Genomic DNA, 57,671 nt, shown 5'->3' with positions numbered 1-57,671 from the left:
AAAAAGTTATCCAGACAGGTCAGCGACATGACGCTCTCAGGGGCGGGGATTGCCTGGTCGTCAGCCTCAACCCGCGCGGCGATGCCGGCAGCGGCGGCCTGTGAGATTTCGGCGCAACCCTGACTGCCTCCGGTGCCGGTCTGAGCGAGCGCAGTACCGGCCAGGAGTGTGGCCGCCAGGGCCGTGGCGCAGAGGGTGCGTCTCATGCCGCGCCTCCCGCCATGCCTTCGGGCTGGCAGGCCGCCAGCAGCATCTGGATACGCTCCGGGGCGTAGACGCGGGCGAGCACCGCACGACGGTGCAGCGCCTGCAGTTCGGCACGGATGAAATCGCCATCCGGCCCGGCGCTCATGGCCACCGCCAGGACGGCATTGCGCTCGGGAAGGCCGGCATCACCGAACCAGTCGAGCAGGCGTAGCCGCCGCGCCATGCCGGATTGCGCCAGAGCAGCGCGGAGATTGGTCGCTGTTGCCGGATGGCGGAGCCGGGCGGACAGACGCTCCGCGTCGGCGACCAGAGCTTGCTCGAGCAAATGGCCAAGCCTGACCATCATCTGCAGAACGGCCGGGTCGGCGTCGATAGGACCGAGCATTGGGAGCGTAGCGACGTCTGGGTCACGCTCCCGCAGCCAATCGGCAACCGCATTGGGGGACAAGTCGGGCATTCGCACCTCCATGGTCCCACCAGGGTGGCGGTGACCGGCGCGAATGCCTCAGTTGGAGATCAGCGGGTGATGCTGACCTGGTTTGCAGTGCGGCTGAGCTTGAAGCCAAGCGGCTTGATGGCGTCGGCCAGAACCTGGTTCCACGGCCGCCCGCCCCGCCAGTCGACCGGTAGCTCTCGGTCGACGCCATCGCCGAACACGACGGAGATGCCTTCAGGGACGATCTGACGAGCGGCGACGTGGACCGGCACAGCCTCACCAAATCCCACGACGGCCGGCAGGCTCGGCGGCCTCCGGCGCGGTGGGACTGCGATCCTGACCGGTCCAGGGCTCGCCCCAGCCGTAGGGAAAGCCGGCGGCGCTGAAGGCGCTAGAAGGAAGTCGGCATGTGCTGGGGCCGCAGCGGCGATGCCGAGGACGGTGGCGAGGCAGATGGACAGCTTCATCGAGGTATCTCCCGCATGATCAGCGGAAGATCATGCGAGGCAGCGCGAATGGAGATACCAAGCCGCTCCGAGTGACTTCAGAGACAGCATGAGACCTAGTGAGTCAAAGTTCGCGCTTGGTATCGATTGTGCCACGACCGTTTTCGACCTCAGCAGTCCTTCACCTACGGATAAACGAGGTCCGGTTTCATGCGCGGAGCGGACATAGCTGCTTGAATCAGAGGAATGTCGGCTTTGCGCCCAAATTGGACAATGCCGGGGGGCTTCACGCAGCCGCAAAGCGGACCTCCGAAGTTAGGTCGCAGGCCGCTTCGCCAGAGCGAGGCCGATGCCGAGCGCGATCATCGCGCCTCCCGATGTCTCCCGTAGTCGGCGGATCAACGCGGGGCGTGCCGCTGCGCCTTCCCGGATGCCGCTTGCCGCAAAGGCGACCACGATGTCGGCGAGGGTGTTGAGCGCCACCGACATGAAGCCAAGCACCACGAACTGCAGTGCGACATCGCCTTCGGCCGGGTCCACGAACTGCGGAACGAAGGCAAGGAAGAAGGCGGCTGTCTTCGGGTTCAGCGCCTCGACCAGCACGCCTTCCCGGAACGCCCGCTGTGGTCCGACCGGCGGCGCCGCGGTCCCCTTGTTCAAAACCGTCAGTGCCTCCCGGCGGGCGGATTGGAATGTGCGAAAGCCGATCCAGACCAGATAGGTCGCACCGATCAGCTTCAGCGCGGTGAACAGTTCGGCGCTGGCAAGCACGATGGCGGAAACGCCCAGGCTGCCGGCGAAGACATGGACCATGCCGCCCAACCCTGTGCCGAAGCTGGAGGCAACGCCTTCCGTACGACCGCCCGCGAGCGTGCGCGCAGCAACGTAGAAGATCCCCGGGCCTGGAGTGACGGCAAGCACGAGAGCGGCGGCGAAATAAAGAGCGAGTTGGATCAGGTCTGGCATGGCTATGAGCCTTACGGGAATACGGAATTTTCACCATTCAGCGTCGGGCTTGGCTATCGGCCGCCGGCATCAAGCGTTTCCAGTGCGGCGGCCACGCGCCGGTAAGCGGCAGGCGGCAGCGGGAGGATTGGTCGTGGCGGCTTCGCACGGCAGAGGCCGAGGATGTCGGCGGCGGCATACATCACCCGCAGGCTGCTCAGCTCCTTGAAGAGGTCCCACAGTGGCTGGAAGCGCCCGTTCCAGCGCGCCACCTCGGCTTCGTCGCCCGCCTGGGCGGTGCGGAGGAGCCCAAGGGCCGGTACTGGAAGCAACCCTCCTACGACGCTGTACCAGGCGTCTCCACCTGCTAGGACGGCGTTCGGAGTGTTCCAGTCGCCGCTGTAGCCGATGGCAAAGGTGCTGGGGACCCTAGCGCGGAGCGCCTCGTGCCGAGCTCGCGCTTCAGTAGGCGGGGGCGCCGGGTTTTTCACGGCGGCGATGCTCGGTACCTCTGCGAGCCGCACCACCAGGTCATCGCTGAAGGTGAAGTGCGTCGTCCCAGGATTGTTGTAGATGCAAAGGGGCAGCTCCGTCGCCTGCGCGACAGCGACGAAGTGCTCGAAGACCTCGTCGTCGGTCAGCGGGGTGTAGGACACCGGGGCCAGGAGGAGGCCGTCTGCACCGGCGGCCTTCGCGTCGCGGGCGAGATCCTGCGCGTCATCCGTCCTGAGCGCGCCGACGCCCACGATGAGCGGAACTCGCCCGTCCAGGCAGCCCACAGCGGCCTCGATGGCGCGGCGCCGCTCGGAGCGGGTCAAGTAGGCGTAGGTGCCGGTGCTGCCGAGCAGGCCGATCGAGTCTACCTCCGCTGCGGCAAGGCGCTGCACCAGACGTACTAGGCCGTCGGTATTGACCTGGCCATGCGCATCAGTGGGGGTGATGGGGAAAGCGGAGAGGCCGCGGAACATCGGGAACGCGATAGACATTGCTTGGTACCTCTGCGTCTTGGAGAGGGAACTTGGATGAAGCGAGCAATTGGCCTCAGCGCCGGATCAGGACGACACCACCGATTAGCAGCGCCACGCCGATCAGGCGCGGCAGGTCGATCGGGCGCTGGGCAAGGCCGAGCCAGCCGAAGTGATCGAAGGCCACTGACGCCAGCATCTGGCCTGTGACAAGGAGGGCGAGGACGGTTGCGGCCCCGAGTTGCGGCACAAGCAGGATGGAAAGGCCGATGAAGATCGCGCCGAACAGACCGCCGCTCCAGGCCCACCAGGGAATAGGAGCGGCTACGCTCGCCGAGGGGATGGGGTCGCGCAGGGCAAGCGCGAGCAGCGCCATGCAGACGACCCCGACGAGGTAGCTCATGAAACCTGACCAGGCGGCCGAGTTGAGCGCGGTTCGCAGATTGCTGTTCAGGACCTGCTGGACAACGATGCTCACTCCCGCTCCGATGGCGAGGAGGACGGGCAAGGCCAGGCTTGGCATTGGCGCTTCTCCCCGCTCTCAGCGCGAGATCAGTGCCGCTGCGGCCCGGTCGGAGGCGCGGTCACTCGCGGCGAGCCCGGCGGCGACGCCCGCTTGGTCCGCGGCATTGCGGTTCTGGCTCATCTTGCGCTTGCCCTCGATGCGCGTGATCGGCAGGCGCAGGCCAACGATCCCCTTGAGTTGCGCCCGGATGAAGGTGTCCGGCGCGTCGGTCACGGCCCAGGGCTTGGCACGGGGCCGCTCGTGCAAGTCGGTCAGCCGCGTCACGACTTCCGACAGGCGGTCCGGGTCCTCAAAAAATTCGATCGGGCCGTAGGCGTGCACGGCGACGTAGTTCCAGGTCGGCACGACCTTCTGGTGCTCCTGCTTAGACGGGTACCAAGCGGGGCTGACGTAGGCGTCCGGCCCCATGAACAGGGCCATGGCGTCGCCCGCCGGCGGCAGCTTCCACTGGGGGTTCGCGCGGGCCAGGTGGCCGTAGAGCGTGCCGTAGGGGCCCTCCTCCGGCGCCAGGAAGAGCGGCAGCGGTGTGGCGATCAGGCCCTCGGCCGTGGCGGTGACGAGGTTCGCCAGCCGGGCCTCCCGCATCATGCCGCGCAGGGCGACGAGGTCGTCCTCTCGGAAGGCGGGCGGGACATACATCGGCGTGGCTCCTGGTTCGGCCTGGACCTTGCCCCAGAATTGGCCCACACGGGATGGCCAGTTTTCCGCGAAAGCACTGGGCCAGTTTGCTGCCATGCCACCGGAAGCCCCCGCACCTGATCGAATCACCCAGAGGATTTGCGAAGCGATCAAGGACCGGATCGCCGCCGGCCTGCTTGCCCCCGGCGCCCGGCTGCCCTCCACGCGGTCGCTGGCGGCCGAGTGGGGCGTCTCGCGGACGACGGTGACGGCTGCCTATGAGCAACTGATCGCCGAGGGATACCTGGAGGCCCGGCAGGGTGCCCGGACGCGGGTGGCCCAGGGACTTGGCCCTCCGCCAGTAACACCAGGACTGCCTGGACCAGCGGAGCAATCGGACCGGCTGTCGGCCTATGGCCAGCAGCTGGCGGACTTCACTCCGCCGCCCGTGGCCGCAGGAAGCCGGATGGTGGCAGACTTCCGCTACGGCGACCTGTCAGCGGCCGATTTCCCCATGCTCGCTTGGCGGAAGGCCGTCACCGGCGCCCTGCTGCGCCGGGAGCCGAGTCTGCGCTACGGCGACCCCAGCGGCTCGCCCGACCTCCGGGCGGCCTTGCAGGGCTATCTATGGCGGGCCCGCGGGCTGCGCTGCGATGCGGAGCAAATCGTGGTGGTCAATGGCTCGCAGCAGGGGCTCGACCTCTGCGCGCGGCTGCTGCTCAACCCCGGCGACCCGGTCGTCATGGAGAATCCCGGCTACAACCTTGCGCGCCAAGTCTTCGTCGCGGCCGGGGCCGAGGTGGTTCCCGTCTCCGTGGACCGCGAGGGCCTGCGAACGGAAGCACTACCCTTGGCCCGGCTGGCCTATGCCACGCCATCCCACCAGTTTCCGCTCGGCAGCGTCATGTCTGCCGGGCGTCGGCGGGAGTTGCTGGCCTGGGCGCGGCGCAGCGGCGCCCACATCGTCGAGGACGACTACGACAGCGAATACCGCTTCGACACCGCCCCGATCCCGCCGCTGCAGGCCCTCGATGCGGCCGGACGGGTCATCTATCTCGGCACCGTCTCCAAGACGCTCTCGCCGACCCTGCGCCTCGGCTACCTCGTCGTCCCGGCGGCACTGGCCCCGGCCTTCGCAAAGGCGAAGCGGCTGACAGACCGGCATTCTCCCGGCCTGGAACAGCAGGCCCTGGCGGACCTGATCGAGAGCGGCGCCTATGAGCGTCACGTCCGGCGGGTTCGCCGCCGCAACGGCGAACGGCGCGCCGCCCTGCTCGCCGCCCTGTCGGCGATCCTGGACGATGCCGTGACAGTGGTCGGCGCCGATGCCGGGCTGCATGTCGTCGTCTGGCTAGACCGGGTGCCGAGGGAGCGGGAGGACGCGCTCATCGCCCGGGCGCAGGCGGCAGGTCTCGGCGTGTACCCGGTCAGCCCGCTGTATGCCCCTACTCCTGCAGAAGCCCGGCCTCACACGGCAGGGCTGGTGATGGGCTATGCCAGCCTCGATGAGGGCACCATCGACCGAGGGGTGCGCATGCTGAAAGAGATCCTCAAGCATACTGAGGATGGCGGGGGTCGCGGGTGATGCTGGCGGCTGCTTTCAGCGCCACCGCGCTCAGGAGCCGCCATTCTGCTTTCGGCCAGACCACGCCGTCCGGTTTGAACCTAGACGGGCTTTGTCCTTGTCTGTTTGGGGAGACGGACAAGACCTTGAGGCGAGGGCCTTCTGCCGTCGCTTTCCGCTCAGACCCGACCTAAGCGTGGGTCCCGAACGTCCGGTTTTGAGCACTAGAACCTTCGTTACACGCGGCTCGTTCGTGGCTTGTTCCCGGAAATACGTGTTCGAGGCACTTGGGACCAGCGTCGGTTCGCGCGGCGCCTTGAGAGACTCGGTCATTATGATCTACCTCGATCCCATTCTGGCGGCTGAGCCAGCTAATCAGCCGAGGGTTCAAGTCGGGATGGGTGATGACGAACGCATAACGTTTGGTGCCAACGTCAAAGCGGCTCGCAAGGCGCTGTCTCTCACCCAAGCGGAGTTAGCCGAAAAGGTAGGGATCAAGCAGGGGTATTTGTCCCGGATCGAAGGTGGGAAAGCGGATATGACATTCGAGGTCATGACCCGTGTTGCGAAGGCACTCGGGTCGAACGTTCACAACCTCTTGAGCCGCTGAGTATACCCATTAGATATATTGCACGATATATCCGGTAGAAATATACCGGCTCGGTATAATGCGGGGCTGAACGCTCCGCTGCCGGAGCCGAGCGATGAGTTCCCGTTCCAATCTTACCGCCCATCAAACCTGCATCGTTGGTGTCTCCACCAGCCAAGCGCCAAGCGACCGCGTCCTCGCCGGCCTAATCGATCAGGGGCACGGCCGCGACGCGTGCGCCGCTTATCTCGGCCTGACCGACGAGCAGCTGATGAGCCGCATCGTCCATCTGGACCTGCCTACCCCTGCCGACCGCCCGATGCGCGTCGGTCATGGGCAGCATGCCTGGGACGTCGCCGCCATCCGTCGATTGATCGACCTCTGGATCCGCGACCTCACCACATCCCACATCGCCACGCACCTGGGTCGCTCCCCCTCCGGCGTCCGTAGCAAGGCGCGCTGGCTTGGCCTCTACAAGCGTGCTCGGAGCAGCCTGCTCGACCTGCTGCCGCTTTTCCCCGGCATCGACATCGGGCCGAAGCGCCATCAGCTCGTCTGGACGGACGATCTCGAGCGTTGGCTGGCCGACCGGTGGTTTTCCTTCCAGCACCACAAGGCCATCGCCCGCGATCTGAGCGACAAGCTGGGTTTCGTGGTGTCGCCCACGACCATCGCCAGCAAAGCCCACCGGCTCGAACTGCCCAAGCGGGATTCGGAATTCCTGCTGCAGGACTACAAAGCCGAGTACCGCGCCCGGCACGCTCGGCTGCTGCCCCGCATGGTGGAGCGGCGCTGCAAGGTCCGCGGCCGGCTGTTCTGGAGCACCGGCGCCACTTTCACCTCCGAGGAGGCAAAGGCCCAGTCGAGCTACCGCGCGATGTGCGCAGGCATCTCTGATTACGCCGTGGCTGCCGTCCACTGATTGCGAGGCGCCACTCGCGCCGTATCCAGAGAGAGTTTCGGCATGGAAAACCGACAGGCTGACGTTCGCCGGAAGATTGCGAACCCCGAGCTCATCGCCCGGCTGCGCAGCAAGGCCCTGACCGGCCTCGTGGTGCTTATCGCTGGCTCACTCATCCTGTTCTGGCGCACGGTCGCGACCTTTACCTCCGAGGAGCTAAGGGCGCAGTCGAGCCACCGCACGCTGTGCGACGGCTTTGCCGCTCGCATCGAGGAAGCCATCCGCTGATCAGCGACGCCATTCGCGCCGTATCCAGAGAGAGTTTCGGCATGGAAAACCGACAGGCTGCGGTTCGCCGGCAGATTGCGAACCCTGAATTCACCGCCCGGCTGCTCAACAAGGCCCTGACTGGCCTCGTGGTGCTCGGGGCAGGCGCTCTCCTTCTCGGTGGAGCCGTGCTCTACCGCGAGGTCCGGCCTCCGGCGCGCGAGTATTTCGCCACGAACGGCATGCAGCAGCCTGTGCCACTGCGCCCGCTCTCGGATCCTGTTGTCACGCGTGAGGGCGTGCTGGCCTGGGCGCGCGACTGTGCCGTGATGGCCTACGACATCGATTACGTGCACTGGCCAGAGCAAGCGCGACGGGCTCAGGGATGCTTTGGCGACACGGCGTGGCGTGGGTTCGGTGCCTCATTCCGGCGTAACCTCGACACCATCAAGGAAAAGTCTCTCGTAGCGCGGCCCGTGCCACTCGGCCCCCCGGAAATCGTCCGTGAGGCCGTGATCGGTGACCGCTACACCTGGCGCGTCCAGATGCCGATCCGCGTGGTGTTCGAGAACAACAACGGCGGTGTCCCTGATGATCTGCTGCTCGACATGACGATCTCCCGCACCGATGAGCCCGAGCATCCGCGGGGCATCGCGTTCGCCGTCTTTGTCGCCAAGCCGCTGACGCGCCTGCCAGGAGTTCGATAATGCGCTCCGCCGTCCTCACCGCAATTGCCGTGCTCGCCTTGCCCCTAGTCGGGCAGGCCCAGGCGCCCGATCCAGCGCAGAGCGATCCTGCCTACGCGGCGGCGCTGCGCAATGCGATTCCATTCACCCCTGATCAGGTCAACGACCTGATGAACAGATTTAACGCGGATCAGCGAGCCCGCGCCGGTATCGGAAGCCCGGCAACCCTGGTCAGTGCGCTGAACCGGCGGGTCAACATGGGTTTCGCGCCAGGCGGCGTAACCCCGATCGTCCAGGCCGCCGTGGGCTACCCGGCGACACTCTCATTTTTCGATCGCTCCGGCCGCCCTTGGCCCGTCGCGGGCGACAGTAACGGCAACCCTGCCACTGACACTGACCCAAACGGATTTACGGTTCGGCGGCCCATTGCCAACGGTAACACGGTTCAGGTGACCGTCCGCGGCACGTTCCCGCGCGGCGGCCTTGTGGTCTATCTGGAGGGCGCACCCGCCCCCCTCACATTCCAGATCGTCACGGGGACCGGTGCGTACGACGCCCGCGCCGCAGTCCATGTCTCGGCTTACCGGCCCGGTGCCGAGCCGACCGAGGTTGATGGCGCGATCCCCGTCGACAGTGGCGATGCCGGGATGGAGGCAATGCTGCAGGGGATCACCCCAGCCGGCGCCCGCTCCCTGGCGATCTCAGGAGCATCGCCCGACGAGGTCCGCGCCTGGCGCTCCGGCAGCGATCTCTTCGTGCGATCGCCCTATCCGATCCTCGCGCCGGAGCCGACCGGACAGATGTCGGCCGAAGGTGGGGTGAGGATCTACCGACTGCCGATCAACAGCGCGACCGGCGACATGGCGATTTCCATGGCGACCGGCGCCCGGAACAGCATCGTGCGTGTGAGGACGAACTGACCATGGCACTCCCTGCAATCCCCCAGGTGATGCCACGCGCAGGCACCGCCCGCCTCGCGGCGATCAGCGCCACGGCCCTGACCGCCATCGCCGTCGTCGGCTACCTCGTGCTGCGGCCGGGAACGACGACGTCGAGCTTCGATCCCTCCACGGCATCCAGCACGCCCGCAACCATCCGCGGCGGCCTAGCCGGTCCTAACCGCACAGACGAGCAGGAGCGACTTCGCCAGGCCGCAGCCACCCGCGACGCTAATGCGGCGGGCAACCGCGGACAGAGCTACACCCCGGATATGGGCGGATTTGTCACCCGTGAGCCGGGTGACGTAGGGCCTCAGGGTGCTCCTTCCACAGTACGGCTGGAGGAGATGGCCGCGCCGGCGGCACCCTCTCCCGCTGCACCGGCCGCCGCAGCTGCGCCGGCACGAGTGGCGACTGAGTCCGAGATCAAATCCAAGCTCGATGCCATGAATGCCCTGCTTGCATCCTGGCGAGGCAAGGATTCCGGCCAGAACATCTATGAGGATGGCGGCGCGGCACGCCCAGGCCAAGCCCGTCTGGCCGGCAACACGACGCCTACTGGAAGCCTGATGCAGACGGCTTCCCCGCCGCCGCGGGCTACAACGCAGCGCCCCAAGCGTTTGCTGATGGAGGCCGGCACGGGCGTGTATGGGGTGATCGTCACTGGCGGCAACACCGACCAGGGTTCGCCGACGATTATCGCCCAGGCGCTGTCCGGTCCGATCGCCGGCCGCCGCTTGCTGGGATCGTACACCCGCCAGGGCAGCGGCAATCAGCCGGGCGCCCTGCTTGGATTGCGATTCAACAGCATCGCCATCGACGGCAGGCCCGTGCCGGTTGACGCATTTGCCGTAGCCCCTGACACCATGGATTCTGCGGTCGCAAGTCGCGTCGATCCACACACCGTCGAGCGCCTGGTACTTCCGGCCGCTGCGGCCTTCGTGCAGGGGCTCGGCCAAGCGCTGCTTTCGTCCGGCTCCACTGTCGCCGCCGGGCCCTACGGAGGGTTCTCCGCGTTCCGGCAGTTCACGCCCGAGCAGATGATCGGTATCGGCGCGGGCGCTGCTGGCGCCTCGGCTGGCCAGATGCTGCGCGAGCAGGCGCCCCGCGAGCGGACTATTTTCATCGATGCCGGCGCCGAGCTCGGAATCATGTTCCGCACCTCGCTTGAGGTCGACGAATAGCTGGCGGCATTCGCGCCGCCGCGCCGGACATTCGGCTCACAACAAGCGAGGTCCCGTCATGGATATGATGCATGCCAGCAACCTGCGTCTGCCAGGGGAGGGCGTAGCCGAACAGCCGCCTCCGCCGGTATCGGGCGCACCCGCCAATGAGGCCCCGACCGACCCGAGCCTTTGGCGGGCACTGCCTGGCTTCGTTTCCCGGCGCACCGCCTTCCTTGCCACCACGGCCATCGTGGTGTGCGGCGTGGCGGGTATCCTCTACGTCGGCCTGTCCCAACCTGGGCCGGCAGATTTCGGCCTGCAGATGGAGGCTCCGGCCGTCGCGGCGACGCCGCCCTCCTCGCCTACGCTCGACCGCTACGGTGCTGTCCCGGCAGCGCCACAGCCGGTGGCGGTACTGGCCGAGACATCGGCTCCCGTCGTGCCCCAGGCGGCTCCCCCTCCTGTCCCGGTTGCGGCGGCACCCGTCGCGGCATCGCCGGCGCCACGAGCAGAGCCCGATCCCCTGGCCGAGCAGCGGCAGCTCCTGCAGCAAGCGACGGCGCCGATCGTGGCGCCCGTTGCCGCGCCGGCCCCAAATGAGGAAGTCGGCAAGCTCTCCGCGATGATGACCTCGGTCAGCGCGTTGCTGAGCGAGAGTCTCAAGGCGCAGATCGCTTTGCGCCGAGAAGTCGGGCAGTTGCAGGCTGATCTTCGCTCGGCGCAGGCCGACGTCAACTCGCGGATCGCATTCCTCGAGGCCAAGGTCAGCATGGCGGCGACGCAGTCCGTCGCTGCGGGTGCAGGTTCGCCGCCGGTAGCAGTTACCTCGGCGGCAGGACCGCAGCGGCCGGCCGCTGCGCCCGCTCCGCGTTCCGCAAATGCCGCGACGACGTACCGGATCACCGGGGCGGCCAACAACCTCGCCTACCTGGTCGCAATCAATCCCGCGCCGGGCCAGCCGCCGGCGGTCGAGGCTAAGCCCGGCAGCGACGTGCCTGGCTACGGCAAGGTGCTGTCCATCACTCAGAAGAGCACGGCTTGGGAGATCCTGACCGAGCGCGGCACCATTACGAACTGAAGGGGCGCGCACAGTGCAGTGGTTCATCACCTTCAGCAACCGGGTTGCCGGCCTCGTTTTCGCTTGGCTCGGCCCACTCTGCCTCATCGCTGGCATGGCGGCCATTGCCGGCGGTGCTTATGCGCTGTGGCAATCCGCCAACCCGCGCTCCAGCTGGTACGCCCGCAGGTGGGCGCCAGCCTGCATCATGATGTTCGGCTTTATGCTTGTCGGGTTCACCAACCTGCTGAACCTGACCGGCACGACGCTCGGGACCACCGGCACCTACAGCGTCGGCATGTCCTCGTATGAGCAGGTCGACATCGGCGCCTGGGCCAACATGACCCCGGCGCAGTCCTTCGTCGCTGTCCTTGAGAGCTTCAAGTTGTTCTGGGCTGCGATGGGCGCTGCGGTGTGTTTCCGCGGCGTCCTCGCCGCAATCGGCGTGGCCAAGGGCACGCGGCGCCACGGCTGGGGTGTTCCCGCCGTCCTGTTCATCTCCGGCAGCCTCGTGGCGCGGATCGACCAGGTGGCCGCTTCGCTCGTCCAGCTGCTTCCCACCGGCTCCTGACAAGCATCGGCGCCATTCGCGCCGGTCGGCCGGATATTCGCACTCAGAGGGCGACAGTTTCGCCGGTAGGAGAAAAGCACCATGCCAAGCCTGCGCAACACCCTTACCGCCCGGGCCGCTCTCGCCGCCTCGGTTGCCACAGCCGCGCTGTTAGCCGGCATCCCCGATGCCCTGGCCCAGGGCGCTGACCTGTTCGCCCGCGGCGAGCAGATCGGCACCGGTCTGGGGCGCGCTGGTAGCGCCATCATGGGTCCGCTGTTCCTGATCGTCGGCGCGATGGTTTTTCTGCTGTCGGCTTGGTACTTGTTCGGCGGCGCCAACCGCAACAACCAAGGGCGCGGCCTGTACGGCATGGCGGTGGTCGGCTTCGTCGCTGGTTCGATCATCGCCGGCATTGGCGGATTTGCCACGCTCGGGGCGCAGACCTTCACTGGAGGTGCGCCCACGGCCAGCGCGCAGCCGTTCACCTTCGGTCGTTGAGGCGACGATGACCCGCCTCCTGCCGCTGGGCTTCGCTGTGCACCCCTCTGCCTGGACCGCTGCCCTCGACGGGACCAGGCATGATGGACAAGGCACCGCGGATCCAGCGCAGGATGCAGGCGCTTGCCGCTTCTGCGGTGATCCGCGCCCCGTAGCACCGGAGCCTCTCCCCCTGGATGGCGACCACGGCAACCGCCAGGCCGCCAACCTCGCCACTGCCTGTCTGCACTGCCGGGCCATGCACAGGCTTGGCAGTGACCAGATTGACCGTGAGGCGGTGCTGATCTGGCTGCCCGACGTCAGTCAAGCTGCCCTTAACTGGCTCGTCCGCGCCGTCCATCGCGTGTTTGTCGCGCACGGCGAGGCTCCCTGCCTTGCCAGCCGGCCCGCCACTGACACGCCCTGGTTGCGCGCGGCCTACCGCACCTATCAAGCCCTCGATCACCTCTCCCGCGACGCGGAGAAGCGGATCGGCACAAGTTCTCCCCGCGAGCTCGGGGCCGCGTTGCTCAGTATGCCGGCGCCCCGGCGAGCAGTGCCGGCCGGGCTACGCCTGCTGCACCAGGGTCGGCACCACGTTGCCGGCCGCGACGTCTACCCGGCCCTCCTCGAGGCCGCCTCGGAGCTTCCCACATGAGATGGCTCACCCGCGCGCTCGCCGACATTCAGATCAGCCTGCTCAAACAGCCGATCACGGCGTTCTGCGACCTCAATACGGCCGGCGGCGACTGCCTGCTGACCCACACTGGCGATGCGGCGACGATCGTTCGCGTGCTCGGCGTGCGGCGGACTCTGACAGAGGCAGATGTCAACCGCATCGCGGATGGCCTGCGCCTGGAGTTGAGTGGCGCATTCGACCAGGCGGGCCATGCCATGCAGTTCTGGTTCGGCGTCGATCCCGGGCTCTCCGGTACCGAGATCCGCCACGCATTGCGTGCTCCGCGCGGTACGGCGGAGCGCCTGGGGTTGGATCTGAAGGATATTTTTGCCGAGCGTGAGCGTCGCCTTCCCACCATGATGCGGTGGGAGGCGGCGTTCGTCGTCCTCTGGACCAAGCGCAAGGCCGCCCTCACCCGCCTGGAGAACGGCCTTGCCGACGAGCAGATCAACGCCGCCAGGCGGGCTATGCCCGACATGGGCGATGCTCAGCAGCCATTCCTGGCGACTGACGTGGTAGTGGGGCGCCATCGGGCTTTCGTGGATCGGGTGCTCGGCGCGTTCCGCAATCAGCAGATCAGCCACGAGGAGATCTCCCCACGGGAGATGATCCGCGTCTCACGTGAGGCGATGTTGCCCGAGACGTCGGGTACTGAGTGGACCCCCAATCTGCCGGGTGATCCAGTGATGCCGCGCCTGACCGACGAGGGCCAGCCCGAGACGGCCGAGGGCGCGCTCTGGCCGAACCTTCCCGAGCAGATCTGCACGGAAGGCGCGACGAATCTCTCAGCGTCGACGGTCCGCCTCGGTACCCATGATTGGGCCAGCCTCGATATGTGGCTCGGCCCCGAGCGTCCGATGGCCTTCGCCCACCTCGTGCATGCCATGGCACTTGAGCATATCCCCTGGCGGGCCTCGTTCCTGATCGAGGGAGGGGCCGGCACCACCTACGCCATGAAGGCCGCCGCGGCCCAGCTCCTTGCCTTTCTGCCCGCCAACCGCGCGACCTGGAACGGCATCAAGGCCAATGCCGACCTACGCGATTCCAATCAGGACGTGCTGGTCCGCTTGCGCGCCAGCTTCGCCACCTGGGCGTCCGCTGGCGAGCCGGGCACGCTGCAGCGGCGCAAGGCAATCCTGGAGCACCGTGTGCAGACCTGGGGCAATCTGCGGGCCAAATTTGGCGCCGGCGATCCCCTGGCCGGGCTCATGAGCAGCACGCTTGGCATGGCCGCGGCCTCGACCGCCAAGCCGGCGCAGGCGCCGCTCGGCGACGTCCTCAGGATGATGCCTTGGGCGCGTCCGGGCTCGCCCTGGACGGAGGGACCGGTGCTGTTCCGCTCGCCCGATGGTCGTATCTGGCCCTACGACCCCAGCAGCCCGACCCGCATCAAAGTCACCGACATCTACACCGGCCCGAGCCGTCGGGGTAAATCCGTGCTGGCCAACACCAACCTTCTTGGCTTCATTCTGTCCAACGCCGCCCAGGGGCGCCGCGGGGCGCGGCTGCCACTTGTGGGCAAAATTGACATCGGGCGCTCAGCCGAGGGCCTTGTTGTGCTGCTCTGCGAAGCCCTCCCAGAGGAACGCCGGCACGAGGCGCTCTACGTCAAAGTACAGCCGATCCCCGAGCACGCGGCGAACATCCTCGATACTCAGGTTGGCTGCCGCCGCCCCCTCTCGCTGGAGAAGGCGTTTCAGCAGTCATTCCTCAGCCTGATCACCACTCCGCCTGGCGGCACGCCGCAGGAAGGCATGGGACAACTCATCAGCCTGGTGCTGGATGAGGCGTACCGAATGTTCGGCACCGATGGCGCCAACACCAGCCCCAAACCTTTCCACCCAGGGGTCGAGCCCTGCGTGGACCAAGCGCTGCGGCGCATCCGGGCAGCCTTGCCGGAGGAGCCCTTTTGGTGGGAGGTCGTCGACGCGCTCTGCGCCGCCGGTGAGCATGTCACCGCCGAGATGGCGAACCGTCACGCCGTACCGCGGATCAGTGACCTGATCAGCGCGGGCCGCAGCCAGCACGTCCAGCAGCTGTTCGAGCGCGTCATCCCGCACCGGGTGGAAACCCTGGTGGAGATGTTCGAGCGCTATATCAAAGCATTCGTCCAGCGCTTCCCGACCCTCGACGCCCCGACCCGGATCGACTTTGGCCAGGCGCGGGTGATCGTGCTCGATCTTGACGCCGTTGCCCCAACCGGATCGCCGGACGCTGACTGGCAGACCAGCGTCATGTACTTGCTGGCGCGGCACATGATCGGCCGCAATTTCTTCCTCCGGCCCGAATACGCGGAGCACGTCCCGGCCCTGGTTCGGGACTACCATCTCGAGCGCTTCACCGAAGCCTATGAGGCGGTCAAGAGATTGGAATACGACGAATACCAACGCACGGTCTCCCAACCAGACGTGCGCGCCCAGGTCGAGCGCGACGACCGGGAGGGGGCCAAGCACGGTGTCCAGATGGGGATCAGCTCCCAGCGTTCCGATGATTTCGGCGAGCACCTGCTGTCGCAGGCAACCGGCCGCTGGATCTGCGGTGTCGGTGACGCCGATGAGGCCGACCGCATCGCTGATCGTCTCCGCCTGGCGCCCGGCACCAGGGAGACGATCCGCAGCCGCCTCAACGGTCCTGACCAGAGACACGGGGGCGCGCCTTTCGTGCTGGTGATGAACGCCGCCGACACCGTCTGGGAGCAGATGCTGGTCAACAGCCTAGGCCCGATCGAGCTCTGGGCTCTCAGCACCACCCCGGAGGATGCCGCGTTGCGAGACAGCCTCTATGAGCGGCTGGGATTCGGCGAAGCCCTCCGCCGGCTTGCCCGGGTGTTCGCCGGCGGGACGGCGGTCCGCGAGATCAAGCGCCGCAAGGACCGGCGGGTACTCCGCGGCGAGGAGAGTGAGCGCGCCGAGCAGGGCGTCGTCATGGAGTTGTCCGACGAGATCGCCAACGGCGTCGGGCTCGGCATGATCCTCCGCGACGCGGAGAGCTTGGCAATCGCTGCTGAATAGCCGAACGCCATTCGCGCCGTCGCGCCTCATCTTGGTCTCACCACCAAGGAGGTACGACGGTGCGACCCATCTCCCTTGCTGCAGCCGGCCTACTGATCGCCCTGGCCGGCTGCGCCAACCATCCCGCCGACCGCTCCGATGTCGATGCCGAGGCTACGGCTAACCCCGAAGTCGCCTTGTTGCGATCCTTCGACCGCGTCGACCGCGCCATGACAGCAATGCGGGCGACCGCAAGGCCCGGTCAGGTAGCCCCGGCCGAACTCCAAAAGCCAATCGTCTGGCGCTGGTCCGGGCCGATGGACCAGGCCGTCAAGGCGCTCGCCGACCGGATTGGCTGGAGCTACGCCGCACCAGGCCCCGGCGCGCCGGCGATGCCGACCGTAACCGTCGATGCCAACGGGACCTCGATCCTCGACGTGTTCCGCTCCATCGGCACCCAGGCCGGCGACCGCGCAACCCTGCTTGTCGATCCCGACCGGCGCATCATCCAGGTGCAGCGCCATGTCTGACCGCCATATCCTCCGGGCGGCGCTTCTCTGCGCCACCATCCTCACTGGACTTGCCGCAGCGGCGCTGGCCCGAGCCGCTTCTGCGGGAGACGGGATCGCCGATGCGCCAGTGCCGCCAATGCCGTCCGCCGAACAGGTAGATCGTGGTGGCCGCATCAACGCGCGAGGCATCAACAGCCCCGTCACTGGCGCCAGTATCACTGGTCGGGTGACCGGCGGCGGCCGTCCGCCTTCGCTCGAGGCGCTGCAGGCCCTGCGTCCCGCGACGCTCCCTGAGAAAGGGGCGGAGGGGATGCGGATGCAGGCCGTCTGCCAGGAGGGTAAAGCCTACGGCGCCCGCGGCGGCCTTTCGGCTCGCAGCTTCGGCATCAACGAGATGCTCCGCCGGCACGAGCCTGCGCTCGACGCCCGGTACGATTTCAGCACGGTGGCCATCTCCACTGGCGGCCGCACCACCATGCTGCTGCCGCCCGTCGTGACAGAAGCGCAGATGGCATTCGCCCTCGGCGATGGCGGCCAGGTCGCACGCGAGACGGGACGGATCTACCGCATCACCCGCCAGGGCCGCCTGACGAGCACTGTCCCCGACTGGCGCAGCTACCTGGTCCGGCAGTGGGGTGCGCCCACGCCGCCGGCCGAGACCCTGCGCCCGCGAACGGACAAGGAAGCCGAGACCTGGTCGCGTTGCGTCGCCGATGGTTGGGCCGAGGGCGAGCGGCTGGCGGTCGAGACGCTCCTGTCCGATTTGGGGACGTTGGAGACAGACCTGATCGGCATGGCCCGATTCCATGTCCTGCTCCGCGCCGGCCTGGTCGAGCAGCCACAGATCGCCGTGCGACACCTCCGGGTCACCGGCAGCGGCGACCGGATGAACCTGCAGGACACGACGATCTCCATCACGCGCCAACGCGGCCTCAACCCCAATACCGGCCGCTGGCGTCCAACCGCGAACTTCGAACGGGAAAGTCCTATCGGGAGTGTCGGCCAATGAGCGCCAGTGTGTTCTCTTTAGTCATTTGGCTTCTGATTGGCACCTTGCTGTTCGGGCGGATCACGTTAGGACACTTACCGGACGACATCGATGGCCTACCGCGCTTCATCATCTGCATTTTGGCCGGCTTTCTTGCAGCCTCAATGTTGCTCCGATTTGTCGTGTGGCTCACTCAGTGACGATGTTGGCGGATCTGCCCCTCGCCGCCCCTCGCTGGACCGGCGAGGGGCACGCCCTCACTCGCGATGGCCTCAACGATCTGCTCGGATGGGCCACGGCCATCGAGGCGTCCGACATCCGGTTGCAGACGGGCAAGCGCATCATTCTGCAGGTCCATGGCCGTGTTCGGAAGCTGGGCGAGCGCCGTCTGGCCGAGAACGAGGTCGAAGAGGCGGCAAACGCACTGCGCGGCGCCGACGCCATGGCGCAGATCAAGTCGGCCCAGGATTTCGATACGGCCTACGAGATCAAACCCGACCGCAAAACCCGCCTCCGGTTCAGGGTGAACGGTAAGGGAGCCTACGCCCGCGGAGTGGATGGCGCCGCGTTGGTGATCCGGACAATGCCGCTGGCGACCTGGCCTCTGTCACAGCAGCACGTCGACCCGCGCCTCGCGGCGGGATTCTTTCCGCGCGACGGCATTGTCCTGGTTGCCGGCGCTACCGGCACAGGCAAGACCAGACTGCTCGGCGGCGTAACACGCGCAATCCTGGAGGACCCGGAAAGCCATCGGGTGATCACCGAACTGTCGGCGCCGATCGAGAACATCTACGACGACGTCAACAGCCCGGCGTCCGAGATCACTCAGGTCGAGGTCGGTCGCAATCTGCCGAATTTCGGGGCGGGCATCCGTAACCTCATGCGGTCGGCCTGCAACGTGGCCATCGTCGGCGAGTGCCGCGACGCAGAGACCATGGCGGCTGCTGTCGATGCGGCGCTGACCAACCATGCCGTCTACACGACCGTCCACGCCGGCAGTCTCGGCGAGACGATCCAGCGGGCGGTCAGTCTCTGCCCGGAGGGGCAGCGGACTGCCATGACGATCGCCCTGGCACAGTCCCTGCGCCTCATCGTCAACCAGCGCCTGGTCTGGTCGGTCGACGGCAAACGGACGCCAGTGCGGGAGTTCCTGGCGTTTGACCGCGCTACCCGCCGCAAGCTCGCCGCTACCAATCCCGACGAATGGCCGCGCCTGGTCGAGGCCATGGCCGAGGAACAGGGCACCACATTCGCAGACTCCATTCGCGCCGCCCGGTCCGAGGGTCGGATCAGCGCGGAGATTGCCGGGAAGGAGTTGGCCAGTGTGGCGTGACACAGCACGGGACGTAACATTCCTCGGGCTCGATGCCTGGGCCCTGGCGCCCTTCGTCGCCGTGCCGTTCACAGGCTGGGACTGGCGGATGATTTATCTCGCCGTCGCGGTGGCCGTCATCTTCGCTTTGGTCCGTGCCGCCGGCCTCTCCGTCGTCGGCGCCGGCCGCCGGGTGCGGTCCTGGATTGCTGGGGCCGAGCGGCTCGCCACACCGCCCTCGAAGCAGCGCTTCTTCGCATGACCGCCGCCGTATCGCTTGAGGCGGTTGCCTCCACTCTCGGCCGGGTGCTGCAGGGCTCCGGCCGCGATGTCCAATTGCGAGACCGGGCGAGCGGCCAGATTCGCTCTGTCTCGGTTGACCTGGCTACCGCACCAGACGGGTTGCTGCCCGTATTCCTCTCGGCTGGCGACGCCGTTTGGCGAGAGGCGACGGGGGCCGGCATCGGGCTCCGCATCGAGCCGGACGATCGCGCCCTGCTCGGCTACCGGGCGGCGAAGCTGAGCGGCGTGCCATTCTCCACTGTGATGCTGGCCACCATCGAAGCCGTCGAGCAAGCGGCGCGACCAGGTGTGCTGCTGGTCAACGACCTAACAGCGGTGTGGCGTGCAGCCACGCCCCTGCCCGTCCCGGGCCACGCTCCGGGACCGGTCCCGTGATCCGCCACGCCCTCGCGGCCTTGCTGCTGTCTGCTGGCGCGGCCGCGGCGCAGCCCTACTCCAATGCGCCAGGGCCGGTGCCGGTGGCGCCCCCTGGCTACGACCCTGCGGCCTACGTCGCCGGCTGCATCACCGCGGCCGGGGCCGTGCACCGCATCCCGGCATCGCTCCTGGTGCTGATCATGCGGGTGGAGAACGGTCGGCTCGGGCGCGTCACACCAAATGCCAGCGGCGCTCCCCCGGACGTCGGGCCGGCCCAGGTCAATGCCATGTGGCTGCGGCGACTTGCTCAGCGCTGGCAAACCACCCCGGCAGAGGCCTTCATCGCCCTCCGAGACAACCTCTGCGCCAACCTTGAAGCGGCTGCGTGGATCCTCCGCGACGCCATCGACAGCGCGCCTGACGATTTCTGGAAGGGTGTCGCGCACTACCACAGCCGCACCCCGCATTTCCGGGACCGCTATCTCCGGCTGCTCCGCGACCAGGCAATGGTCCTGCTCGAGCAGGCGCGACGCCGTCCTGAGACAGCCGCCATGGCGAGGGCCGACTGATGAACAACGAGAGCCGGGGCCCCGCCCCCGATGAGGCCTTGATCATCATCGGGGGCGTCCTGCTGTTCCTCGGAGCCGGAGCCTTTGCGGCTTGGTGGTTCTGCCGCAACGAGATCATCACTGCGGTCCTCGCCCTGCAGCACTGGATGATGGCGCCGGCGCATTTGGTCACCGACGCCTACCGAAACCTGGACCACCAGGTCCTCACCGCCGATCCAAGCAACCCGGATATTGGCCCCGGAGATCTCTGGCAGCTCGCCCATGATGTCGGCCGTTTCTGGCGTTGGCCCGCAAGCCTGCTGCTGCTGACCCTGGCAGGGCTCTGCGCCCGCCAGGCCCGCGGCCGGTACAAGCGGGATTTCGACCTGCGCGGCCTGATGCGCGAGCAAGCGGCGCACTTCCGCACTATCAAGCCTTTCCTGTCGCGCCAACTCGGCCCGGTCGCGCCGGCGGAGGGCGAGCCACGTCCGGTCGATCCCGCCCTGCACGCCGGGGAGTGGGCAAGCCGCTTCGCCCGCACCCCGGAGGGGCAGTTTTCAGAGGCGGGTGCCCGTAGCGCGCTCACCCGCCAGCTTGGCCCCCTTTGGGCCGGCTATCAGGCAGCCCAGCCGCACGTTCGGACCATGTTCGCCATCCTCGCGCTTTTTGCTGCCCGTCGGCGCGAGGAGGCGATGGACCTCCTCGGCGACCTGGCAGAGGCCGTGCCCCCTGGTCAGGATGAAGGGCCAGAGGGCCCAGCACACGCCTTGGCGGTGCCCGCATCGGTCGCGATCGCAGCGGATGCCTGGATGCTGGATCCGGAGATCGCTGACCCCGCCGAGCGGCTCGCCGCCGGCCACGCCTACACGCACACCGCGCTCATGAGCTTGCTCTGCCACGCGCGGGAGCGGAGCGGCGTGTTCAACCCCGGCCTTTTTGCCTTCGTCCAGCTGATTGACCGGCCGCTCTACATGGCCCTCGACAGCCTTGGTGCGCCGACACCAGGCCAGCCTTGGCACCGCAGCGCCGCCCAGGCGCCCTATGCCGAAGCCCTTGGTGCCCGCGAGCACTGGTCCGCTGAGCGCGAAATAGGCCAACCCGTCTACGTCCCCATGGTCGGCATGGCGGCCAACGCCATTCGCGCCGCTGTCGCGGATGCTGACCTGGCGGCGGACTGACACATCCGTCCCGCACTACCGGAACCAGCATCGAGGAGAATGACATGCCAACACGAACCCATACTCGTTCTGTGGGGCAGTTCCGTGCGGGTTGATCTTCCCCCTAACTTCAGCCTGCACGTCACGGCCGGCCTGGATGTCAGCCTCCGCGGGGATGGGGTGCATGTCAGGCCGCGCCACCGCACCAAGGGGATTGTCGCCGCCCTGCTATGCATCGCCTTGTCCGGGGGCGGCGGCTTTATCGCCGGCACTTGGGATAAGGTGGTCACGGCCGGTGCGGAGAACGGCGTCGATCCCGCGTCCATGCTAGAGCCAGTGACACGCCTGCCTGGCCTGCGCAGCGCCGCCGCCCAATCACCACCGCTGCCCCAGGCAACGCCGACCGTCGTCCCTGCACCGCCGGCAACCGGTCGTCCTGCCCAGGCCGATCCCTTCGGTCTGAGCGACTAACCATGGCGACCGTCCGCCGCGACATCTATGGGCCCGACGCCGCCGCCGAACGTTCGGCGGCGGATGTCTATCAGCCAGTCCGTTCGACCGGTGAGAGCTTCCGCCAGGCGCTGATGGGCAGCGGATCGGTTGTCCTGCTGGCGGCTGCGGCCGTTGCCGTGGCGGCCGAGCCCGCGATCGTCGCGGGGGTGATCCCCGCGGCCTGTGCCTACGCCTGGGCCGTGCTACGCCGGCCAGTGCGCTTGCCGCTGCGCATGCCGCTGTCCTCGGGGAGGCCGGACTACAACGACCCCCTGCCGGGCTCCCGCAAGCTCCGCAAGGCTGCCGGCATCATCTACCTGGGCATCGACCATACGACCGGCCGCGAGCTCTGGATCAGCGACGATGACGGCCGCCAGCATGTCTCGGTGCTTGGCGTCACCGGCGCCGGCAAGACGACAACCCTGCTCGGCCTCTGCGCCAACTCCCTGGCTATGGGCTCGGGGTTCGTGTTCGTGGATGGCAAGGGGGACACCGGGCTCTATGCCGATGTCTACCGCATGGCACGGGTGTTTGGCCGGGAGAAGGATGTCCGGGTCATCAACCTGCTGGTCGCCAGCGGAGCCCGTGACAGCCACACGTTCAACCCCTTCGCCTGGGCCAGCGCGGACGCGATCCGCGAAATGCTGATCTCACAGATCGAGCACAACCCCGAAGGTGGTGGCGACAACAAGGTTTTCATGCAGCGCGCTGCCGCGCTGCTGGGCGCTAATGCGCCCGTGCTGGTCTGGATGCGAGACAAGCACAACGTCAGCATTGACATCGACAGCATCCGCTTCGCCACCGAATTGCAGAGCGTTGCGGATCTTGCGTTTGAGCGCCGGTTCCGCCGGCGCGATCCCATCAGCGGCGAGATCCACCATATCGACGTGCCGGACATGCCGGAGGCCTTAGTTGCCCCGCTCCGCTCGTACCTGGGCGACACCGGCGGTTACGACATGGAGATGCATCTCAACAAGCGACCCCGGGATAAGGCCAGCGAGCAGCATGCCTATGTGACGATGCACTTCAGCGCCACCTTCACTCAGCTTGGGGTGTCACTGGGCCATATCTTCCGCTGCCAGATCAGCGGCGTCGACATGCGTGACGTGGCGATCAATCGCCGCATCCTGGTGGTCAGCCTGCCGGCCCTGGAAAATTCAGGCGAGACCACGGCCGCGCTCGGCAAGCTGATCGTTGCCTCCATCCGCAACATGATGGCGCAGACCCTGGGCGGACGTCTCGAGGGTCGGCACGGCGACATCATTGCGAACAAGCCGACCTCCGCTCCGACCCCCTACCCCGTCGTCTACGACGAGTTGGCGGCCTATGTGTCGGTCGGAACCAAGGAGCAGTTGCAGCAGGGTCGCAGCCTGGGCTTCATGTTCGTCCTCGGCTGGCACGATGTCGCCGGCCTCCGCGCCAAGATCGGCGATGTCACATATTCCCTCCTCAACAACGCCAACCTGCAGATCGTCCTGCGGCAGAACGAGGGAGGGCTCAACCGCCAGCACATCGAGCAGACGCTTGGCGAAGCGGAGGTGACCCAAACGGCCTCCTACCGGGCTGAGGGTGTCGGTTTTCTGCCGGCGCAGAGTGCTGAGGTGCGCAAGACCGCCCGTGTCGACTGGCGCGACGCCCGCGGCCTGATCCCTGGCGAAGGCATCATCACCCTGGCCAACAACCGGGTCTACGCCAAGCTATTCACCGCGGTCTTGCCCAAGGCAGGGAACAACGACCTCTACCGTCTCAACCGGCCAGTCCCAATGATGCCGCCCGATCCGAGCGCATCGCGGCGATTGACGGATCGGAATGCCAAGGTGCGGGACGCGCTCGAATGCGGCGGGCACCCCGCCGCCGACCCGGCGCCCTCCCCCGTCCTGAATGCCGCGCGCGAGGGTTTCGCTGCCTCTATCGCTGCGGGTTTCGACCCGGCCGTAGCAGCCGAGGCAGCGATCAATGCCGCGGGGGGCATTCCGGTCGAGGAGGCCGCGCCGGCCCCGGTGCCCGCCTCCGGCGCAGCGCCAGAGACGGAGTTCACCTCCACGCTCCACGTCGTCGCTACAGCGCCGGTCAGCGACGACGCAGAGCAGGCTCACCTTGCCAGTCTCGGCCGGAAGGTCAAAGCCTTTCTGGAAGCCATTGCCGCCATCGAGCACTCGATCGGCAGGACGCCAGAAGAAGTGGAGCAGGAGGCGCGGCGTGCCATCGCCCTGAGAGATGATGCGTTGGAATTGGCTGCACTGCCCAAGCCACCGGCAATGCACCCAGAGCGACTACGCGATGTCCTGGACGCTCTCATGGAGGATCTTGCAGATAACTGATCTCCATTCGGGTGGCTTGGTCAATAGCCTGGCCGACACCGGCGAGGCGCCCGTTCCAACCTTGGTAAGTGACCGGTCTCGACCCTCAGCGGTCCTTCACCTACGGTCAAGCGAGGTCCGGTTTCAGGCGCGAAGCGGACATTTCCGCCGGGATCAGAGGATCGGCGGCTCTGCGCCCAAGTCGGTCATCAGCCGGTCGCAAACGAGATCTCGAAAGCGGACGGAGCACACCCCGTGCTGGCTGAACATGACATGTGACGAGCGGCCCTTGTGCACCAATCTCTGTTGAATCACAATCTTCTAGCTCATCTCTCAAGAGGCTCACCTTGCATCCGGCACCATCCAGTAAGAACAAGTACTTTTTTTCTGAGACTAACGAGCTACATGACGAAATCATATCACTTCATGATTTCGTGCTGCCAGCAGCTACGGCGCTTTGGAACTTCAGGGCGGTAATAGAAGAAGAATTCGAAAAAAATTCCGTTGTAAGCGTGTCAGATTTGGCTCATAAATACAACACTGCACCAGGCACTCGCGGCTCAACAAATCTGATAACGCCCTTCCGTACTCACACCTGGGAAATGCAAAGGGATCGCCTATCAGAAGTAGCTCTGGTCAACATAATTGCGTTATACGAAATATGGTGCGAGCGGATATGCCAAATATTCGGTAATTCGGATCTTGCAATAAAGATGCAGTTTCCGAGCGGCGTTACTGCGGTCAATGGTGTCCTTTTCGCCATAAATCAGCTTCAAGCTACCGGCTCGGTTGCCATTTCAAACTCGATCCAGCCATCGCTTCGCCAATCAAAAAAATACTCTCTTGTCAGCATAAATAATCTTCTGAAATGCTACAGGTACTTCAAGGAACTGCGCAACTGCCTAATGCATAGAGGACGAAGGTGCGATGGCAAGTTGTGGGGAGCGCAGTCCGAGTTCAAGCCGGTAGCAACCGAGGCAGCTTTGGGCATGAAGTTTGTGCCTGAACACTTCACTGCCCTCCAGGGCCAAGAAGTGCAACTGAGCTTCCATGGAGTCCTTGGGTTCACAGATGTCATTTTGCGCATAGCGACGACCATTGACGCTGAAATTGCCGCAACTCCTGAAGGAGAGCGTATAGTTATTGAACGTATTCGAGAGAATGCGCAAATTCCGATCAAGGCAGATAGGCTGCCGAACTTGTTTGCAACGATCGGATGGAATGGCACAAGCCTCACTCCCGAGCTTATTGATTTGCTTCGGACCTCCGGCGTAGTTGCCAATGTTTGACGGACTTTAGACTAGCTCTAAGCGCTCGAAGTCGGGAGGAACTGGATACGGGCTGACCCACGGCAGTCCTCTCGGATGTTGGCTGGAAAGCGGAGAGGCAGCTTGCGGCCAACCTATACCGTCGAGTGTGAGCCGAAGCGGCTTGTCTCCTATGTCCGTTTCCAGGGGGGAGCGGACATCTGCTTGGATCGCCCTCTACCGCCGCTTTCCGCCCTGTGCAGACCTCCTGCCCTCGGAAACCAGCCCCTTTACGGGGCGAGCCATTCCTTCAGCTTCGACCAGCGGCGGCGGGCCTGCTGGTCGCGGACGGCGATGGACAGCGCCTTGCGCTGGCCAACCAGCACCACCAGCCGCTTGCCCCGGGTCACCGCCGTGTAGATCAGGTTGCGCTGGAACATGGGGTAATGCTGGGTGGTGACCGGGATGACCACGGCCGGGTACTCCGAGCTCTGGGTCTTGTGGACGGTGGTGGCGCAGGCCAGTACGAGCTCGTCCAGCTCACCGAAGCCGTAGGCATGTCGCGGCCCTCGTAGTCGACGTGGACTGCTGGCACGGCGTCGGCGTCGCCAAGCCACCGTAGGGCCGGTAGAAGAGGCATCATGCCGATCCCCGCTGATCCCCGCCCCACCCTCGCCGTCCCCGACAATGACCCCTGGCTCTGGCTGGAGGAGGTGGAGGGCGAGCGGGCCCTCGCCTGGGTCGGGACGCAGAACGCAGCGACGCTCGCGCACCTCGCCGATGCCCGATTCGAAAGCGACCGGGCTGCGGTGAAGGCGGCGCTCGACCGGCCGGACAAGCTGCCCTTCGTCACCCGCCGTGGTGCCCTGCTCTACAACTTCTGGCAGGATGCAACGCATCCACGCGGCCTCTGGCGCCGCACTTCACTCGAGAGCTACCGCAGGCCGTCGCCGAGTTGGGAAATCTTGCTCGACCTCGACGCCGTGGCGCGGGCGGAGGGCGAGGACTGGGTCTGGCAGGGCAGCCAGACCCTCCCCGGCCACCACGACATCGCCCTGCTCCGCCTCTCCCGTGGTGGCGGCGACGCGGCGGTACTGCGGGAATACGATCTCGGCTCTCAGCGCTTCGTCGCCGATGGCTTTACCTTGCCGGAGGCGAAGGGCGGTGCCGTCTGGCTGGACCGCGACACGCTGCTGCTCGCCTCGGCTCTCGGCGCGGGTATGGCGACGACGTCCGGCTACGCCCGTACCGTGCGGTCCTGGTCGCGCGGCACGGACCCGGCCGCGGCGCCGGTGATCTTCGCCGTCGACGCCGCCCATATGGCCGTCGGCATCGAGGTGGACCAGGAGTTGCCCGGGACGGTCTACTTCATCGACCGCAGCGGCTTCTACGACATGGCGGTGCATATCGGCGACCGGGGCGGGCCGCGGCGGCACGTCGAACTGCCGGCCGACGCCGAGTTCACTTGGCGCCGCGGCTGGCTCGCGGTGCGACCGCGCAGCCCCTGGACGATCGACGGGGTTACCCATGCGCCGGACACGCTGCTCGGCATTCGGCTCAACGCCTTCCTCGCCGGCGAACGAAACTTCCGGGTGCTTGCGACCCCCGCCGAGCGCCGCGCCCTGCAAGGCTTCTTCTGGTGCGACGGACGGCTGGTGGTTTCGGTGCTGGAGGAGCTGCGGCCGGTCTTCACCGTCCTCACTCCCGGCCCGGACGATTGGGCGGCGGCGGCGCTGCCCGGCCTGCCACCACACGGGGTCGCGCAGGTCTGGCCGCTGGATGCGACACCGGAGGAATCGGACGGCACCCTGCTGGCGCAGGTGCAGGACCCGGTCACGCCCTCCAGCCTGCTGCTGACCAGCACGGACCTTGCCACGCCGGCGCTGCTGAAGCAGTCCTCCCCCACCTTCGATGCCACCGGGCTGGCGGTGGCGCGGCACGAGGCGATCTCGGTGGACGGCGCGCGCATCCCCTATCTGCAGACCGGCCCGGCCGGCGGGCAGGACGGTGAGGCGCCGGTCTACCTGACCGGCTACGGCGGCTTCCGCGTGCCGAGCCTGCCGTACTACCAAACCATTCAGGGCAAGCTCTGGCTGGAGCGGGGCGGCACGACGGTGATCGCCAATATCCGCGGCGGCGGCGAATTCGGCACGCCCTGGCACGAGGCCGGCCGGCGCGAGAGAAAGCGCCTTTCGCATGACGACTTCGCTGCGGTCGCGGCGGACCTGGTGCGCCGCGGCATCACCCGCCCCGGGCGCATCGCGGCGGAGGGCGGCTCGAATGGCGGGCTGCTGATCGCCAACATGCTGACCCGCTACCCCGAACGCTTCGGCGCCCTGTTCTGCACCATCCCGTTGATTGACATGCGACGTTACAGCCACCTGCTGGCCGGGGCGAGCTGGATCGCCGAGTACGGCGACCCCGACAAGCCGGAGGACTGGGCCTTCCTGCAGCACCTCTCGGCCTACCACGTGGCCGAGCCAGGCCGGCCCTATCCGCCGATCCTACTGGCCACGACCCGGCGGGACGACCGCGTGCATCCCGGCCATGCCCGCAAGATGGCCGCCAAGCTGCAGGCCATGGGCTACCCGGCACTTTTCCATGAGCCGCCGGCGGGCGGGCACGGCTATGGCAAGGACAATGCAGAGGTGGCCGGCTTTGCCGCCCTCGGCGCCGCTTTCCTGCGCCGCGCCATCGGCTGGGAGGCGGAGGCGGCCTGACTCGCGGAGAGTTGGCGCGGCAAGCCGAACTGACCTAGCCTTGGCCGCACGGACGACGGAGGCACTTGGCTTTACAGGCGCGCTCTCCACAGCGGACCTGCCGAAATTGCCCATTGCTGCGGGAGGAGCCAGGGATCATGCGGGTTGCTATAGTCGGCGCCGGCGTGCTCGGCGCGAGTACCGCCTTCCACCTCGCCAAGGCCGGTATTCAGGTGGTGGTCGCGGATCAGGCTCACGCCGGGCGGGCCACGGCCGCCGGAGCCGGCATCGTCTCGCCATGGTCCTCGGGCCGCGTCGATCCAGGCTGGCGTGCCATCGCCGATGCAGGCGCGCGCTACTATCCCGCCCTGATCCAGCACCTTGCCGAAGCAGGTGAGACTGAGACCGGCTATCGCCGGGTTGGCGCCCTCTCCGTCTCGGCGGACGACGCGGAACTCGACGGCATCGAGCAAGCCGTGCGGGCCCGAGTGGCGATGGCCCCGGAGGGCGGCGCGGTGACGCGGCTCTCGCCCGCAGAGGCGCGTGCGTTCTTCCCGCCGCTGCATCCGGACCTGGGTGCGGTGCATGTCAGCGGTGCTGCCCGCATCGACGGGCGGCTCCTCGCGGCCGCTCTCTGGCGCGCGGCGGAACGTCAAGGTGCGCGCTTCCACGTCGGCAGGGCAGAGGTGCTGGTCCGCAACGAGCGGGTCAGCGGCATCCAGCTGGAGTCAGAGGTCGTCGAGGCTGACTGCGTGGTCGTCACGGCGGGGGCCTGGGCACCGGAGGTGCTGATGCCGCTGGGCATCCGGCTCGCGGTCGCACCGCAGCGCGGGCAGATCACCCACCTCCATCTTGAGGGCGTGGAGACCGAAGCCTGGCCGGTGGTGTTGCCGCAGAGCAGCCACTACCTTCTTGCCTTCGGCGGCTCCCGGGTCGTTGTCGGCGCCACGCGCGAGACCGGATCCGGTTTCGACTACCGGGTCACCGCCGCCGGTCAGGCCGAGGTGCTCAACCAAGCACTGGCCGTCGCGCCCGGGCTTGGGTCGGCGACCCTCATCGAGACACGCATCGGCTTCCGGCCCGTGGGTCCGGACCTCAGGCCGATGCTGGGGCGGATCTCCGGGCTCGAGGGGCTGGTGATCGGCAACGGCCTGGGTCCATCAGGTCTGACCATCGGCCCCTCCGCCGGGCGGCTGCTGGCCCAGGTTGTGTTGGGTGAGGAGCCGGACCTCGACCTCGGGGCCTACGATCCGCTGCGGATGACCGCTAGTACCGAGCAGTCACCAGGCACAGGAACCGACGCGATCCGATGAGGTGAGCGTCCTGCCGCGTCGGCCACGCCACCACACCAGTGATCGTCGTTCTGAAACCGCTGCATCATTACGATCCGCGGAACAGCGAAATCCGACCCAAAGCAGCCTCTCGCCGTCTAGCGATTCACCGTCCGCTTACCTACTTTCCCATGCATGTCCCGCTCCCCTACTGCCGACTTGGCCCCCTCATCAAGCTCCTGCAAGCGGGCGTCCCACCCGCGCTGTCACCGAACTCTCTCGTATTTTGGAGATCTGGACAGTCGAACCTAAGGATGACGGCGAGCAGCTACAGGAGCGGCTATCCGGCTTGGCCGAGCAGATGACGGCGGGGATCGAGGAAATGCACGAGGGCATCGCCGAAGCGAGCGACAAAGGGAAGCCCACGCTGCGGCGGATACTGGCGATGCATGAGGCGGTGTTGGACGGGGTGCGGAAGGCGCAGGGAGCGGGGTAGGCATCCCGCCACGCCGCCAGGGAGGCTACCGCAGCACGTGAGCCTTTACAGACCTTCGAGGAACGCATTAACGATCAGCGATCCGGCAAGGCGGCGACGGCAGCCACTCGGTGAAGCACCGGAGCAAGCACATGGACTTCCAGACCTGGATTGCCGAAATCGAGGCTGTCGTGACCTTCGATATTGATGCGGAGCTATGGCGGAAGTATTTTGACGCTGGTCTGACACCGCTTGAAGCCATCGAACAGAACCGCATCGATGAGGAAGTCTGATACCGCCCCAGACGAGGGATGGTGGGACAGCAGCGCGAAAACCGAGGCCAGCAGATCTGGCCGCGGACAAGTTGGGGGATGCAGCGTTCCCGGTGTGGCATGGCCGCACGCGACCCTGAGCGGTCATTCACCAGGGCGGATGATGTTGGCGGTCCGCCTCTCAAGAGTGGAGCGGCTGAAGTTGACCAGGCCGCGAGGCCTTTATCAGTCAGTCAGCCCGGGCTCGGCTCAAAGCCGCGCTCGCGCGCTGGAGCCGGCTGCGGCGTAACACTCACCCTCGGCAACTGGCCAAGGCTGTTCCCCGCCAGAAGGCCAGCCGGTGCCCGCCTCTGGGTCGCGCTGCGCATCTGAGCGGCATAGTCGTCCACCTTCCCTACCAGTGCCGCACGGAGTTCCCGATCCGCCGTCCTTTGCCGGTGCTCCCTGGTATGGTTGCGGCCGGCGGCCTTCTGGCGACGAACCCTGTGCTCTTCCTGCATCCATTGGTCCGTAGCCGCGTCCACGTCCTTCCTCACGCCCTCGACCAGGTCCAGCCCAAGGGGCTTCCGCGGCGCATAGGCCATATCCTTGGCCGCCTGCTGCCAGAGCTGCTCGGTGGTGATGGGGCTCTGGTCACCTATCGCACGCGCATGGCGCACCGCCTCAAACAGCCCGGCCTCACTGATCAGCGTCCACGTCTCCCATTCGGCGCGGCTCTCCGCGGGGTAGTTTCGGAATGCGGTGAGCCCTGAGGTGCCATGGGTCAGGGCGTTGATATGCTCGGCCGACGTGATCCCCTGGATGCTGTCGACCGTCTGTGCCCAGCCTGATGCGACCAGCAGGCGGCCTGACCGAGCGTGGACCAATCGATCCCAGGTCACATCACCCACATCGCCATGCCGGTTTCGGAGGCGCAGGCCGGTCTCGGTGATCGCCTCGACCGTCACCATGGACCCGTTGTTGCCGAGCCAGCCGAACCGATTGCCGAACCTAGCGCCGGTCCGCTGGAACAGCCGAAGTCGGTCCCCCTTGGCCACGGGCAGGTCGTAGATCTCGCCGCGCTGGTCGATGGCCTGGTACCAGCGCTCCTCGCCCACGATCTCACCCCGCTGCCGGAGGGTTTTCCGGATCTCGGCGCTGATTTCCGCCGCGGTGGCGTTGGTCAGGGCCGAACAGCTGACCGACTTGGTTGCCCCGGCTGCTTCCAGGGCATCGCGGCGTCGCAGGAAGAAATCAGCGGTCGCCCGGTTCACCTCGTCCTGGTCGCCACCGAGCAGCCTGGCGGTGCCCACCTTGCGCTTCATCTCGAGCGCCTCGAAAACTTCGTCGGTCCGCGCCTCGGCAGTCATGCCATCCTTGTTGCGGAACATGCTGGCGACCTGCTTGAGCTCGTTGGTCTTCTGCCGAACCGTCGACAGCAATTCGGGCCGCGCCTCGATGGGGATGGCACGCTGCAGCAGGGCGATGGAATCGCCTGCTTCAATCGCTTGGCACTGCTCCCGGTCGCCCAGGCCGCGGATCGTCATCCCGGTCTCAGCCTGCAACTCCATCAGGCGCTGCATCGAGCGCGGGCCTACCTGGGACATTTCCTCAATGATCAGGACCGTGTTCTGCGTCGGCCGCCACTCGCCGCTGTCGATGGAGCGGAGCAGCGGATCCAGTGCAATGGTCCGGTCAACCCCGCAATCTTTCAGGGCATCGGCCTGCAGCCAGGCGTTGGCCGTGCCGATGACCTCCCGCCCGCGCGGGCTGAAGCGCGTATCCGCGTGATGGGCCATAACCAATGGGGTCAGCAGGGTGGACTTACCCGCGCCGGCAATCCCGGTGAGGAACGCGATACCGCCGGCGGTACCCAGGGCATAGATCGCCGCCACCTGCGCCGCGCCGTGGTCGTTGTCGAACTTGATCCCGCAATTCTCGATCGCCTCCCGAAGCACCGTGTGTGTCAGCGAGCCGGTGCGGTCCTGAGCGGCCACCCGCGCCAGCTCCGCCACCCGGCGCTCAATCCGCACCTGCTCGGAGTTGGTGACCCGCATCCGGCCGTCACTCACGCCCTCGACCAGGTAGGCTTGCTGCCCGTGGAAATCGAAGCCGCGCTCCCGGATAAGGCCAACCACCCGCTCGATGTCCGTGCTGCCCTTGTAGTCTGCGCCGATCAGGCCGCGGATTGCCCAGAGCTCCACGACATCCTGATCCAGAACCGCCGCGGTCTCGAATGCCTTGGCCAGGTGACGGGCGGCGAACGCATAGGCAGCGTCATACCGCTGCGCGTCGGTCAGCTGGGCGTAGGCCGTTCCCTCGAGCACCGTGCTGTGGGCCCACCCGAGCGCCTTGGCCTGGTACCGCCAAGCCTCCTTCGGCGTGAGCTCCTCCCGCTTTGCCCCATCCCGGGCGGCCTTTGAGTGCCGCTCGTGCACCGCCGCCGACTGCATCAGGCCGAATTTCCGCTCCGCCGAGAGCTTGTCCCAATCCTCTCCCATCCTCTTGGCGTACTTCTTGGCGTTGCGTTCCGCCTGCCGGCGCCCTTTCGAGAAATGGTCGACGGCTCGTTGGTCAATCGCCGGCAGCACGGCGAACCGGCCGGTCGGATCGACCGCCACCCGGACCCCCAGCCGCCGCATTTCCTCCGCCAGCACGGCCTGGCCCAATGCTCCCCAGACATGCACCCGCGTATTGGTCAGCCGCTTCGTGTCCAGCGACCCGAGGCGGCCGTCGTCAGTGACGACCATGTTGAACATCGGATTGTGGACGTGGGTCTGCGGGTCGCCGACGGTTGGGAACTCCGCCAGGTAGGTGATGCCGGTTTCCCCATCCCTGACCTGCAGGGTTGGTCGTGCCTGGGTGTGCGGGAATGATACCCACCCCACCTCCCCCGGCTCAGCGACCCCCTTGCCTTCAAATCCCGACCTGGCCCAGCCAAGGTCGCCGGCGATCGCCCGCATGGCGGCATCGTTGGCGCGCAGCACCGCCGTCCAGAGCAACGCTTCCTCTGCCGGAGATTCAGCGAACTCGATCGCCAGCGTCACCGACTTGTGGGGGGAGAAGGTGAAGTCGAGGGACGAATTCTCCCGCCGCCACCGGCTCCACGGCAGGCCGGTATCGCCCCGCTTTGCCTCAAATAGGTGGTTGAGCTCGCCGGCCTTCGGGGAGCGGGTCGGGTCGATGCCGAGGGCCTGGGCGACGGCCTGCGGCATGTCCACCCGCCAGTGCGCCCGCATTTCCCGGCCCGTGTAGTAAGCCGTCAGCCGCCCCTCTTGGTCCGCGTGCACCCCCGGCTCACAGCGCAAATCCCGCTCGGCATCGGGCTGATGCTCGGTGAAATAGGCCGACACCAGCTTGCCGGAGGATGCAGCGAGGATCTTCCGAAATGTAATCACTTCGGTGTCCTCTCGGGAATGCTGAAGGCCTGGCCCATCGCTTGAACCGTGTGACCGGGCACGCCCTCCACGGCCTCGCTGATCCCTGTCAGCTGGGCCGTCATCTCTTTCACGGCCTTGGCGTTGGCCGTCATTATCCGGCCGAGCAGCTCTGCGGTGGTCGGTCCCTTCTCCTCCTCTTCGGCATCCTCCGGCGCGAGGACATCCAGGATGCGGGTGATCTTCTCACCCTGGATGGTCTGATGCCGTGCCACCAGCGCGACGCTGGCTGTCAGGTTGGCGATGCCCTGCTTGATGTCGGCCAGGGCGGCCCGAGTGTCTTCGTCCATGCCCCGACCTTCGCGCCGAGCGGCGCGAATGGGATGCGCGGACCGGGCGGAGCCCGCACTAACAGTGCATTGGTGTATGCCTACCCCTTCGCTGAAATTTTGCTGCAAATTCGATGCAAGGCGGCAGCAACTTCGCGGAAATTCCGGAGCAAAATCGAAGCCATTCGCGCCGGGTCGGTCCAGCCTCAGGGCATGTCCGATACGCAGAAACGCCCCCTCTCCGTCCGCGTCAGCGAGCGTCTCCATGGTGGTACATCTGAGGCCTATCTCTGGCTGCGGCTCCATTACGCCCAACTGAAGAAGCGCATGGCGGTCCGCTTCCCTCCCTACGCCGAAGTAGCTGCGGAAATGGCAGCGGAGGGCGTGAAGGCTGGGCAGTCCGGTCGGGAGAAGCCGGTCACGGCCATGTCGGTCAGACGCATGTGGCCGCGGGTTTGCCGAGACGTCGCCGAAGACGCCCGTCGCCGGGCAACCGCGGAGAAAATGCCGGCTGGATGGGCCCCAGTGCCGGTGGCCATCCGACCGGCGCCAGTGCCCGAGCCCGCTAGGCCAGCACCGGTAGATTTGACGGCATCCCGGCCAGCCCCTCCCAGGCTCCCCATTCCATCCCGGCGGCCAGACGATCCCGCGCCTGTCCGCACCCCGGAGGAGATCCAGTCGGAGCTCGACGCGCTGCGTGAACAACTCCAGCAGGACCGGGCTTGGCTCCCGGGACAGAAAAGGGCCGCGCCGCGGGTCTGAAAAAAGTTGGCAGGTGGGCGACGCCATTCGCGCCGCCCCGCGGGATGATTCCGCTACGGCGCCAGGAGAGCCGAAGCATGGCGAAGAAGGATGCACCCAACATGGTGGCGAGTTCGGACGTGAAGCCCGTTCTGTTGATGCCGGTCGGCCGCGGCCGGGTCGGCAAAACCGTCGTGGGCAACACCACGGCTCAGTATTTCCGCAGCCGCGGCGCCACCCTCCGGATCTGGGACATGGACCGGCAGACCACCTCGCACGGGCTGGCCAGCTTCCACCCGGATGCGGAGATCCCTCCCTCTGGCGGCCTCGCCGATCTGGCCCAATGGCTTGAGCAGAAGATCAATGAGCAGGCGCTTTCGATCCGGGCGGGCCGACCTTTCGATGCCCTGCTCGGCGTCGGTGGCGGCGATCTCCTGGTCAAGAAATTGGCCGAGGAGGTCCGACTGGTCAGGACGCTCGAGCGTATGGGGATTCGCCCGGTGGCGATGCATGTCGTCGGCCCGGACAATGCCGACCTGGACTATCTGGCGCAGGTCGTTGCCGACGAACTGTTCCTGCCGGCCGCCACGCTCATCGTCCTGAACGGCGGCCTGGTCGCAGACGGCCGGTCGGTAGCGAACGCATTCACCCCGATCCTGAACCATCCCGCCCTGGTCGCCGCGATGGGCAAGGGTGCCAAGGTCGTGCGGTTTCCCGAACTGAGCCCCATGCGCCAGGTGAGCGAGGGCAGGTTGCTGTTCGAGGATGCGGCGGCTGGCAAGGCCCCGGAGGCGGGCGAGCCGCTGAGCTTTTTCGACCAGGAGCGGGTGTCGATCTGGTTGGAGGAGAAGGTCCCGGCCTTCTTCGGTGGCATCAACCCGCTCTGGATGCCGACGCTGCCGCACCAGGCCGAGGTCGCTGCATGAGTGACAACGTTACTCAGCTCCGCGTCTCCCTCATGCAGCAACTCGGCGAGGTCGAGGCAGCTGCACGGGAATGGGGCGTGCGGCCGGACCACCCGGAGGGGCGGTTTGTCGCCGCCCTGATGGCTGCCCAGAAAGGCCTCGCCGATGTGGTCATTGCCGCAGCGGGGGCCTTCGACAGCGCGGCCAGTGAGGTCGGGATCTGGCTCAACACGTCACGCGAGACGGCCGAGGCCAATGCCCGGCGCGCAGAAGCTCAGGCCGCCGGCGTCGAGGCCAAAGCCGAGCAGGCCATCACGGCCGTTGTCGAGAAGATGGTCCCCGCCGCAACCGCCGCCCTCGCCGGCGCCGTCGTGATCCGCGAGCGGCGTCGGACCATGGGCATCAACCTCGCCTGGCTCAGTGGCGGCGCCGCCATCGCCCTAGCCCTGGTCGGCGGCGGTTACGCCATGAAGGCGGCGGCTGACCGGCCTGCCATTGCCTTCCACGAACGCTGCCTGCGGGCAGCGGTCAAGGCCGAGAGCAGTGGCCGGCTCTACTGCCCTGTCGAGGCGATGAGCGACGGCCAGGCCAGCGCTCAGCAACAGAGGAGGTAATCATGGCTATGCGGATGGGATGGAAGGCCGCTGGTGCGGCCGTTGTGGCGGCGGTAGGCATCGCCTCAGGCGCCCAGGCTCAGACGCCGGAGGACATCGCGCGCCTGGAACGCTTCTCGCGCGACCGGGGCCGGGCCCTGGCACTCACGCACCAGCTCGCGCCGCCAATCTCGACCGGATCGCCCGAACGGCTGGTGCAACCCGAACGGCTCTGGGTTTGCAAAGGCACGCAGCCGGGCCTGCCGATTTACTCGAGCCCTGACCGAACCTCGGCACCGATGGGCGTGACACAGGAATTCGTCGCAACGTCCGGGGCAACGGTCGGTGGCTTCGTCCAGGTGATGGGCTACAACGGCCGCCTCGGCTTCGTCCCAGCCAACACCCTCGGGCCGTACGTCAACACGGTGAAGCCGGGCGTGCAGTGCACCGTGGAAGGCCTGCGCCGCCGCGACAACTCGCCCGTGTTCGGCTTCCACTGATGTCGCGCTGGGCAACAGTCGCGCTCTGCCTCGGCCTTGCCGGCGGCGCGCACGGGCAGACAATCGTGTTGCCCGAAGCCGGCCAGATGCCGCCGCAGGTCATCCCGGCCGTGGCGGATCCGGGAACACCGGTGTTCAGCGCGCCAGCAGGGGGTGAGGTCTATGGCGGCAGCGCCACGGCACCGTCCCCTCTCGTAGGCGACTATTCCAGTATCGCTGGGACTAGCGGCACACCCTACACCGGCACCGGTGCGGCCACGGGGGACCGCAGCAACGTCCTGGCGTCCCTGCAGGCGCAACCCTACGGGGCTACAGCGATCGCCACAGCCGACAAGCTGGGCGTCAACTCCACCGGGGTCGCCGCTTTCGCAGCAGCGGAGAGCGATTTCCGCAACGTCCAGACAGCCAACGGCTCCACCTCCGCGACGGGGCCCTGGCAGATCACGTCCGGGACGTGGGACGACACGGTGAAGCGGTTCAGCTTGCCCTACACGTCGGCGGACAGGTCAGACCCGAACGCCCAGGCCGTCGTCAGCAGCTACCTCATCCGCTCCTACGGCGGGGCAACCTCCCAATCTCTGGGCCGCGTCGCGACGGTGCAGGAAACCTACTACTCGTATGTCTACGGCCCTGCAGTGGGCGGGAAAATCGCGCTGGCCGATGCGTCGTCGCCGCTGTCGAACTTCGTGCCGGCCGACAACCTGGCGAATAACGGGATGACGGGCTGGACCGTGCAAAACCTGCAGGATTTCACCTCACGCAGGCTCGGCCCATCCTACGCCGATCCAATCTTCACAGCCAAGAGCTAAGGCAGTGCTCTCAGGAACGGCCCGCAGTGCGATGGCGGGCCGTTTTTATTTGTTGCGGCCATTCGCGCAGTCAGGCGCCAGTTGTCCCCGGGGTACGGGGATGCTGACGCAGTATAAACCCGAATGGGCCGCACCGGGAGGAACAGCATTTGTGCTGCGTCCTCGTTGGGGCCGCTCCAAGCCTATCGCCACCAGTCCATTGCGGTATTCTCAGCAGGCTTATTTTGACCAGGAGCCGGCCAGCCCGATGAAGGCACCACGATGGATCGCCGTCAGCCAGAGTGCCTTCGAATGGGAGCGGGAGGCGCTCGACTTCGTGCGCGGCCTCTTGCCTGATTACACGCCCTGGCGCGCCTGGTCGAACTTCGAGTTCATTGACGACGAGGGCCGCGTCAATGAGGTGGATCTGCTCGTCCTGACGCCGGCAGGCCTGGTAATGGTCGAGATCAAGTCCCGTCCCGGAACCGTGCGCGGCGACGCTCACAGCTGGACCTGGATCACTGACGGCCGCCCAATCACGACCGACAACCCGCTCCCGCTGGCGAACCGTAAGGCCAAGCGGCTTTCCGCCGTCCTTCGCCGACAGGAGGCGTTGGCCGGCCGCGGGGTGCTACGCAGCGCAGCACCATGGGTCGAACCCCTCATCTTCCTCTCCGCGATCCGGCAACGGCCGGCGATCGATCCCGGCACCGACAAGCGGGTGGTTCTGCGGGGCAACCCGGGCGCGGCTGATGACCTCGGGATTATCGGCACCCTCCTCCGGGCCGACGAACTGGGTCTCGGCCGGCGAGGCCCAATCGACGCGGTGGCGGCAAAGGCGATCGGCCGCGCCATGGAGCAGGCCGGCATCCGGCCACCCGGGCGGGGGCGCCGCGTCGGCGACTACGAACTCGGCCAGTTGCTGACCGAAGGGGAGAACTACCAGGACTTTGCGGCCCGCCATGCCGCGACCGGGGTGGCCCGCCGCGTTCGGATCTACCCCTATGCGCGCGCCGCCTCGCCGGAAGCCCGGGACCGCCTGGCGCGCACGGCGCAGCGCGAGGCCCGGGTGCTGGAAGGCGTGGAGCACCAGGGCATCCAGCGCGTCCTAGACTACCGGGAGGCAGAGCTCGGCCCAGCACTGGTGTTCGAGCACGACCCCACCGCCTTGCGTCTTGACCGCTACCTCGCCCAGAAGCAGCAGACCCTCTCTCTGGCCCAGAGGCTGGCCCTGGTGCGCCAACTCGGCGAGGCAATGGCCTATGCGCACGGCAAGCGCCTCTACCACCGTGGCCTGGCGCCGCAGAACGTCCTGGTGCGCAACCCGGATGGCGATGCGCCACGGCTGCAGGTCACCAATTGGCAGGTCGCCAGCCGTGGTGAGGGCAGCACCGGCGGCATGGTCATGACCACCGGCACCCAGCACGTCGAGGATCACCTGTCCGATCCGGCAAAGCTCTACTTCGCGCCGGAGACCACCGCCGGCGGCGAGGACGGGACGGCGCAGGCCGATGTGTTCTCCCTAGGCGCCATCGCCTACCACATCTTCGCCGGGCGCCCTCCCGTGGACAGCCCGCTCGACCTGCCTGCGCTGCTACGCAAGGACGGCGGGCTCCGTCTTTCCGGTGCGGTGAACGGGGTCGGGCGGTGGCTGGAGGAGATGGTGCGCGCCGCCACCGCGCCGGTGGTACGGGACCGGCCGCGCGATGCGCGGGAATTCCTTGACTACCTGGCCGAGGCCGAACGGGAGGCCCTGCCGCCCGAGCCAGCACTGCCGCCGCTCGCCGACCCGGCCACGGCTGGGCCGGACGATCGGCTTGACGGTGGCTTCACCGTGATCAAGCGGCTCGGACGGGGTGGCAGTGCCGATGCTCTGCTGGTCCGGCGCGATGATGCCGATGAGGAGTTCGTGCTCAAGGTCGCGGTGGACGCCGCGCACGCCGATCGCGTGCGGGCCGAGGCCGAGGTGCTCCGCCGGCTGCACCACCAGAACATCGTCCGCTTCATCGGCGAAGCCACGGTGGCAGACCGGCCGACGATCCTCATGGAGCGCGCGGGTGACCGGACGCTGGCCCAATGGATCCGCGGCGGCGATCCGCTCTCGCTCGACCTGATGCGGCGCTTCGGCGAAAATTTGCTGTCCGCACTGGAGCATCTCGAACAGGAAGGCATCGCCCATCGCGACATCAAACCCGACAACATCGGCGTTGCCAAGGTCGCCGGCACTGGCGCCTACCGGCTCCTGCTGTTCGATTTCTCGCTGGCCCGCGTGCCGGCCGAGAACATCCAGGCCGGCACCAGGCCGTATCTCGATCCGTTCCTGGCCGACCGCCGCCCGCCGCGTTGGGATCTCCAGGCCGAACGCTACGCCGCCGCCGTCACGCTGCATGAGATGCTGGCCGGCGCACCGCCCACCTTCGGCGATGGCCTGACCGACCCGCTCGTCACCGAGGATGAGGCGGTCGCCGCCGTCGCCCGCTTCGATCCCGCGCTCCGGGATGGGCTGGCCGGCTTCTTTTCTCGTGCCCTGCGCCGCGACCCGGCCGAGCGCTTTGGCAATGCGGAAGAAATGCTGCGCGCGTGGCGGCACGCCTTTGCGCCGATGGAGCGCAGCGCGATCGCCGCGGACAGCATTGAGGTGCTGGCCCGCGGGCTCGACCGCGCTAGCAGCATCGCCGAGGTGGGCTATGGGGTCGAGGCGCGGGATGTGCTGGACCGCATGGGCATCCATACCGTCCACCAGCTTCTGGGCGTGCCACGCCTGCAATTCCGCTACCTCACCGGCGTCGGCGACCGGATCCGACGTGAGATCCGCGAGCGCGCCAAGCGGCTCGCCTTGCTCCGCCCTGACCTCGTTCCTGGTGGCACCACCGAGGATGACGGGGGCCGTGCCAGCATTGACCGGCTGGCCGAGCAACTGATTGCCCGCCGTCCCGCCGGCGACGAGAAGCCGGAGGACCGCATCCTCGCCCGCTACCTCGGGATCGAACCCGAGGACGCGCCACCCTGGCCGAATGCTGGCGAGGTGGCGATCGCCGTCGGCACCGCCCGTAGCAGCGTGGCCGATGCGCTGGAAGCCGCGCGGGACCGCTGGCACAAGAGCGCCGACCTCAACGCCGTCCGCGCCGACCTCGCCGGGCTGGTCCAGGCTGCCGGCGGCATTGCATCGGCCGAGGAAATGGCCGCCCAACTCCTCGGGGCCCGGGGCTCGGTGCAGGAGGACGAGGGGGAACGCCGACGCCGGGCCCGCGCCGTCCTGCGTGCCGCACTGGAGCTTGAGGCAGCTGTCACCCCGATCCGGTTTTCCGTCTTTGCCGAAGGCGGTCCCGCGCTCGTGGCCGCCTCGCCGGAACTGGCGGAATACGCCCGTCGCCTGGGCCGTGCCGCGGATCGGCTGGCGCAGGAGGACCCGCTGCCCAGCCCCGGGCGGGTCGAGGAAGAACTCGGTCTCGTCCCGGTGCCCGAAGGCGTCGGCCCCCTGCCGGCAGGCCGCCTGTTGAAGCTGGCTGCCGCTGCCTCCCACGGGGCGGCCCTGTCGACCCGGCTCGAACTCTACCCTCGTGACATGGCCCCGCTGGCGGCGCTGCGCCTGTCGCTCGGTGCGCTGGCCGGTGCCGCGGTGCTGCGCGAGGACGAATTGCGCGCCCGCGTGCGCGGCCGTTTCCCGGAGGCGGCGCCGCTCCCGCCGCGGCCTGCCCTCGATGCACTGCTGGAAGAGGCTGGCGCGGACCGGGAGTGGCGGACGCCGGCAGGCCGGGACGCGGGCTACTACGCGCGCACCGTCTCGGATACGGACACCGGCACCCTCAGCGTTCTCCGCCAAGCGACCACCGCGCCAGCCTCGGAGGCGACGCCCGAGGTGCTGGACGCGCGGGCGCTCGAAGACAAGCTCGCCTACGCCGCCCGCACCGGCGCCTTCCTGGCCCTCACCGTCGAGCCGCGCCGGACCCATGACGCCGAGGCCGAGCTGCTCCGCCGCTTTCCCCGAGAGGTAGTGAGCTTGGAGCGCCTCATGCTGCGCGCCATGCGCAGCGAAGCCGAAGCGCGGCGGGTCCTCTGGCCCAAGGCGCTCGCGGCGGATGCCGCCGCGCGGGACAGCGCGGATTTCAAGAACCTGTTGCGGCTCGCGGCGCGGGCGGCGCCGCGGGTGCGCGACGCGGTGCTAGCGCTCCGCACCCCCGCGCTGCTGACCCGCCCCGGCCTACTGGCGCGCTACGACCTGATGGAGATGCTGGTGGAGCTCTCCCAGGCGTCAGGCAGCGCCGGCGGTCCACCCAGCCTCTGGGTCCTAGTCTCGCAGCCGGACCCGCGGCGGCCCCAGGTGGACGGGGTGGTGCTGCCGGTGATCGCCCGTTCTAACTGGGCCCGGCTGACCGATCCCTGGCTTAATAACAAGCACCGGGCCGGCGGGCGAACCGCCGCCTGAGCCGCATTCATTTCCTTGCCGCATCGCATCTTACGCGCTACGTATTGCCATGATCCGGAGTTTTCGCGACAAGGCCACGGCGCTGGTCTTCCAGGGCGGCCTGCCGCGCGGCATGGCGCGGGACCTCGCCCTGGCGGCGCGGCGGAAGCTGGCGATGCTCGATGCGGCCGAACACCTGGACGACCTCCGCACGCCGCCGGGCAACCGCCTGGAGGCGCTGCGGGGCGACCGGGCGGGCCAGCATTCCATCCGGATCAACGCCCAATGGCGACTCGCCTTCATCTGGCGGGAAGACGGTGCCCATGCTGTCGAGATCGTGGACTACCATTGAGGAAGGCAGGGATATGGCGACATCAGGGCTGATCTCCCGCGACGACCTCGACGAGGGCCGCGTGGATCTCTCGGAGGAAGACAGCGGCGAACGCCTGTCGCCGGTCCATCCGGGCGAGGTGCTGCGACACGAGTTCCTTGGGCCGCTGGCCCTCACCGCCCATGCGCTGGCGCTAGCGCTGCGCGTGCCGGCGAACCGCATCACCACCATCCTCGCCGGCCAGCGTGCGGTCACTGCGGAGACGGCGCTCCGCCTGGCCCGCCACTTTGGGACCAGCCCGGGCTTCTGGCTCAACCTGCAGAAAGCCTATGAGCTGGAGGTCGCGGAACGCGAGGCCGGCGCCCGAATCCGCGCCGAGGTCTTGCCGCGCCCCGCACCCACGGCCTGACACCCGATCCGAGCCAGACACGACGAATATTCCGGGAGACGACGCGGCATCATGGTGGACGCGAAGCAGCTGCTGACCGACCTGAAAAGACTGCGGAGGCGGTTGGACGAGGACCTTCGCCAGCACCACCGGGACTCCCCCGGCCGCGCCGCGGTCCAGGTCGAGTGGCAGGCAGCCTTCGAGGCTCGGCGCACCGCTGACACCTTTGAGACCTTCTGGACCGCGGCGCTCGACCAAGCGGCGGTGCACTGGATCCTGGCCGTCGTCTTCCTGCGCTTCCTGGAGGACAACCGGCTGGTGGACCGGCCGCTGCTCTCTGGCCCTGGCGAGCGGCTGGAATTGGCGCAGCTTCGGCAGCGGGAGTTCTTCCGCGCCCGGCCGCAGGACAGCGACGCCGAATTCCTGCTGGAGACCTTCGCCGAGGCGGCGCGCCTGCCCGGCCTCGCTGGCCTCTATGACCCGGCGCACAATCCGCTGTTCCGCCTGCCGCTCTCGGGCGACGGGGCGATGGCGCTGCTGGCGTTCTTCCGTGACCGCGTGCCGGAGACGGGCGCGCTGCTGCACGAGTTCACCGATCCGGACTGGAGCACGCGCTTCCTCGGTGACCTCTACCAGGATCTGTCGGAGGATGCGCGCAAGCGCTTTGCCCTGTTGCAGACGCCGGACTTCGTGGAGGAGTGGATTTTGTCGCGCACGCTCGACCCGGCGATCCGGGAGTTCGGGTATGAGCACGTGACGATGATCGACCCGACCTGCGGCTCCGGGCACTTCCTGCTCGGCGGCTTCGCCCGGATACTGGCCGAGTGGCAGCGGCACGCACCAGACATGCCGCCGGCGGCGCAGGCGCAGCGCGCGCTGGATGCCGTCTCGGGCGTCGACTTGAACCCCTTCGCGGTCGAGATCGCACGCTTCCGGCTGCTGCTGGCGGCGGTGCGGGCGGCCGGGGAGACGCGGCTGGCGGCGGCAGCGGATTTCCGCTTCAGCCTCGCCGTGGGCGACAGCCTGTTCCACGGCACGCATTTCTTTCGTGCCGAATTGGGCGGCGCAGCCGAGGGCTTTGGGCGGCGGCGACGGCATCACTACACGGCCGAGGATACGGCGGCGCACGATGTCATCCTTGGCCGGCAGTACCACGCCGTGGTCGGCAACCCGCCCTACATCCAGCCGCCGGACGCGGCGATGCGCGATGCGTATCGTGAAATCTACGACAGTTGCCACATGAAATATGCTCTCGCCGCGCCCTTCACCGAGAGGTTCTTTGATCTTACACAGCAGGAATCTGACCGGGAACCAGCAGGGTTCGTCGGGCTGATTGTAGACAACAGCTTCATGAAACGGCAGTTCGGCAGCAGGCTGATCGAACGTGTTCTAGCCCGCTTGGACTTAACACATGTGGTAAATTGCTCTGGGGTGCCACTGCCGGGACACAACACGTCAACAGCGATCTTGTTCGGGCGGAACCGACCTCCAGTAAGTTCCGTGGTGCGGACGGTTCGCGGCATCAAGGGGGATCCTGATGCAGTTGCGGACCCTGCCCGTGGACAACTCTGGACTGCGATTTTGACGCAGACTGATCAAGCAAAATCTGAAAGCGCCTTCATCAGTACCGAAGATACACCGCGCGCGGTGCTGGCACGGCATCCGTGGAACATGGGGGGTGGAGGTGCTGCGGAGGTGCAGGAAGCGATTGAGCGCGATCGCCCCCTACTCGCCTCCCTAAGTCCCGAGATCGGGTTCGGCTGCATTATCAGTGAGGAAGAAGCGTTCATGATTGCGGGTCGCCGTGACGTGCCCCCGGGCACGGTGCCGGTACGCGACGCAATCATTGGAGAGGAAGTCCGCGACTGGTCCGCACGGTCGTCGGGAGCAATTTTGTTTCCTTATGATGGCGAGATCAATCTCACGGTGAGCGCGCGGACAAACGATGTCCTTTGGCCTTGGAAGGCGCTTCTGCTCGCCAGGCGTGACTTCGGGAATCGCAGCTATCGCGAGGTCGGGCGATCGTTCGCCGAGTACCACCAAATTCCAATTGAGCGAAATCGGACTCCTCTCACAATTACTTTCGGAGAGATCGCCACGCACAACCACTTTGTTCTCGATCGAGGTGGAAAAGTATTCAACCGTACCGCTCCAGTGATAAAACTGCCGCCACGCACCTCAGAAGACGCTCATCTTAGCTTATTAGGCTTGCTTAACTCTTCCATCGCTTGCTTCTGGCTGAAAGCGAGATGCAAGGACAAAGGCGGCGATCATGTCGGCACACAAGGCGCGCGCATCCAGAACACAAGTTGGGACGAACGTTATGCGTTCAATGCAACGAATGTAGGCCAGTTTCCTCTTGCATCGGAGCGCCCCGTCGATCTCGCTCGGACTCTCGACACCGAAGCGCAGCGCCTGTCGGCCAACCGTCCTGCCGCGCTCTGTGAGTACGCCGTCCCGAAGCGCGCCGCCCTCGACATTGCCCGTACCGAGATCAACGCTTCGCGGGCAAGGATGATAGCGTTGCAAGAGGAACTCGACTGGCGCTGCTACCGCCTTTACGGCCTGTGCGATGGCGCGCCGGAGCACCCGGCCCCGCCGCCGCTCCGCTTCGGCGAGCGCGCCTTCGAAATCGTCATGGCCCGCCGCATGTCGACCGGGGCGTTGGAATCGGCGTGGTTCACCCGCCACCGCTCGACCCCGATCACCGACCTCCCGGCGCATTGGCCGGAGGACTACCGTGCCATCGTCGAACGCCGCATCACGCTGATCGAGACCGATCCCACCATTGGCCTGATTGAGCGGCCCGAATACAAGCGCCGCTGGTCCATGGCCCCCTGGGAGGAGATGGAGCGCGACGCGCTTCGCCTCTGGCTGCTCGAGCGGCTGGAGGAGACGCGCTTCTGGCCCCGGGACGACCCGCGCCTAACCTCGACGCTCACCCTCGCGGATGCGGCCCGTCACGATGCCGATTTCCTGGCGGTCGCCGCGCTCTACGCCGGACACGCCACCTTCGACCTCGACGTGCTGGTGGCCGAGCTGGTGACGAAGGAAGCCGTGCCTTTCCTGGCCGCCCTCCGCTACGCCGAAGCCGGCCTGCGCAAGCGCGCCGATTGGGAAGCGACCTGGGAAAAGCAGCGCGCCGAAGACGCGATCGACGCCGACCTTGCCGGGCGCCGCGATGAATTTGTGCGCATCGCCTGGAGCCGCCTGAACCCAAAGGTCGAGGACGAGACCGCCGAAGCCTACGCCACCCGCATGTTAGCGGGCCTCGGCACCGAGGCCGTGCAGCAGGCCGCCGACCGCGACCTCGCCGCCGAGGGCAAGCGCCGCAAGCAGGAGGAAGTGGGTACCATTGCTGTGCCGCCAAAATACAAAACCGCCGATTTCCTGTCACAGGACTTCTGGCGGCTGCGCGGTGGGCTCGACGTGCCGAAGGAGCGCTTCCTCTCCTTCCCACATTGCGCCCGCGACGCCGATGCCAGCCTGCCGGTGCTTTGGGCCGGCCACGACCACCTGGCGCGCGCCAAGGCCATCGCCGGCTGGTATGTGGAGCGCAAGGACGTGGATGGCTGGGCCGCACCGCGCCTCGCGCCGCTGCTGGCCGGGCTGCTCGAACTCGTGCCCTGGCTGCGGCAATGGCACAATGCCATCGATCCAGAAACCGGGCTGCGCATGGGTGAGTATTTTGCCGAGTTCGTGGGCGACGAAGCTCGTAGCCTCGGCCTGACGCTGGCCGAACTGCGCGCCTGGACGCCGCCGGCGCCGACGCGACGGCCGCGGGGCCGGAGGGCCGCAGCATGAGCGATGCACGCCCGCTGCTGCGCGACCTGATCCATATCCCGGAGCGGGTCCAGACCAACGACTTCGTCCTGAAGCTGTCGGAGGGGGTCACCGAGGCCGGGGCCGCCGCCACCATCGCCAGCTATGTGGTGACGCCGCAGCTTGCCGTCGCCTTCGACCAGGCGCTCGGCTTCATCCAGGGCGCGATTGAGGGACGGCGGAGCGCGGCCTGTTACCTTCACGGCTCCTTCGGCTCGGGCAAGAGCCACTTCATGGCGGTGCTGAACCTGCTACTGGCCGGGCACCCCAAGGCGCGCGGCGTGCCCGAACTGGCGGAGGCTGTCACCACGCATGACCGCTGGCTGGCTGGCAAGCGGTTCCTGATGGTGCCCTTCCACATGATCGGCGCCCGCGATGTGGAGAGCGCCATCCTCGGTGGCTATGCCGAGCATGTGCGCCGTACCCACCCCAACGCGCCGACACCCGGCTTCTACCTCGGGGAACGTCTGTTCGACGATGCACGGGGATTGCGGACCCGGTTGGGCGATACCGCTTTCTTCGCACAGTTGAACACCAACACGACAGAGGACGGCGACGGCTGGGGCGAGCTTAGCGCGGCCTGGGACGCCGCCGCCTTCGAGGCAGCCGTGCTGGAGCCACCGGAAGGCGAGGAGCGGCAGCGGCTAGTCGGCGACCTGATCAGCACCTTCTTCAGCAGCTATGCCGATGTAGCGGCATCCCGCGGCGAGGCCTTTGTCGACCTTGATGCCGGCCTGGCGATCATGAGCCGGCATGCGCAGGCACTCGGCTATGACGCGGTGGTGCTGTTCCTCGACGAGCTGATCCTCTGGCTGGCGACCCGGGCGGCGGATGTGAACTTCGTCTCCTCGGAAGGGGCAAAGCTGTCGAAGCTGGTGGAGGCGCAGAACGCCAACCGGCCAATCCCGATCATCTCCTTCGTGGCGCGACAGCGCGACCTGCGCGAGCTGGTCGGCGAGCACCAGGCGGGGGCGCTGCAACTCCAGTTCGCCGACACCTTGAAATACTGGGAAGCGCGCTTCGACAAGGTCACGCTGGAAGACCGCAACCTGCCGGTGATCGCCGAGCGGCGCCTGCTTCGGCCAACCTCGGAGACAGCGAAGCAGGAACTGGACGCGGCCTTCCAGGAGTTTGCCGGCCGCCGGCGCGATGTGTTGGAGACGCTGCTGGGTTCGGATGGCGAGCGGGCGCTGTTCCGCATGACCTACCCGTTCAGCCCGGCGCTGGTGCAGGCGCTGGTCGCCGCCTCCTCGGTGCTGCAACGCGAGCGGACGGCGCTCAAGCTCATGCTGACGCTACTGGTCAAGCGGCGCGAGGAATTGCGGCTGGGCAGTTTGATCCCGGTGGGCGACCTCTGGGACGAGATCGCAACCGGTGACCAGCCGTTTTCCGACGGCATGCGGATCCAGTTCGACAACGCGAAGAAACTCTGGACCCAGAAGCTGCTGCCGCTGCTGGAGCAGGTACACGGGATCACTTGGCAGGAGCTGCGGGAGGAGCGGGCCGACCTGCAACTGGCGCGGCATTTCGAGAATGATGCGCGACTGTTGAAGACGCTGCTGCTCGCTGCCCTGGTGCCGGAGGTGCCGGCACTCCGGGCGTTGACGGCGCCGCGGCTCGCCGCCCTGAACCATGGCTCGGTGATCTCGCCGGTGGCCGGGCGCGAGGGCGGCCTGGTGCTGCAGAAGCTGCGCGGCTGGGCGGCACGGGTCGGCGAAATTCGCATCAGCGATGATCAGGTGCCGACTGTATCGCTGCAAATTACCGGTGTCGATATCGAGCCGATCCTGGCCAATGCGGCGCAATACGACAACGATGGCACCCGGCGCAGCCGCCTGCAGAAAATTCTGTTCGAGGCGCTCGGACTTCCGGCCGACAGCTCGCTGCTCGGCACCCAGCCCTTCGTGCAGTATGAGCATCCCTGGCGGGGCACCAGCCGGCCGGTGGATCTGTATTTCGAGGCGGTCAAGGAAATCCCCTACGACCGGCTGCGGGGGCGTCCCGGGGCACCGGTGCTGGTGCTGGGGATGCCGTTTGACTCCAAGGGCTGGTCGCCGGTTGATCATCTGGCCCATGCCATGAACTTCAATGACGACGCCGCGTCGGGCGGGGTGGTCTGGCAGCCCTCCTATCTCAGCGACCGCGCGATGCGGGATCTGGGCACGCTGGTACGGATCGACTTCCTCCTCGCTGGCACCGGCGACCGGCTCGCTGAGGCAGCGCGGATGCTGTCGGCGAGCGACCGCGAGCAGGCCCGGGCGGTGCTGAAGAGCCAGCAGAGCGCGTTGCACCAGCGGCTGCGTTCCTGCCTGGAAGCCGGTTACGGCATTCGGCCAGATACCGATGGGTGCATTGGCACCTCGGTTCCGGCTGAGGACCGGCTGGTGTCGCTCGACACGTTCCGCCCTCAGATGCCGGTCGGTGCGACCATGAAAGACGCGGTGTCGGCCCTGCTCGATCGCCTGTTCGAGTATCGCTTCCCCGCACATCCGGCGTTTGAGCAGGAGGTGCGGAGCGCCACGCTCCGGCGGGTGCTGGAGCGCGTCCAGGCTGCGGCACAGCAACCGGAGCAGCGACTCCACATTGAGGAGCGCGCCGATCGCCAGCACCTCGCCGCACTGGCGGGGCCGCTGAAGCTGGGCACCATGGGACAAACCCACTTCGTGTTGTCCAACCACTGGGCCGAGCACTTCGCACGGATGCATGCGCAAGCCGGCGGTGGTGGACCGCTGACGGTCGCGCGGCTGCGGAGCTGGATGGATCAACCGCGGCCCATGGGGCTGACGCCGGACGTCCAGAACCTGGTCGTGCTGGCTTTCGCCGCCCAGGCCGACCGGACACTCCTGCGCAACGGCGCGCCGACCCAGGCGTCGATCGAGCGGATCGACGAGGCGGTGGAGTTGCGGGAGCAGCCGCTGCCCGATGAGACCACCTGGGCGCGGGCCCGGACGCGCGCCGGTACGCTGTTCGGCCTGGCCCCCGGTGAGGTGCGGAAGGGCGCAACGGTCGCCAGGCTCGCCGCCGAACTGGCCGGAAAGGCCGCCGAGCAGCGACCCGTCCTCATCGGACTTGCGCAGGAGCTGAACTCCCGTACCGAGGCCTTTGGCGTGCCCACGGCCGCGGCGCGGCTGGTGACCCTGCGGTCGGCGCAAACATTGCTGGCCGATCTCGCCGGTGGAGGCGACGCCCTGGCCACGGTGACGGCCCTCGCCGACGCGACGCTGGCCACGAGTGAGGCGGCGGTTGGCCGTTGCCTCGGTTCAGCTGCCGATCTGCGGAACGCCTTGGTCACCGCGCCATGGGACATCATCGGGACCGCCGCTGGCCTGTCCGACCAGCGACGTGCCGCTGCCGAGGGGTTGCGCCTGCGGGTGGCGGATGCCCTGGAGGCCGACGAGCACGCCATCGCGCTCAAGCCGGTGCTGCGCGACGCCCAGACGCGGGCGTCGCGCCTGTTGGCTGAGACGGTTCAACACCCGCCGACGCCACAACCCCCATTGCCGCCGCCTGAGCCCCCGCCCCCGCCCCCACCACCCGGGGAAGAGGTCGTCGAGGAGCGGCAGACGCTGGCGCTGGAGGGCAGCGATGCCACCGCGCTGCTGGAGACCCTGCGGGTCCGCGTCGCGGCCACCCCAGGCGCCAGGCTGACGCTCGGGTGGCGCCTCACCCGGCGGAAGGGCGGAGGGGATGCGTGAGCCCCCTGCTCGCCCCCGACATTCCGCAGATCGAGCGGGCCCTGGATGGGTTGCTGGACCGCAATGCGGCGGCGCGGGTGCTGGGCATGCGCTCGCCGACCCGGCGCAATTGGCCGGAGGTCATCGAGTACCGCGGTCGGCGCTTTCGTCTGGCCTGGTGCACCTCCGAACTTGAGGTAAGGGAGTGCCTGGACGCGGTGGATGCCGAAGGTGCGGAGGGTCTGGTGGTGCTCACGCCGCTCGATGCCACGCGCCTCGGCCACGATGTCGCCGCGCGGTTGCCGCGCGGGCGACTGGAGCAGAGCGACCGCTGGGCCGCGCTGCGCGCCGCCTTTCGGGCCCGCGACGTGGATCCGCGCCTGCGGGCGCATCGCTGGCTGGCGGATGTCCTGCTGGAGCGCGCCCCAGCGGCGGCATACCCACCACCCGCCGGCGGCATGCTCGACCTGGAGGCGGCCTGGCGGGCCCTGCTGGAACAGGTGCTTGGCCTGCCGGAGGGGCGTGCCGATGCGGCGGCGCTGCTGTCCTGGAGCCTGGACCTGGCCGGGCTGGTGCGCTTCGCCAGCCTGCCCGATGAGGCACGTCAGGCAGTGGCCAACCGCCTGGCCGATACCGGCGGCACCGGCGCAGGGCTGGTACTGGCCGCGGCCGCGGCCGGCCGTGGCACCGATGCCCTGCCTGTTGGCCTGGTGTGCGGGGTGATCTTCGGTGAAGTGGAGCCACGCGCGACCCTCCGCGACGCCGCGGTGCGACTTGAGCCGCTGGTCGGCGGCACCCGGGTAGAACCCGTCGCCGGACGGGCCCTCGCCGACGCGGCGCGGCGGGTCCTGGCACGGCTTGCGGCATCCGATCCCGCCATGGCGCGCGCCGTCCAGCTGCGGGCCGCCGCCCTGCTCACAGAGGTCCGTGCCGACGGAGAGGCCGCGCTGAGCCCGGCGCTCGACCTGGGTCTCGACGCCCGCATGGGCGAGGCGGCGGCCGCCCTGGCCCGGACGGCCACCTCCCATAGCGGTGACGACGCGAAGCGGGCCTGGGATCTGGTGCAGTGGGCTGCCGCCCATGATCGGGCCGAGGACCACCGCGCCCGCTTGGACCGGCTGCTGCTGGCGGCGCGCCTGGCTCGCTGGCTCACGCTCCGACGGCCAGCGGCACCCCGGAGCATGGCGGAGCTTGCTACCGCCTATGCCGGCGACAGCGGCTTCGCCGACCGCGCACGCCATGCGCTGCGGGCGGGGGACGCCCTCCCGGAGGTCGCGGCTGCCTATGCCCGGCTGCGTGAGGAAGCCACGACGCACCGCGAGGAGGAGAACCGCCTCTTCGCTGCGGCGCTCCGCGACTGGAATGCGACTGGCGCGCTGGGAAGCAACCCGCTGCCGGTGGAAAAGCTCCTGGAGACCGTCATTGCCCCGCTGGCCCACGAGGTGCCCGTCCTGGTCCTCGTGCTCGATGGCCTGAGCTTTGCAGTCTGGCGGGCCCTGGCGGACACCGTGGCGCGGCTGGGTTGGGTGGAATTCTGTCCGCGCGGCGGTACCGTGCTGTCAGCGACCGCTGCGGTCCTGCCCAGCGTGACCGAGGTGTCCCGCACGAGCCTGCTGTGTGGCAGGCTTACACGAGGCGACCAGTCCACCGAGCGGGTCGGCTTTGCGGCACACCCGGAACTGGTGGCCGCTTCCGGGGCCCGCCGGCCGCCGCGCCTGTTTCACAAAGCCGACCTTGGCCCGGGCCCCGAATTGGAGGTGCTGGTCCGCGATGCCGTGGCCGATCCCCAGCAGCGGGTGGTCGGAGTGGTCCACAATGCCGTGGATGCACAACTCGCCGGCTCCGACCAGATCGAGTTGGCATGGTCCGCCGAAGGCTTGCGGCAGGTGGCGGCGCTGCTCCGCGTCGCCCGCGATGCCGGCCGCGTCGTTGTGGTGACCGGCGACCACGGTCATGTCGTCGAGGAAGGAACCACGCTCACGGCAGGCGGCACAGGCGACCGCTGGCGCGCCAGCGGGGTCGCCGGAGAGCGCGAAGTCGCGCTCGCAGGAGGGCGTGTCCTCTCCCCCGAGGGAGGACAGACGATGGTGGCCGCCTGGAGCGAACGGATCCGCTATGCGGCGCGGCGCGGCGGCTACCATGGCGGCGCGAGCCCTCAGGAGGTTCTGATTCCACTTGCCGTCCTGGGCGCCGGCCAACCCCCGCCCGGCTGGGACATGGCGCCACCGGCCGAACCGGCCTGGTGGCGCGGCGTGGCGGAGGAGAGTCCGGCGGCCGGTCTGGTCACGTCCGACCTCCCCTTTGGCGCGGTGCCATCGCGCCGGCGGGCCGTCGACGCCCGGCAGCCGGAACTTTTTGCCCCGGTGCCGCTGCCCGTGGCGGCCGACAGCGCAACGGGCAGCACCGCCACTACGATCCCCTCCTGGATCGCGGCCTTGCTCGCCTCCGACGCCTACACGACGCAACGGCGATTGGCGGGCCGTGGCGCTCCCGCCGATGACCATGTGCAGGCGCTGCTCTGCGCACTTGCGGCGCGGGGCGGGAGGCTCTCGCGCGCCGGCCTGGCGCAGGCGCTATCGGCGCCGGTGCTGCGGGTCAGCGGGCTGGTCAGCGCGGTGCGGCGCGTGCTTAACCTGGATCAGGCCCAGGTGCTGACCACCGACAGCGAGGACATCGTGCTCGACGAGCGCCTGCTTCGGGTGCAATTCCGCCTGGGGGACAGCCGGTGATCGGCCCGCAACGGCGATCCGCGATCCTGGATGCGCTCCGCCGCGGCACCGTGCCGCGTGAAGGTCTGGCCGCCTTCGCCGTGGGCATGGAGCGCTTCGAGGCGGCCGTCGATCTTGATCTCGCGGCGGTCGCGTCTGGTCGTGGGGGCTTCAAGGCCATCCGAGGCGAATATGGTTCGGGCAAGACCTTCTTTGCGCGCTGGTTGCAGGAGCGTGCCCGTGCCGCCGGCTTTGCGACCGCCGAGGTCCAGGTCTCGGAGACGGAGACGCCGCTGCACCGCTGGGAGGCAGTCTACCGCCGGCTGGTCGAGCGCCTCGCCACCTCCGATATCCCCGACGGGGCGCTGCGCCCGGCCGTGGATGCTTGGTTCTACACCCTGGAAGAAGACGTCCTGGCCGAGAGCCGCATCGATGCGGCCGATGGTGCCGCCCTCGCGGCCGCGACCGAGGCGCTGATGGAACGACGCCTCGCCGAAATCGGCCGCACGGCGCCGGCCTTCTCGGCGGTCCTGCGGGCCTATCGGCGCGCGCTGCTGGCCGAAGACGCCGCCCTCGCCGAAGGGCTGATCGCCTGGTTGGGCGGGCAACCGAATGTGGCCGCCGCCGTCAAGCGGGCGGCCGGCGTCAAGGGCGACCTCGACCCCTTCGGCGCCATGCACTTTCTGGCCGGGCTGCTGACCATCCTGCGCGACAGTGGCCGGGCCGGGTTGGTCCTGGTGCTCGACGAAGCCGAGACGCTGCAGCGCATGCGGGCCGACACCCGGGAGAAGGGGCTGAATGCCCTGCGGCAGTTGCTCGATGAGATCGACGCCGGGCGCTTCCCCGGACTCTATCTCGTGGTGACCGGCACGGCTGCCTTTTTCGAGGGGCCGCAGGGCGTCCAGCGCCTGCCACCGCTTGCACAACGCCTGCATACCGACTTCGGGACGGATGTCCGGTTTGACAATCCGCGGGCCGTCCAGGTCCGTCTCCAGGGCTTCGACCTCGCTGCCCTGGCTGCCGCCGGCGCGAAGGTGCGGGATCTGTTCGCCGATCAGGCCGGCGACAGCGGGCGCCTCCGGTCGGTGGTCGATGACACCTACCTCGCGGACCTGGCCCAGGGCGTCGCCGGCCGCCTCGGCGGCAAGGCCGGGGTCGCGCCGCGACTGTACCTCCGGAAGCTGGTTGCCGATGTGCTGGACCGCGTCGACCAGTTTCCCGACTTCGATCCGCGGCGCCACTATGCTCCGACCATCGATGCGCGCGAAATGAGTGCGGCGGAACGTGCGGCGGCCGGCGCCGCCTCGGTGGACGACGTCGAGCTGGACACGTGACCGCCTTCGAGGCGCTGCACCCGGCACTGCGCTACCACGTTGTCAACACGCTCGGCTGGGCCGAACTGCGACCAACCCAGCGCGACGCCATTTCGCCGATCCTGGCCGGACAGGATGTGCTGCTGCTTGCCCCGACAGCCGGGGGCAAGACGGAGGCGGCCTTCCTGCCGCTGCTGTCGCGCATCGCGTCCGAGGGGGGGCATGGCCTGTCAGCGTTGTACGTCTGTCCGCTCAAGGCCCTGCTCAACAACCTGGAGCCCCGGCTGCAGCGCTATGCTTCCTTCGTCGGCCTGCGGGCAGGCCTCTGGCACGGCGATATCGGCGATGCGGCGCGCCGCCGCATGCTGCGGGATCCTCCGGAGATCCTGCTGACCACGCCAGAATCGATCGAAGCGATCATGATCTCGACCCGGATCGACCACGCGGCCCTTTTTGGCAGCGTGCGGGCCGTGGTGATCGACGAACTTCACGCCTTTGCCGGTGACGATCGCGGCTGGCACCTTCTTTTTCTCCTTGCTCGGCTAGAGCAGCTGGCGCAGCGCCGGATCCAACGGATCGGGCTATCGGCGACGGTAGGGAACCCGGAGGATCTGCTGGCATGGCTCGCACCAGGGCGTGACGGCCGGGTGGTCGGCCCGGCCAAGCCCCCCTCGGATGGCGACGTCACTGCGGATTACGTTGGTTCGGTCGCCAATGCCGTGACGGTGCTGTCGCGCCTCCACCGCGGGGAACGGCGGCTGGTGTTTGCCGACAGCCGGTCGCGGGTGGAGAACATCGCCGGTGGGCTGCGGGCCGCGGGGGTCCGAACCTTCGTCTCCCATGCCTCCCTGTCGGTGGACGAGCGCCGCCAGGCCGAGGCGGCCTTCACGGCGGAACCGGACTGCGCCATCGTGGCGACCTCCACCCTGGAACTCGGGCTCGACGTCGGTGACCTCGACCGCGTGGTGCAAGTGGGTGCGCCGCCGTCGGTCGCCTCGTTCCTGCAGCGAATGGGCCGCACCGGACGCCGGTCGGGAACAACGCGCAACTGCCTGTTCCTCACGACCGACGATGACGAGTTGCTGGCCGCCCTGGCAATCATCACCCTCTGGCGCGAAGGAACGGTTGAGCCCGTCGTGGCACCCGCCCTGCCTGCGCACATCTACGCCCAGCAGGTAATGGCACTTGCCCTGCAGGAGCGTGGTATCTATCGACACGACATCGACACATGGCTCGGCGACGCCGTCAGTGCGGTCCCGGCACCGGTCCGCGCGGCGGTCCTCGAGCACATGCTGCAGGGTGATATCCTGGCCGAGGACGCCAGCCTGCTCGGCCTTGGCGCCCGGGGAGAGCGGGAGTTCGGCCGTCGGCATTTCGGCGATCTCGTCGCGGCCTTCAGCAGCCCACTTCTGCTGATGGTTCATCATGGCCAAGCGGAGATCGGAACCGTGCACCCGGCGAGCCTGGCGCGTCGAGCGGGGGACACAGCGACCACCCTGCTGCTGGGCGGGCGCAGCTGGAAGGTCACGGATGTCGATTGGCCGCATCGGCGTGTTTCGGTTGTTCCCGCCGAAGGCGGCGGCCGGTCGCGGTGGCTCGGCGCCACTCGCACCCGCCCCTACACCATCTGCCAAGCAGCAGAACGGATCGTTGCTGGGGTTGCGCCGGCGTGCCAGCTTTCCCGGCGGGCGGTCGAACGATTGGCCTTCATCCGCGATGGTCTTGCGTTCGTCGATGGGAACTCCCTTCCCCTGGTGTCCGACGGAGCAGGGCGCACGACTGCGTGGTTGTTTGCCGGTGGCCTCGCCTCCGCGTCGATCGCCCATGGGCTGGCTGAAAACGGCATAGCGACAGCGGGCTGGGACGATGTGTCGGTGACGACGCGAACCGACGACGCGGGGACCCTGCACGACGTACTGTCCAAGCTGGACCCGGCCACTGCACGTCCGGCTCTACCCGAGGATCTAGGCGCCGCGCTCAAATTTGGTCTCTGCCTGCCGCCCCAGGTGGCCGAGGCGGTCATCGGTGCCCGCACTTCCGTTCCTGATATAGTGACGAAAGCCCTATCGCGGACTTGGCGGCTCATCAGGGCGCCGGAGCGGGGTGAGAAAGCACGTGGGTAGGTCCCTTTTGGCACTGAGCGGCCGTTGGGAATACGCAGACAACCTGAGGAGTAGGGTGTGATGGAGCGATCGGAGAGTGTATTCGGCGAGGAATTTCTGGCGGCCAGCACGTACCCCTCTGAGCCAACGCGCTAGGCGCCGAATTGCCGCATGGCACCCCGGCACGAACCTTCAGGCAGCAGGATGCCCACGCTCGCGCCGAGTGCCGATCAAGAGAGCCGGCTCAAAGCCCCCGTGCGCTCGATTTTGGTCATAGACCTGAAGAGGCAGGTCAGCTTTCGGCATCCAAACGCGGCCCACCTCGACCGCTGCCGACACCGGCAGTACCGGGAAGATAGAGATGACGGCGTCCTCACCGTGGGCGGCTTTAATCTCGTCGAACAGCATGCGGACCAGGCGGCGAAACTCCTGCAGATCTTCAGGCCGCCGCATGACATCATTGCCAGGCTGCTCCGCCGCGATCGCCCAGACGGCGGCGCGTGGCCCTAGCGCCACCGTGATCCGCTCTTCTGTGACGGTGGCGCTCAGCGCCAACACCAATGCCGGCAGGCCGGTTCTCTCGGCCGGTCGCCGGACAGAGTAGGAGATGGGTTGTCCATCGCGCGCCCAGCGCCAGCCGCTCGGCTCGCGATGCAGTTGCCTCACCTCCATCAGCGCTATGTCGCAGAGCAGGGTGCCGAGTTCGATGAGCAGCGGCTGTGGTGCCAGCGCAAACACGCTGAGATGGTTAATCTCGCGCCTTGCCAGCCGATCCCTCACCTGAGTGCCAAACCACTCATGCAGGACCCGCCGCTGGATCGACCAGTAGTCCGCTTCGTAATCGGTGAACGGGCTGCCGAGCAACTCGATGGCAATAGGACGCCCGCCCGCGGGATAGCGCTCCGGCATCATGTCACGCGCGATTCTGTCAAAGGAGAGCGGAGCTTCGTGCCTACCGATGTTGGCGCCATAGATCAAGACATGGGAGGCACGCTCCTCGCTGATCGCCGTCTGGATCTGAATGCGCTCCTCGTGTGCGGCCTTCATCGCGAGCAGCACTTCCTCCGGATGCGCGAGCAACTCATCAACATCGACTACCTTGTGATGAGTGCCGCAGAGAAGCATCACGTTGCGGATATCATCCGCGAGCTCGTGCGATCTGACGGGGTCGCCGCGCGGGCCATTCGGCGCGTCGGCGACGATGTGAGCAACGAAGCCGAACCTCCCGCTGCGATTGCCGGCCAGGAGATCGCCTAGGAGAATCCGATTACACCCCGGGTACTGGCAGCGGCCCGCGGCCCTGACCCAAATTTCGAACACAGTTCTCTCACGCAGCTTGTTGCTACGGCCACGGCGAGATCCATTCGTGGGAGGTTTCGCCATGCGGCGTGAAGCGGTCATAGTCTCAACCTCCTGTGGTGAATAAGGGCAGGCGGCCGCGCCTGCGTTCCGTGCGGCGTGGCGAGGCTGTGCGCCCCTCGGCCGGGTGCTGTCCACCGCCCTTCCAATCATCTGAATGCAGCCAGTCCTCGAAGTAGAATAGCCAGAGCGCGGTCCAGGGGACGATCGTCTGGTCCAAGCGCATCCAGGATTCCCATTCCCCCGACCCCGGCAGATAGAGGCAGAGACGTGTTGGTGATTGGTCATAGACGTGCGGCAACCGTACCCCTCCGCCGAGGGCCGCCTACCGGGATCGGTCTGAACCTGCCTTCTGATCTTACGGGCGTTCTTTCGAGCGCCGTTAAGGGCAGCGGGTGGGGTGCGGAATGGAGA

General features: G+C 67.6%; 48 protein-coding genes and 1 pseudogene (1 of these 49 running past the window's edge). 38 read left to right on the top strand and 11 right to left on the bottom strand.

Features of this window, described 5'->3' with window-relative positions; genetic code table 11:
• The 7 genes from E2C06_RS18265 to E2C06_RS18235 all read right to left on the bottom strand — a co-directional run.
• A protein-coding gene (locus tag E2C06_RS18265) for a hypothetical protein (RefSeq protein ID WP_133290052.1) crosses the window boundary here: on the bottom strand, positions 1-206 show its 5' portion. The gene continues 343 nt to the left of window position 1, outside the view; 206 of the gene's 549 nt are visible here — the first part of the coding sequence; its start codon is at positions 204-206; the stop codon falls past the left edge of the window.
• Positions 203-664, bottom strand: a complete 462-nt coding sequence (locus E2C06_RS18260) for a hypothetical protein (protein WP_133290051.1) — start codon at positions 662-664, stop codon at positions 203-205. Before E2C06_RS18260 ends, E2C06_RS18265 begins: the two co-directional genes overlap by 4 nt.
• Positions 665-723: 59 nt before the next feature.
• Positions 724-1,110, bottom strand: a complete 387-nt coding sequence (locus E2C06_RS39445) for a hypothetical protein (RefSeq protein ID WP_241671348.1) — start codon at positions 1,108-1,110, stop codon at positions 724-726.
• Between the two features lie 294 nt (positions 1,111-1,404).
• Positions 1,405-2,055 (bottom strand): LysE family translocator, encoded by a 651-nt coding sequence (locus tag E2C06_RS18250; protein WP_133290050.1) that lies wholly within the window; start codon positions 2,053-2,055, stop codon positions 1,405-1,407.
• 53 nt (positions 2,056-2,108) lie between these two features.
• Positions 2,109-3,020 (bottom strand): dihydrodipicolinate synthase family protein, encoded by a 912-nt coding sequence (locus E2C06_RS18245; RefSeq protein WP_133290049.1) that lies wholly within the window; start codon positions 3,018-3,020, stop codon positions 2,109-2,111.
• Positions 3,021-3,075: 55 nt separating this feature from the next.
• Complete coding sequence (locus tag E2C06_RS18240) at positions 3,076-3,522, bottom strand: DMT family transporter (RefSeq protein ID WP_133290048.1); 447 nt, start codon at positions 3,520-3,522, stop codon at positions 3,076-3,078.
• 18 nt (positions 3,523-3,540) lie between these two features.
• Positions 3,541-4,164: an FMN-binding negative transcriptional regulator gene (locus E2C06_RS18235; RefSeq protein WP_133290047.1), complete on the bottom strand. Its 624-nt coding sequence runs from the start codon at positions 4,162-4,164 to the stop codon at positions 3,541-3,543.
• A 94-nt stretch (positions 4,165-4,258) separates the two neighbouring features.
• Here E2C06_RS18235 and pdxR point away from each other — a divergent pair, with 94 nt between their 5' ends.
• From pdxR to E2C06_RS18125, 22 genes are all read left to right on the top strand, one after another.
• Positions 4,259-5,728, top strand: a complete 1,470-nt coding sequence (gene pdxR / locus E2C06_RS18230; RefSeq protein WP_133290046.1) for a MocR-like pyridoxine biosynthesis transcription factor PdxR — start codon at positions 4,259-4,261, stop codon at positions 5,726-5,728.
• Between the two features lie 253 nt (positions 5,729-5,981).
• On the top strand, positions 5,982-6,317 hold the full coding sequence (locus E2C06_RS37675) for a helix-turn-helix domain-containing protein (RefSeq protein WP_165982472.1): 336 nt from the start codon (positions 5,982-5,984) through the stop codon (positions 6,315-6,317).
• A 94-nt stretch (positions 6,318-6,411) separates the two neighbouring features.
• Positions 6,412-7,218 carry a hypothetical protein gene (locus tag E2C06_RS18220; RefSeq protein WP_133290044.1) on the top strand — a complete coding sequence of 269 codons (807 nt, stop codon included), beginning with the start codon at positions 6,412-6,414 and terminating at the stop codon, positions 7,216-7,218.
• 42 nt (positions 7,219-7,260) lie between these two features.
• Positions 7,261-7,485 carry a hypothetical protein gene (locus E2C06_RS18215; RefSeq protein ID WP_133290043.1) on the top strand — a complete coding sequence of 75 codons (225 nt, stop codon included), beginning with the start codon at positions 7,261-7,263 and terminating at the stop codon, positions 7,483-7,485.
• Between the two features lie 41 nt (positions 7,486-7,526).
• Positions 7,527-8,171 (top strand): DotI/IcmL/TraM family protein, encoded by a 645-nt coding sequence (locus E2C06_RS18210; protein ID WP_133290042.1) that lies wholly within the window; start codon positions 7,527-7,529, stop codon positions 8,169-8,171.
• The gene (locus E2C06_RS18205; RefSeq protein WP_133290041.1) at positions 8,171-9,070 is read left to right on the top strand and encodes a DotH/IcmK family type IV secretion protein; all 900 of its coding nucleotides are present in this window, start codon (positions 8,171-8,173) and stop codon (positions 9,068-9,070) included. Before E2C06_RS18210 ends, E2C06_RS18205 begins: the two co-directional genes overlap by 1 nt.
• A 2-nt stretch (positions 9,071-9,072) precedes the next feature.
• Positions 9,073-10,272, top strand: coding sequence for a DotG/IcmE/VirB10 family protein (locus E2C06_RS18200; protein WP_133290040.1), 1,200 nt, complete (start codon positions 9,073-9,075; stop codon positions 10,270-10,272).
• Between the two features lie 58 nt (positions 10,273-10,330).
• The gene (locus E2C06_RS18195) at positions 10,331-11,332 is read left to right on the top strand and encodes a hypothetical protein (RefSeq protein WP_133290039.1); all 1,002 of its coding nucleotides are present in this window, start codon (positions 10,331-10,333) and stop codon (positions 11,330-11,332) included.
• Positions 11,333-11,426: 94 nt separating this feature from the next.
• Entirely contained in the window at positions 11,427-11,882 is a 456-nt protein-coding gene (locus E2C06_RS18190; protein WP_133290038.1) for a hypothetical protein, read from the top strand.
• A gap of 81 nt (positions 11,883-11,963) precedes the next feature.
• Positions 11,964-12,362, top strand: coding sequence for a hypothetical protein (locus E2C06_RS18185; protein WP_133290037.1), 399 nt, complete (start codon positions 11,964-11,966; stop codon positions 12,360-12,362).
• A 7-nt stretch (positions 12,363-12,369) separates the two neighbouring features.
• Positions 12,370-12,999, top strand: a complete 630-nt coding sequence (locus E2C06_RS18180; protein WP_133290036.1) for a hypothetical protein — start codon at positions 12,370-12,372, stop codon at positions 12,997-12,999.
• The gene (locus E2C06_RS18175) at positions 12,996-16,031 is read left to right on the top strand and encodes an ATP-binding protein (RefSeq protein WP_133290035.1); all 3,036 of its coding nucleotides are present in this window, start codon (positions 12,996-12,998) and stop codon (positions 16,029-16,031) included. The genes E2C06_RS18180 and E2C06_RS18175 overlap by 4 nt, the downstream gene beginning before the upstream one ends.
• Positions 16,032-16,090: 59 nt before the next feature.
• The gene (locus E2C06_RS18170) at positions 16,091-16,540 is read left to right on the top strand and encodes a DotD/TraH family lipoprotein (RefSeq protein ID WP_133290034.1); all 450 of its coding nucleotides are present in this window, start codon (positions 16,091-16,093) and stop codon (positions 16,538-16,540) included.
• On the top strand, positions 16,494-17,531 hold the full coding sequence (locus E2C06_RS18165) for a type IV secretory system conjugative DNA transfer family protein (protein WP_241671347.1): 1,038 nt from the start codon (positions 16,494-16,496) through the stop codon (positions 17,529-17,531). The genes E2C06_RS18170 and E2C06_RS18165 overlap by 47 nt, the downstream gene beginning before the upstream one ends.
• Positions 17,528-17,710 carry a hypothetical protein gene (locus E2C06_RS18160; protein ID WP_133290033.1) on the top strand — a complete coding sequence of 61 codons (183 nt, stop codon included), beginning with the start codon at positions 17,528-17,530 and terminating at the stop codon, positions 17,708-17,710. Before E2C06_RS18165 ends, E2C06_RS18160 begins: the two co-directional genes overlap by 4 nt.
• A 2-nt stretch (positions 17,711-17,712) precedes the next feature.
• A complete protein-coding gene (locus E2C06_RS18155) occupies positions 17,713-18,843 on the top strand; it encodes a type IV pilus twitching motility protein PilT (RefSeq protein WP_241671350.1) in 1,131 nt (376 codons plus the stop codon).
• Positions 18,833-19,084: an IcmT/TraK family protein gene (icmT, locus tag E2C06_RS18150; protein WP_133290031.1), complete on the top strand. Its 252-nt coding sequence runs from the start codon at positions 18,833-18,835 to the stop codon at positions 19,082-19,084. The genes E2C06_RS18155 and icmT overlap by 11 nt, the downstream gene beginning before the upstream one ends.
• Positions 19,081-19,500: a hypothetical protein gene (locus tag E2C06_RS18145; protein WP_133290030.1), complete on the top strand. Its 420-nt coding sequence runs from the start codon at positions 19,081-19,083 to the stop codon at positions 19,498-19,500. The genes icmT and E2C06_RS18145 overlap by 4 nt, the downstream gene beginning before the upstream one ends.
• Positions 19,497-20,051 (top strand): lytic transglycosylase domain-containing protein, encoded by a 555-nt coding sequence (locus E2C06_RS18140; protein ID WP_133290029.1) that lies wholly within the window; start codon positions 19,497-19,499, stop codon positions 20,049-20,051. The genes E2C06_RS18145 and E2C06_RS18140 overlap by 4 nt, the downstream gene beginning before the upstream one ends.
• Positions 20,051-21,208 (top strand): secretion/conjugation apparatus DotM-related subunit, encoded by a 1,158-nt coding sequence (locus tag E2C06_RS18135; RefSeq protein WP_133290028.1) that lies wholly within the window; start codon positions 20,051-20,053, stop codon positions 21,206-21,208. The genes E2C06_RS18140 and E2C06_RS18135 overlap by 1 nt, the downstream gene beginning before the upstream one ends.
• Before the next feature lie 452 nt (positions 21,209-21,660).
• Positions 21,661-24,000: a type IV secretory system conjugative DNA transfer family protein gene (locus E2C06_RS18130; protein ID WP_133290027.1), complete on the top strand. Its 2,340-nt coding sequence runs from the start codon at positions 21,661-21,663 to the stop codon at positions 23,998-24,000.
• Between the two features lie 326 nt (positions 24,001-24,326).
• On the top strand, positions 24,327-25,268 hold the full coding sequence (locus tag E2C06_RS18125) for a hypothetical protein (protein WP_133290026.1): 942 nt from the start codon (positions 24,327-24,329) through the stop codon (positions 25,266-25,268).
• Between the two features lie 248 nt (positions 25,269-25,516).
• Here E2C06_RS18125 and E2C06_RS39440 read toward each other — a convergent pair.
• Positions 25,517-25,795 (bottom strand): annotated as a pseudogene (locus E2C06_RS39440) (ATP-binding domain-containing protein); the annotation flags it as partial.
• Positions 25,796-25,867: 72 nt separating this feature from the next.
• Between E2C06_RS39440 and E2C06_RS18115 the strand changes: the two are divergent.
• From E2C06_RS18115 to E2C06_RS37665, 4 genes are all read left to right on the top strand, one after another.
• Complete coding sequence (locus E2C06_RS18115; protein WP_133290025.1) at positions 25,868-27,946, top strand: prolyl oligopeptidase family serine peptidase; 2,079 nt, start codon at positions 25,868-25,870, stop codon at positions 27,944-27,946.
• A gap of 137 nt (positions 27,947-28,083) precedes the next feature.
• Positions 28,084-29,238 carry an NAD(P)/FAD-dependent oxidoreductase gene (locus E2C06_RS18110; RefSeq protein ID WP_133290024.1) on the top strand — a complete coding sequence of 385 codons (1,155 nt, stop codon included), beginning with the start codon at positions 28,084-28,086 and terminating at the stop codon, positions 29,236-29,238.
• A 307-nt stretch (positions 29,239-29,545) separates the two neighbouring features.
• Positions 29,546-29,692, top strand: coding sequence for a hypothetical protein (locus E2C06_RS37670; protein WP_165982471.1), 147 nt, complete (start codon positions 29,546-29,548; stop codon positions 29,690-29,692).
• 131 nt (positions 29,693-29,823) lie between these two features.
• Complete coding sequence (locus E2C06_RS37665) at positions 29,824-29,964, top strand: hypothetical protein (protein WP_165982470.1); 141 nt, start codon at positions 29,824-29,826, stop codon at positions 29,962-29,964.
• A 212-nt stretch (positions 29,965-30,176) separates the two neighbouring features.
• On the opposite strand, the gene mobF is transcribed toward E2C06_RS37665, so the two are convergent.
• Both mobF and E2C06_RS18100 read right to left on the bottom strand, forming a co-directional pair.
• Entirely contained in the window at positions 30,177-33,320 is a 3,144-nt protein-coding gene (gene mobF, locus E2C06_RS18105) for a MobF family relaxase (protein ID WP_133290023.1), read from the bottom strand.
• Positions 33,317-33,649, bottom strand: coding sequence for a hypothetical protein (locus E2C06_RS18100; protein WP_133290022.1), 333 nt, complete (start codon positions 33,647-33,649; stop codon positions 33,317-33,319). The genes mobF and E2C06_RS18100 overlap by 4 nt, the downstream gene beginning before the upstream one ends.
• 818 nt (positions 33,650-34,467) lie before the next feature.
• On the opposite strand from E2C06_RS18100, the gene E2C06_RS18095 reads away from it, so the two are divergent.
• The 12 genes from E2C06_RS18095 to E2C06_RS18040 all read left to right on the top strand — a co-directional run bounded on the left by E2C06_RS18095 (position 34,468) and on the right by E2C06_RS18040 (position 55,919).
• On the top strand, positions 34,468-35,295 hold the full coding sequence (locus tag E2C06_RS18095; RefSeq protein WP_133290021.1) for a hypothetical protein: 828 nt from the start codon (positions 34,468-34,470) through the stop codon (positions 35,293-35,295).
• Between the two features lie 32 nt (positions 35,296-35,327).
• Positions 35,328-35,888 (top strand): hypothetical protein, encoded by a 561-nt coding sequence (locus E2C06_RS18090; RefSeq protein ID WP_133290020.1) that lies wholly within the window; start codon positions 35,328-35,330, stop codon positions 35,886-35,888.
• A 2-nt stretch (positions 35,889-35,890) separates the two neighbouring features.
• A complete protein-coding gene (locus E2C06_RS18085; protein WP_133290019.1) occupies positions 35,891-36,367 on the top strand; it encodes a hypothetical protein in 477 nt (158 codons plus the stop codon).
• On the top strand, positions 36,367-37,176 hold the full coding sequence (locus tag E2C06_RS18080; protein ID WP_133290018.1) for a transglycosylase SLT domain-containing protein: 810 nt from the start codon (positions 36,367-36,369) through the stop codon (positions 37,174-37,176). Before E2C06_RS18085 ends, E2C06_RS18080 begins: the two co-directional genes overlap by 1 nt.
• Before the next feature lie 247 nt (positions 37,177-37,423).
• The gene (gene pglW / locus E2C06_RS18075) at positions 37,424-41,581 is read left to right on the top strand and encodes a BREX system serine/threonine kinase PglW (RefSeq protein ID WP_165982469.1); all 4,158 of its coding nucleotides are present in this window, start codon (positions 37,424-37,426) and stop codon (positions 41,579-41,581) included.
• A 49-nt stretch (positions 41,582-41,630) separates the two neighbouring features.
• Positions 41,631-41,912 carry a type II toxin-antitoxin system RelE/ParE family toxin gene (locus E2C06_RS18070; protein ID WP_133290016.1) on the top strand — a complete coding sequence of 94 codons (282 nt, stop codon included), beginning with the start codon at positions 41,631-41,633 and terminating at the stop codon, positions 41,910-41,912.
• Positions 41,913-41,925: 13 nt separating this feature from the next.
• Positions 41,926-42,300: a HigA family addiction module antitoxin gene (locus E2C06_RS18065; protein ID WP_133290015.1), complete on the top strand. Its 375-nt coding sequence runs from the start codon at positions 41,926-41,928 to the stop codon at positions 42,298-42,300.
• Positions 42,301-42,351: 51 nt separating this feature from the next.
• Entirely contained in the window at positions 42,352-46,083 is a 3,732-nt protein-coding gene (pglX, locus tag E2C06_RS18060; protein ID WP_133290014.1) for a BREX-2 system adenine-specific DNA-methyltransferase PglX, read from the top strand.
• Between the two features lie 377 nt (positions 46,084-46,460).
• A complete protein-coding gene (locus E2C06_RS18055) occupies positions 46,461-49,796 on the top strand; it encodes a phage resistance protein (RefSeq protein ID WP_133290013.1) in 3,336 nt (1,111 codons plus the stop codon).
• The gene (gene pglZ, locus E2C06_RS18050) at positions 49,793-52,504 is read left to right on the top strand and encodes a BREX-2 system phosphatase PglZ (RefSeq protein WP_133290012.1); all 2,712 of its coding nucleotides are present in this window, start codon (positions 49,793-49,795) and stop codon (positions 52,502-52,504) included. The genes E2C06_RS18055 and pglZ overlap by 4 nt, the downstream gene beginning before the upstream one ends.
• Entirely contained in the window at positions 52,501-53,817 is a 1,317-nt protein-coding gene (brxD, locus tag E2C06_RS18045; RefSeq protein WP_133290011.1) for a BREX system ATP-binding protein BrxD, read from the top strand. Before pglZ ends, brxD begins: the two co-directional genes overlap by 4 nt.
• Entirely contained in the window at positions 53,814-55,919 is a 2,106-nt protein-coding gene (locus E2C06_RS18040) for a DEAD/DEAH box helicase (protein WP_133290010.1), read from the top strand. Before brxD ends, E2C06_RS18040 begins: the two co-directional genes overlap by 4 nt.
• 171 nt (positions 55,920-56,090) lie before the next feature.
• On the opposite strand, the gene E2C06_RS18035 is transcribed toward E2C06_RS18040, so the two are convergent.
• Positions 56,091-57,299: an SAVED domain-containing protein gene (locus E2C06_RS18035; RefSeq protein WP_241671346.1), complete on the bottom strand. Its 1,209-nt coding sequence runs from the start codon at positions 57,297-57,299 to the stop codon at positions 56,091-56,093.
• Between the last annotated feature and the right edge of the window lie 372 nt (positions 57,300-57,671).

The organism is Dankookia rubra (assembly GCF_004355005.1).
In the GTDB taxonomy this organism is placed as follows: Bacteria; Pseudomonadota; Alphaproteobacteria; order Acetobacterales; family Acetobacteraceae; genus Paracraurococcus; species Paracraurococcus ruber_A.
The sequence above is the reverse complement of the archived record's forward strand: the minus strand, read 5'-3'. Positions and strand labels throughout refer to the sequence as shown.

Bases quoted from the DNA above. Each gene is read 5' to 3' on its own strand.
- E2C06_RS18260 (WP_133290051.1), bottom strand. From the start codon at position 664: ATGCCCGACTTGTCCCCCAATGCGGTTGCCGATTGGCTGCGGGAGCGT.
- E2C06_RS39445 (WP_241671348.1), bottom strand. From the start codon at position 1,110: ATGAAGCTGTCCATCTGCCTCGCCACCGTCCTCGGCATCGCCGCTGCG.
- E2C06_RS18250 (WP_133290050.1), bottom strand. From the start codon at position 2,055: ATGCCAGACCTGATCCAACTCGCTCTTTATTTCGCCGCCGCTCTCGTG.
- E2C06_RS18245 (WP_133290049.1), bottom strand. From the start codon at position 3,020: ATGTCTATCGCGTTCCCGATGTTCCGCGGCCTCTCCGCTTTCCCCATC.
- E2C06_RS18240 (WP_133290048.1), bottom strand. From the start codon at position 3,522: ATGCCAAGCCTGGCCTTGCCCGTCCTCCTCGCCATCGGAGCGGGAGTG.
- E2C06_RS18235 (WP_133290047.1), bottom strand. From the start codon at position 4,164: ATGTATGTCCCGCCCGCCTTCCGAGAGGACGACCTCGTCGCCCTGCGC.
- pdxR (WP_133290046.1), top strand. From the start codon at position 4,259: ATGCCACCGGAAGCCCCCGCACCTGATCGAATCACCCAGAGGATTTGC.
- E2C06_RS18220 (WP_133290044.1), top strand. From the start codon at position 6,412: ATGAGTTCCCGTTCCAATCTTACCGCCCATCAAACCTGCATCGTTGGT.
- E2C06_RS18215 (WP_133290043.1), top strand. From the start codon at position 7,261: ATGGAAAACCGACAGGCTGACGTTCGCCGGAAGATTGCGAACCCCGAG.
- E2C06_RS18210 (WP_133290042.1), top strand. From the start codon at position 7,527: ATGGAAAACCGACAGGCTGCGGTTCGCCGGCAGATTGCGAACCCTGAA.
- E2C06_RS18205 (WP_133290041.1), top strand. From the start codon at position 8,171: ATGCGCTCCGCCGTCCTCACCGCAATTGCCGTGCTCGCCTTGCCCCTA.
- E2C06_RS18200 (WP_133290040.1), top strand. From the start codon at position 9,073: ATGGCACTCCCTGCAATCCCCCAGGTGATGCCACGCGCAGGCACCGCC.
- E2C06_RS18195 (WP_133290039.1), top strand. From the start codon at position 10,331: ATGGATATGATGCATGCCAGCAACCTGCGTCTGCCAGGGGAGGGCGTA.
- E2C06_RS18190 (WP_133290038.1), top strand. From the start codon at position 11,427: ATGGCGGCCATTGCCGGCGGTGCTTATGCGCTGTGGCAATCCGCCAAC.
- E2C06_RS18185 (WP_133290037.1), top strand. From the start codon at position 11,964: ATGCCAAGCCTGCGCAACACCCTTACCGCCCGGGCCGCTCTCGCCGCC.
- E2C06_RS18180 (WP_133290036.1), top strand. From the start codon at position 12,370: ATGACCCGCCTCCTGCCGCTGGGCTTCGCTGTGCACCCCTCTGCCTGG.
- E2C06_RS18175 (WP_133290035.1), top strand. From the start codon at position 12,996: ATGAGATGGCTCACCCGCGCGCTCGCCGACATTCAGATCAGCCTGCTC.
- E2C06_RS18160 (WP_133290033.1), top strand. From the start codon at position 17,528: ATGAGCGCCAGTGTGTTCTCTTTAGTCATTTGGCTTCTGATTGGCACC.
- E2C06_RS18155 (WP_241671350.1), top strand. From the start codon at position 17,713: ATGTTGGCGGATCTGCCCCTCGCCGCCCCTCGCTGGACCGGCGAGGGG.
- E2C06_RS18145 (WP_133290030.1), top strand. From the start codon at position 19,081: ATGACCGCCGCCGTATCGCTTGAGGCGGTTGCCTCCACTCTCGGCCGG.
- E2C06_RS18135 (WP_133290028.1), top strand. From the start codon at position 20,051: ATGAACAACGAGAGCCGGGGCCCCGCCCCCGATGAGGCCTTGATCATC.
- E2C06_RS18130 (WP_133290027.1), top strand. From the start codon at position 21,661: ATGGCGACCGTCCGCCGCGACATCTATGGGCCCGACGCCGCCGCCGAA.
- E2C06_RS18115 (WP_133290025.1), top strand. From the start codon at position 25,868: ATGCCGATCCCCGCTGATCCCCGCCCCACCCTCGCCGTCCCCGACAAT.
- E2C06_RS18110 (WP_133290024.1), top strand. From the start codon at position 28,084: ATGCGGGTTGCTATAGTCGGCGCCGGCGTGCTCGGCGCGAGTACCGCC.
- E2C06_RS37665 (WP_165982470.1), top strand. From the start codon at position 29,824: ATGGACTTCCAGACCTGGATTGCCGAAATCGAGGCTGTCGTGACCTTC.
- E2C06_RS18100 (WP_133290022.1), bottom strand. From the start codon at position 33,649: ATGGACGAAGACACTCGGGCCGCCCTGGCCGACATCAAGCAGGGCATC.
- E2C06_RS18095 (WP_133290021.1), top strand. From the start codon at position 34,468: ATGGCGAAGAAGGATGCACCCAACATGGTGGCGAGTTCGGACGTGAAG.
- E2C06_RS18090 (WP_133290020.1), top strand. From the start codon at position 35,328: ATGCAGCAACTCGGCGAGGTCGAGGCAGCTGCACGGGAATGGGGCGTG.
- E2C06_RS18085 (WP_133290019.1), top strand. From the start codon at position 35,891: ATGGCTATGCGGATGGGATGGAAGGCCGCTGGTGCGGCCGTTGTGGCG.
- E2C06_RS18080 (WP_133290018.1), top strand. From the start codon at position 36,367: ATGTCGCGCTGGGCAACAGTCGCGCTCTGCCTCGGCCTTGCCGGCGGC.
- pglW (WP_165982469.1), top strand. From the start codon at position 37,424: ATGAAGGCACCACGATGGATCGCCGTCAGCCAGAGTGCCTTCGAATGG.
- E2C06_RS18070 (WP_133290016.1), top strand. From the start codon at position 41,631: ATGATCCGGAGTTTTCGCGACAAGGCCACGGCGCTGGTCTTCCAGGGC.
- E2C06_RS18065 (WP_133290015.1), top strand. From the start codon at position 41,926: ATGGCGACATCAGGGCTGATCTCCCGCGACGACCTCGACGAGGGCCGC.
- pglX (WP_133290014.1), top strand. From the start codon at position 42,352: ATGGTGGACGCGAAGCAGCTGCTGACCGACCTGAAAAGACTGCGGAGG.
- E2C06_RS18055 (WP_133290013.1), top strand. From the start codon at position 46,461: ATGATCGGCGCCCGCGATGTGGAGAGCGCCATCCTCGGTGGCTATGCC.
- E2C06_RS18035 (WP_241671346.1), bottom strand. From the start codon at position 57,299: ATGACCGCTTCACGCCGCATGGCGAAACCTCCCACGAATGGATCTCGC.